At 44.7% G+C, this 51,987-nt stretch carries 51 protein-coding genes; 32 read left to right on the top strand and 19 right to left on the bottom strand.

The annotated features are described in order from the left end of the window. Positions 1 to 31: 31 nt before the first annotated feature. The gene (locus tag B9T16_RS03865; protein ID WP_410244140.1) at positions 32 to 2,941 is read right to left on the bottom strand and encodes a glycerol-3-phosphate acyltransferase; all 2,910 of its coding nucleotides are present in this window, start codon (positions 2,939 to 2,941) and stop codon (positions 32 to 34) included. Between the two features lie 130 nt (positions 2,942 to 3,071). Between B9T16_RS03865 and psb35 the strand changes: the two genes are divergently transcribed. Continuing rightward, entirely contained in the window at positions 3,072 to 3,239 is a 168-nt protein-coding gene (psb35, locus tag B9T16_RS03870) for a photosystem II assembly protein Psb35 (RefSeq protein WP_006618895.1), read from the top strand. Positions 3,240 to 3,321: 82 nt separating this feature from the next. On the opposite strand, the gene B9T16_RS03875 is transcribed toward psb35, so the two are convergent. Continuing rightward, complete coding sequence (locus B9T16_RS03875) at positions 3,322 to 4,080, bottom strand: DUF2993 domain-containing protein (protein WP_006618896.1); 759 nt, start codon at positions 4,078 to 4,080, stop codon at positions 3,322 to 3,324. Between the two features lie 218 nt (positions 4,081 to 4,298). On the opposite strand from B9T16_RS03875, the gene B9T16_RS03880 reads away from it, so the two are divergent. Further along, a complete protein-coding gene (locus tag B9T16_RS03880) occupies positions 4,299 to 4,451 on the top strand; it encodes a hypothetical protein (RefSeq protein ID WP_200874947.1) in 153 nt (50 codons plus the stop codon). Between the two features lie 123 nt (positions 4,452 to 4,574). Here the strand turns inward: B9T16_RS03880 and B9T16_RS03885 are convergent, their stop codons facing one another. Then, complete coding sequence (locus B9T16_RS03885) at positions 4,575 to 5,972, bottom strand: 2-succinylbenzoate--CoA ligase (protein ID WP_410244141.1); 1,398 nt, start codon at positions 5,970 to 5,972, stop codon at positions 4,575 to 4,577. Positions 5,973 to 5,975: 3 nt separating this feature from the next. Next, positions 5,976 to 7,337: an N-acetylmuramoyl-L-alanine amidase gene (locus tag B9T16_RS03890; protein WP_006618898.1), complete on the bottom strand. Its 1,362-nt coding sequence runs from the start codon at positions 7,335 to 7,337 to the stop codon at positions 5,976 to 5,978. Positions 7,338 to 7,467: 130 nt separating this feature from the next. On the opposite strand from B9T16_RS03890, the gene B9T16_RS03895 reads away from it, so the two are divergent. The 3 genes from B9T16_RS03895 to B9T16_RS03905 all read left to right on the top strand — a co-directional run bounded on the left by B9T16_RS03895 (position 7,468) and on the right by B9T16_RS03905 (position 10,058). Beyond that, entirely contained in the window at positions 7,468 to 7,839 is a 372-nt protein-coding gene (locus B9T16_RS03895) for a VOC family protein (protein WP_006618899.1), read from the top strand. 63 nt (positions 7,840 to 7,902) lie between these two features. Then, positions 7,903 to 9,516 (top strand): murein biosynthesis integral membrane protein MurJ, encoded by a 1,614-nt coding sequence (gene murJ, locus B9T16_RS03900; protein WP_006618900.1) that lies wholly within the window; start codon positions 7,903 to 7,905, stop codon positions 9,514 to 9,516. Positions 9,517 to 9,632: 116 nt separating this feature from the next. Next, a complete protein-coding gene (locus B9T16_RS03905; protein WP_006618901.1) occupies positions 9,633 to 10,058 on the top strand; it encodes a hypothetical protein in 426 nt (141 codons plus the stop codon). Here the strand turns inward: B9T16_RS03905 and B9T16_RS03910 are convergent. Together B9T16_RS03910 and B9T16_RS03915 are read right to left on the bottom strand one after the other, a co-directional pair. Further along, entirely contained in the window at positions 10,048 to 11,346 is a 1,299-nt protein-coding gene (locus B9T16_RS03910; protein WP_006618902.1) for an O-antigen ligase family protein, read from the bottom strand. The two genes, B9T16_RS03905 and B9T16_RS03910, sit on opposite strands and share 11 nt — an antisense overlap. Positions 11,347 to 11,355: 9 nt before the next feature. Further along, positions 11,356 to 12,201, bottom strand: a complete 846-nt coding sequence (locus tag B9T16_RS03915; RefSeq protein ID WP_014274718.1) for a YaaW family protein — start codon at positions 12,199 to 12,201, stop codon at positions 11,356 to 11,358. Between the two features lie 219 nt (positions 12,202 to 12,420). Between B9T16_RS03915 and B9T16_RS03920 the strand changes: the two genes are divergently transcribed. Together B9T16_RS03920 and B9T16_RS03925 are read left to right on the top strand one after the other, a co-directional pair. Continuing rightward, a complete protein-coding gene (locus tag B9T16_RS03920) occupies positions 12,421 to 13,515 on the top strand; it encodes an NAD(P)/FAD-dependent oxidoreductase (RefSeq protein WP_410244142.1) in 1,095 nt (364 codons plus the stop codon). Positions 13,516 to 13,556: 41 nt separating this feature from the next. Next, entirely contained in the window at positions 13,557 to 14,075 is a 519-nt protein-coding gene (locus B9T16_RS03925) for a hypothetical protein (protein WP_006618905.1), read from the top strand. Positions 14,076 to 14,318: 243 nt separating this feature from the next. Here B9T16_RS03925 and B9T16_RS03930 read toward each other — a convergent pair whose 3' ends face one another. The 3 genes from B9T16_RS03930 to B9T16_RS03940 all read right to left on the bottom strand — a co-directional run bounded on the left by B9T16_RS03930 (position 14,319) and on the right by B9T16_RS03940 (position 17,546). Further along, the gene (locus B9T16_RS03930; RefSeq protein ID WP_410244143.1) at positions 14,319 to 15,302 is read right to left on the bottom strand and encodes an FkbM family methyltransferase; all 984 of its coding nucleotides are present in this window, start codon (positions 15,300 to 15,302) and stop codon (positions 14,319 to 14,321) included. A gap of 89 nt (positions 15,303 to 15,391) precedes the next feature. Beyond that, positions 15,392 to 16,822: a dihydrolipoyl dehydrogenase gene (gene lpdA / locus B9T16_RS03935; RefSeq protein WP_006618907.1), complete on the bottom strand. Its 1,431-nt coding sequence runs from the start codon at positions 16,820 to 16,822 to the stop codon at positions 15,392 to 15,394. A gap of 88 nt (positions 16,823 to 16,910) precedes the next feature. After that, a complete protein-coding gene (locus tag B9T16_RS03940; protein ID WP_014274720.1) occupies positions 16,911 to 17,546 on the bottom strand; it encodes a CatB-related O-acetyltransferase in 636 nt (211 codons plus the stop codon). 99 nt (positions 17,547 to 17,645) lie between these two features. Between B9T16_RS03940 and speB the strand changes: the two genes are divergently transcribed. From speB to B9T16_RS03975, 7 genes are all read left to right on the top strand, one after another. Next, positions 17,646 to 18,563 (top strand): agmatinase, encoded by a 918-nt coding sequence (speB, locus tag B9T16_RS03945; protein ID WP_410244144.1) that lies wholly within the window; start codon positions 17,646 to 17,648, stop codon positions 18,561 to 18,563. Positions 18,564 to 18,726: 163 nt separating this feature from the next. Continuing rightward, positions 18,727 to 19,266, top strand: a complete 540-nt coding sequence (locus B9T16_RS03950) for a thioredoxin family protein (RefSeq protein WP_006618910.1) — start codon at positions 18,727 to 18,729, stop codon at positions 19,264 to 19,266. A 139-nt stretch (positions 19,267 to 19,405) separates the two neighbouring features. After that, positions 19,406 to 20,134, top strand: a complete 729-nt coding sequence (pyrH, locus tag B9T16_RS03955) for a UMP kinase (RefSeq protein WP_006618911.1) — start codon at positions 19,406 to 19,408, stop codon at positions 20,132 to 20,134. Beyond that, on the top strand, positions 20,121 to 20,669 hold the full coding sequence (frr, locus tag B9T16_RS03960; protein ID WP_410244145.1) for a ribosome recycling factor: 549 nt from the start codon (positions 20,121 to 20,123) through the stop codon (positions 20,667 to 20,669). The genes pyrH and frr overlap by 14 nt, the downstream gene beginning before the upstream one ends. A gap of 77 nt (positions 20,670 to 20,746) precedes the next feature. Then, positions 20,747 to 21,838 carry a geranylgeranyl reductase family protein gene (locus B9T16_RS03965; RefSeq protein ID WP_410244146.1) on the top strand — a complete coding sequence of 364 codons (1,092 nt, stop codon included), beginning with the start codon at positions 20,747 to 20,749 and terminating at the stop codon, positions 21,836 to 21,838. Positions 21,839 to 22,334: 496 nt separating this feature from the next. Continuing rightward, complete coding sequence (locus tag B9T16_RS03970; RefSeq protein WP_006618508.1) at positions 22,335 to 24,647, top strand: ATP-binding protein; 2,313 nt, start codon at positions 22,335 to 22,337, stop codon at positions 24,645 to 24,647. A 46-nt stretch (positions 24,648 to 24,693) separates the two neighbouring features. Beyond that, positions 24,694 to 25,041, top strand: coding sequence for a c-type cytochrome (locus B9T16_RS03975; RefSeq protein ID WP_006618509.1), 348 nt, complete (start codon positions 24,694 to 24,696; stop codon positions 25,039 to 25,041). A 13-nt stretch (positions 25,042 to 25,054) separates the two neighbouring features. Here the strand turns inward: B9T16_RS03975 and B9T16_RS03980 are convergent, their stop codons facing one another. The 4 genes from B9T16_RS03980 to B9T16_RS03995 form a co-directional block, all read right to left on the bottom strand. Beyond that, positions 25,055 to 26,353: a TldD/PmbA family protein gene (locus tag B9T16_RS03980; protein WP_410244147.1), complete on the bottom strand. Its 1,299-nt coding sequence runs from the start codon at positions 26,351 to 26,353 to the stop codon at positions 25,055 to 25,057. Between the two features lie 97 nt (positions 26,354 to 26,450). Next, positions 26,451 to 27,353, bottom strand: coding sequence for a heterocyst differentiation master regulator HetR (gene hetR, locus B9T16_RS03985; RefSeq protein ID WP_317269919.1), 903 nt, complete (start codon positions 27,351 to 27,353; stop codon positions 26,451 to 26,453). 459 nt (positions 27,354 to 27,812) lie between these two features. Next, positions 27,813 to 28,115, bottom strand: a complete 303-nt coding sequence (locus tag B9T16_RS03990; protein WP_410244148.1) for a hypothetical protein — start codon at positions 28,113 to 28,115, stop codon at positions 27,813 to 27,815. Between the two features lie 253 nt (positions 28,116 to 28,368). Then, positions 28,369 to 30,174 (bottom strand): FAD-dependent oxidoreductase, encoded by a 1,806-nt coding sequence (locus B9T16_RS03995; protein ID WP_410244149.1) that lies wholly within the window; start codon positions 30,172 to 30,174, stop codon positions 28,369 to 28,371. Positions 30,175 to 30,251: 77 nt separating this feature from the next. Between B9T16_RS03995 and B9T16_RS04000 the strand changes: the two genes are divergently transcribed. Both B9T16_RS04000 and B9T16_RS04005 read left to right on the top strand, forming a co-directional pair. Beyond that, positions 30,252 to 31,817, top strand: coding sequence for an SLBB domain-containing protein (locus B9T16_RS04000; protein ID WP_014274728.1), 1,566 nt, complete (start codon positions 30,252 to 30,254; stop codon positions 31,815 to 31,817). 78 nt (positions 31,818 to 31,895) lie between these two features. After that, positions 31,896 to 34,124 carry a GumC family protein gene (locus B9T16_RS04005; RefSeq protein WP_035736195.1) on the top strand — a complete coding sequence of 743 codons (2,229 nt, stop codon included), beginning with the start codon at positions 31,896 to 31,898 and terminating at the stop codon, positions 34,122 to 34,124. Between the two features lie 390 nt (positions 34,125 to 34,514). Here the strand turns inward: B9T16_RS04005 and B9T16_RS04010 are convergent, their stop codons facing one another. Together B9T16_RS04010 and B9T16_RS04015 are read right to left on the bottom strand one after the other, a co-directional pair. Further along, positions 34,515 to 34,670 carry a hypothetical protein gene (locus B9T16_RS04010; RefSeq protein ID WP_158307545.1) on the bottom strand — a complete coding sequence of 52 codons (156 nt, stop codon included), beginning with the start codon at positions 34,668 to 34,670 and terminating at the stop codon, positions 34,515 to 34,517. 358 nt (positions 34,671 to 35,028) lie between these two features. Further along, complete coding sequence (locus B9T16_RS04015) at positions 35,029 to 38,859, bottom strand: EAL domain-containing protein (RefSeq protein WP_410244150.1); 3,831 nt, start codon at positions 38,857 to 38,859, stop codon at positions 35,029 to 35,031. 591 nt (positions 38,860 to 39,450) lie between these two features. On the opposite strand from B9T16_RS04015, the gene acnB reads away from it, so the two are divergent. The 11 genes from acnB to B9T16_RS04070 all read left to right on the top strand — a co-directional run bounded on the left by acnB (position 39,451) and on the right by B9T16_RS04070 (position 46,485). Continuing rightward, the gene (gene acnB / locus B9T16_RS04020; protein ID WP_410244151.1) at positions 39,451 to 42,063 is read left to right on the top strand and encodes a bifunctional aconitate hydratase 2/2-methylisocitrate dehydratase; all 2,613 of its coding nucleotides are present in this window, start codon (positions 39,451 to 39,453) and stop codon (positions 42,061 to 42,063) included. Positions 42,064 to 42,224: 161 nt separating this feature from the next. After that, positions 42,225 to 42,578 carry an element excision factor XisH family protein gene (locus B9T16_RS04025; RefSeq protein WP_410244158.1) on the top strand — a complete coding sequence of 118 codons (354 nt, stop codon included), beginning with the start codon at positions 42,225 to 42,227 and terminating at the stop codon, positions 42,576 to 42,578. After that, on the top strand, positions 42,566 to 42,808 hold the full coding sequence (locus B9T16_RS04030; RefSeq protein ID WP_410244152.1) for an element excision factor XisI family protein: 243 nt from the start codon (positions 42,566 to 42,568) through the stop codon (positions 42,806 to 42,808). Before B9T16_RS04025 ends, B9T16_RS04030 begins: the two co-directional genes overlap by 13 nt. Before the next feature lie 40 nt (positions 42,809 to 42,848). Next, the gene (locus B9T16_RS04035; protein ID WP_410244159.1) at positions 42,849 to 43,010 is read left to right on the top strand and encodes an element excision factor XisI family protein; all 162 of its coding nucleotides are present in this window, start codon (positions 42,849 to 42,851) and stop codon (positions 43,008 to 43,010) included. Between the two features lie 71 nt (positions 43,011 to 43,081). Continuing rightward, positions 43,082 to 43,396 carry a DUF2442 domain-containing protein gene (locus B9T16_RS04040; RefSeq protein ID WP_006616344.1) on the top strand — a complete coding sequence of 105 codons (315 nt, stop codon included), beginning with the start codon at positions 43,082 to 43,084 and terminating at the stop codon, positions 43,394 to 43,396. Between the two features lie 6 nt (positions 43,397 to 43,402). Next, positions 43,403 to 44,605, top strand: a complete 1,203-nt coding sequence (locus B9T16_RS04045; protein ID WP_006616345.1) for a hypothetical protein — start codon at positions 43,403 to 43,405, stop codon at positions 44,603 to 44,605. Positions 44,606 to 44,658: 53 nt separating this feature from the next. Then, entirely contained in the window at positions 44,659 to 44,820 is a 162-nt protein-coding gene (locus B9T16_RS04050; protein ID WP_410244153.1) for a hypothetical protein, read from the top strand. Positions 44,821 to 44,845: 25 nt separating this feature from the next. After that, entirely contained in the window at positions 44,846 to 45,316 is a 471-nt protein-coding gene (locus B9T16_RS04055) for a DUF29 domain-containing protein (protein ID WP_410222888.1), read from the top strand. A 45-nt stretch (positions 45,317 to 45,361) separates the two neighbouring features. Further along, positions 45,362 to 45,568, top strand: a complete 207-nt coding sequence (locus tag B9T16_RS04060; RefSeq protein WP_014274734.1) for a hypothetical protein — start codon at positions 45,362 to 45,364, stop codon at positions 45,566 to 45,568. Continuing rightward, positions 45,565 to 45,990, top strand: coding sequence for a type II toxin-antitoxin system VapC family toxin (locus B9T16_RS04065; RefSeq protein ID WP_006616391.1), 426 nt, complete (start codon positions 45,565 to 45,567; stop codon positions 45,988 to 45,990). Before B9T16_RS04060 ends, B9T16_RS04065 begins: the two co-directional genes overlap by 4 nt. Positions 45,991 to 46,014: 24 nt before the next feature. After that, entirely contained in the window at positions 46,015 to 46,485 is a 471-nt protein-coding gene (locus B9T16_RS04070) for a DUF29 domain-containing protein (RefSeq protein WP_035736242.1), read from the top strand. On the opposite strand, the gene B9T16_RS04075 is transcribed toward B9T16_RS04070, so the two are convergent. After that, positions 46,441 to 46,617: a hypothetical protein gene (locus tag B9T16_RS04075; protein ID WP_161783013.1), complete on the bottom strand. Its 177-nt coding sequence runs from the start codon at positions 46,615 to 46,617 to the stop codon at positions 46,441 to 46,443. The genes B9T16_RS04070 and B9T16_RS04075 overlap by 45 nt on opposite strands. Before the next feature lie 12 nt (positions 46,618 to 46,629). Between B9T16_RS04075 and B9T16_RS04080 the strand changes: the two genes are divergently transcribed. From B9T16_RS04080 to B9T16_RS04095, 4 genes are all read left to right on the top strand, one after another. Further along, positions 46,630 to 46,911: an AAA family ATPase gene (locus tag B9T16_RS04080; RefSeq protein WP_231852117.1), complete on the top strand. Its 282-nt coding sequence runs from the start codon at positions 46,630 to 46,632 to the stop codon at positions 46,909 to 46,911. An 81-nt stretch (positions 46,912 to 46,992) separates the two neighbouring features. Next, complete coding sequence (locus B9T16_RS04085) at positions 46,993 to 47,253, top strand: hypothetical protein (protein ID WP_006616394.1); 261 nt, start codon at positions 46,993 to 46,995, stop codon at positions 47,251 to 47,253. Between the two features lie 26 nt (positions 47,254 to 47,279). Beyond that, a complete protein-coding gene (locus B9T16_RS04090; protein ID WP_410244154.1) occupies positions 47,280 to 47,801 on the top strand; it encodes a hypothetical protein in 522 nt (173 codons plus the stop codon). A 4-nt stretch (positions 47,802 to 47,805) separates the two neighbouring features. Next, a complete protein-coding gene (locus B9T16_RS04095; RefSeq protein ID WP_006616396.1) occupies positions 47,806 to 48,267 on the top strand; it encodes a hypothetical protein in 462 nt (153 codons plus the stop codon). 216 nt (positions 48,268 to 48,483) lie between these two features. On the opposite strand, the gene B9T16_RS04100 is transcribed toward B9T16_RS04095, so the two are convergent. Next, positions 48,484 to 48,762 carry a response regulator transcription factor gene (locus tag B9T16_RS04100; RefSeq protein ID WP_410244155.1) on the bottom strand — a complete coding sequence of 93 codons (279 nt, stop codon included), beginning with the start codon at positions 48,760 to 48,762 and terminating at the stop codon, positions 48,484 to 48,486. A 132-nt stretch (positions 48,763 to 48,894) separates the two neighbouring features. Between B9T16_RS04100 and B9T16_RS04105 the strand changes: the two genes are divergently transcribed. Beyond that, entirely contained in the window at positions 48,895 to 50,352 is a 1,458-nt protein-coding gene (locus tag B9T16_RS04105) for a recombinase (RefSeq protein WP_410244156.1), read from the top strand. Between the two features lie 958 nt (positions 50,353 to 51,310). Here the strand turns inward: B9T16_RS04105 and B9T16_RS04110 are convergent. Both B9T16_RS04110 and B9T16_RS04115 read right to left on the bottom strand, forming a co-directional pair. Further along, entirely contained in the window at positions 51,311 to 51,661 is a 351-nt protein-coding gene (locus B9T16_RS04110) for a hypothetical protein (protein WP_014274304.1), read from the bottom strand. Then, complete coding sequence (locus B9T16_RS04115; protein ID WP_410244157.1) at positions 51,654 to 51,938, bottom strand: hypothetical protein; 285 nt, start codon at positions 51,936 to 51,938, stop codon at positions 51,654 to 51,656. The genes B9T16_RS04110 and B9T16_RS04115 overlap by 8 nt, the downstream gene beginning before the upstream one ends. Between the last annotated feature and the right edge of the window lie 49 nt (positions 51,939 to 51,987).

Genomic DNA, 51,987 nt, shown 5'->3' on the forward strand with positions numbered 1-51,987 from the left:
CCTCTGACGCACCCTACGAGGGTGATAATTATTAATTGGAATTGTCCAAAATCTCGATCGTCCCCCGGTAGCCGTCTACCCGGACCCGTTGACCGGTCTTGAGGCGGGACATGGCTTGGGAGACATTCATCACCGCCGGAATGCCATATTCGCGGGCGACGATCGCCCCATGGGATAACTGACCCCCCACCTCAGAAATAATCGCTGTCGCCCCCATGAGTAAAGGAGCCCAACCCGCATCAGTATAGGGGACTACAACAATGGGCTTTTCGATGCCATTTTCCAAGCCTTCCGCCAAATTCCGACAAACCTGTACATAGCCTTCCACGGAGCCTACACTGGCGGGAATTCCCTGTAAAGCGCCTTCGAGGGGTTCTGGTTTGGGTTCGGGTAACAAATTCCCATAAACCACGGAAGGGACGGTGCGATCGCGATCGCATTCATGCTGTTGTCGCCGCCGTTTGACGACTTCCCGCCATTGCGGATCAATTCCTGACTCTATCCAACTGCGAATTTCCGATAATTTCAAAAAGAAAATATCCCCCGGTTGCGTGAGGATTTCTGACTCTAAGGCTGCCGCTTCAATTGCCAAGAAAGTCCAGCGTAAATGAGCTAATAACTTCCCATAGACCTCGGCGATTTCACCCTTAATGATAGCTCGTTTATAACAACGATTTAGCCGCCATTTTTGCCATAAACTAAATCCCCCCAAATTGCGATTAGTGCCACTGGCTGGATTTTCCGCCATAGTGAATAACATCTGCCGAAATGTCTGGGGTTGTTCCCACCAAGTGGCGACGGAAATATCGGTGCCAACTTCACTTAAATATCCATACTCGCGCAACCATTGTTTAAACTGTTGTTGCAACTCCGAATTTTGAGAAAACTGCTCTGCTAATACCTGTAAATTTTCCCCTTCCGGGAGGCGATCAGCAATTTTCTGTAACTCGCGCATCGAAGCGACTTCGGGGGAATTACCCACGGGCAGCCATTCCTCTGGGACTTGAAAAAGCGATCGCCGAATTGCCAAGCCAATGGGCCCTAATATATTGTAATAAGTCGCTGATTTCAGTAGTTCTTGAATGCGGTCAACTCGTTGGATTAACTGTGGTAAAGACAGAGAACTTGGTAGGCGAGTTTCATAATAACTATCAGCTTCTAATCGTTGTAAACCCGGAGCGAAAATCTTTTGGCGATCGCGTTCAAATTCATGAACTAGCGCCAACTCTCTCTGTACCAATAACCATAAACCTGGCACAGAAGCCAACATAGTTTTTAGGGGTGGTTTCCCCATATTTTCCCCCCGCAACAGAAACTCTAAACCCTGTTCCGGTAATCCCATCATCCTAAAAATTTCCCCCAACAGGGTGGCATTAAAATAGGCATGGGAACCCAAGAGGGTGGCAGTTTCTTTAAAGTCTAGTTTAGTGGCTTTTTTACCTAAAACTATGCTAAAAATTTCCCCCCATACTCCACAGGTCAAAGGCCGATTAATTGACCAAGTGAGGGGAGGAATTACCCCCKGAATTACCTCAGCGGCAATTTTCCTAGTCCAAATGGGTCGCAGGTTGGTAATGGGTCGAGTTTGCAAGATCCAAATCTGTTCGCCATCCCAAACCCATTCGATATCCTGGGGTAAACCATGATAAAATGCTTCGATCGCCTGTGCTTCGGCTACTAAATCCCCTAGTAGCGATCGCGATAATAAACCATCATCTCCCAGTTGATTTAAACTCTCATAGGTAGCCGTTTCTGTGGCGGTGTCTATTTCTAAATGTACGGGGGTATTTTGCCCAGAAACTACCACATCTCCCTCTCCAGCTAAGGCTTCAATCACAACTTGGGAACCGCCATCTAAGGGATTCCGAGTAAACATGACCCCAGATATCTGGGCGCTAATATAGGGTTGAATTAAAACAGCAATTCCGGTGTCAGATAAATTTCTTTGGTGGCGATAGGCTTTGGCTTCGGCGCTCCAGTAGGAGTCTCGACAACGGGCGATCGCTGACCGCAATTGTGCCTCAGAGGTAATCGGACCAACGGTGGTATATTGTCCGGCAGCGGAACTGGTATCTCCATCTTCTCCTAAGGCGGAAGAACGGACAATTAAAGGATAATTATAACTCGGTGTGGGTAGTTCAAAATAGTCGATTTCGTCTTGATGTTGTGATTGGCTATCTCGGGCAATTTCTTGATTGCCCATAGTGGGCAAAACCCAGCCGGAAGGAACTTTAAATCCGGCTTGTTTGAGTTGACTAAGCCGGGTGGCTTTTTCGCCACAGCTATCAATATCTAGGGAGTCATTTAAGGATAATAATTCCTGTTTCATAAATAAGCCAAAATCATCACCTTGGCGCAAGTTAATAATAATCAACACCAAGGCTAAAGCGATCGCTGCTAGGAGTTCTCCTAATGATAAATCACGATGTTCAGGGAGACTATGCCAAGCGGCAAACCAGACCGGACTACTTAAACAGGCGAAACGCATAGCCCGCAGTCGGGCGCGGGTGGGTTGACTCGGCCAAATAGTTAGGGCTAACCGCCACAGCAATAGGCCGCTAATCCCTGCGGAGATGGCAACTGGGGGAGAATAGACTAACACCCCCCAAGTGGCATTGGTGACACCGCCGCCTTTGGCGATCACATATCGACCGACTACCAGGAAAACTAGGGAAATTAGGGCTAAGGGTTCCCATTCACTGGGAAATAGCGATCGGGCAGCAATTACTGGGATAATACCTCGGAGGGCTTCAGCTACAGCAGCGAAAATACCCGCGACTCTCCCGGCTTGGGTAAAAGCAGCCGCAACCCCGACGTTACCGCTACCCTGCTTGGCTAAGTCAATGCGAGTTAACCCTTTGACAATCCAACTGGTTAGGGGAAGTCCCCCTAACACAAAGCTACCGACAATCATCAGTAATCCAGCAACCCAAGGTGGCATTGGGAATTTTTCCTCTAAGTGCGCGCAATGTATTGCAGTTTAACCCCAAATGTATCTGAAAGACTCCTAGGCTGTTAGATCCGGTAGGATAATAGTTAATACATTGCTGAAGTGAAAGGAAATATCTATGATGGAAAATACCCTTTGGATTCCGGCGGCTGTGTTGGTTGTGGGTTTTATTGCTGCTGTGAGTATTGGCTCGATCGCTTGGTATAATTCTAAACGACCCCCCGGTTGGGAAGGCAAGGATCGCCCCGATTTTATCCCTAAAGTTGGTAAGGATGATCCTAAATCCTAACTCCCCCTATCCGGTGGTAGTTGACTGCTGATGGGCCTATTGTCTAGGCCCTAGGCTCCCAGTGCTGACCACCAACTCACGATTAACCCCTTTTTCCTTGGGGAAATTGGTTGATTTGTGCTGAACCGTAAAAAATTAGGGACTGATTCTGAATCCGCATCCGATCAACCCGCAATTGTGTACCTTCTAGGGCAAACTTATCGAGATCAAGTAAATTGTTGACATGATCAATCATGGCTTTACCTAAGTTGACAGCTTCTTGGTCTCCGTTATATTGGACGTTGACAAATTGAATATGCCGACGTTTTTGCACTTCGACCTGGGCGCAAAAGTCTACACAGGTTAAACTCCGAGAGTCGCCAATCCTGATCTGAGACTGAAACCCCAGGGTATTGTCTGGGTTGACCTCCATTTGGGTTTTCTGAAACTTTAGGGGTTCGCCCTGATACTGGAGACGTTGTAACTTGTCTACAATGAAGGGAGTATTAAAGGATTCTGTGAGATCTTCTTGGGTCAAAACTACTCGCATGACTGCCATTGTGGGTTGTCGGAGTTTGACTTTACCGGAAAAAATGGCGCTAAAGTCGATCGCCACTGCTTCTAGGTAGAGTTCCATCACTGCGATCCGCAGACCATTGTACATCAGCATTCCTTTGCCAATGAAGTCAAATCCGTCCACGCTTCCCTGTAACAGCTTGGCCACGGGTTCGGCACGGACGTTAGCTTCTATGTGATCAGAACGTTTGAATAATGAGGCGATCGCTGCCCCGACAACTTTACTGACCAGGCGATCGCCACTGGGGGCCTGAATCGGACTGCTTCCAAACAAAGCCTGTACCATTCCCTTTGCTCGCTTCCTATCAACCGCCATTATAACGGAATCTTAAGATATGTTAAATACTTTGTGGCGATCGTCTCCATATATAACCCTTATATCCCACATAAGACAGGGTTTTTCAGCTTTCCACTTGACAAAATCATACTGTACAGTCTATCCTAATAATTTAGTAGCACTCAAATAGCACTCAAACGGTAAAATCTAGCAAGTATCAGGGATTTATGGATATATTATCACTAGCGCTGCTACTGGGGGCTATTGTGGCTTCCGATGAAATTTTGAACCGCAACTGGCAACTGTCGCGCCGTCTGCTGGAATGGATCGATAACTTAGGGAAACAGTCGCGCCAGCCAGACAAAAATCTGCCTCGTTAAGGTTGGGATTTTCCTCGACCCGTATTCTCAGGTATATTTGGGCGCTTTCCTGGGCGGAATTATAGCAGGTTTGGTCGATTTTGTCAAGTCATAAATCGGAATAATTGATCATCCCAAATCAAATCAGTTTTGGATTTGTTGAATTACCGATTTGCGGTTAATTTTCCCTCGGTCATTGCGGGGTAATGTATCAACTGCGATCCAGTTTTTGGGATGTTTATAACGACTGAGACGATCGCCTAAAGAATTGGCTAATATTTCAATAGATACTGGGGGGTAGTGGGGAACATAAACCGCTGTGACTACTTCTCCCCAGTGGCGATCGCCAATTCCCACCACACAAACATCAGCCACCATTCCCGTAGCTAAAATAGCGGCTTCGACTTCGACGGGAAAAACATTTTCACCCCCAGTAATAATTTTATCTCCCTGTCTTCCCACCAGGGTTAAATATCCCCAATTATCAAAATATCCCAAATCATCAGTTATCAACTGGCTGAGTCTAGGTTGATTTATCTGTGTGTCATGACCCCAACTGAGAGAATTAGCCTGAATTTTAATCAATCCAATTTCGGGAGATTTTACAGGTTGACCCTGTGGATTTACAATCATGACCTTAGCATGGGGAAGGACGCGACCGCTGCTATTATTTCCGGCTAAAAAATCATCAGGTTTGAGGGTGACAACGCCGGAAGCTGTTTCGGTCATTCCGTAGGTGGGAGAAAGTCTAATTTGGTGTCGTCTGGCTTGGTTGAGCAATTCTAACCAAGGGGGACTTCCCCCTAATAAAACGGTGGTAAATTTCGATAACCAATTAGCGGTTTTGGGATGGTGTAAAAGGCGGTGTAGTTGGGTGGGAACTAGGGAAATAAAAAAATCGGAAATATCTAGTTGAGGATAGTCACCTTTTTCTAAATTTTTCCCCGACCCAATTACCAACTGTCCCCCAGTAATTAGCGATCGCACAAATTGCATTAACCCGCTTACATGAAATAGGGGTAAGATACAGAAACTATTAATCTGGAATTTGTCAAAATACTGTTGAAATCCTATGGCGGAAGCCGTGAGGGTTTCCCAGGTATGAACGGCAAATTTTATGGTTCCTGATGTACCTCCTGTGGGAATTAATATCGACCCAGACGGAAAAAGCGATCGCCTCTGATTTATGGGATTATCCACATCATCAATCTTGGCAATATGGGGAAGATTTCCAAATTGTAAATCGGTGTTACCTATGGAATTAAACACCTGTTCCCATTCATAAATACCCCAATTGGGATTAGCTAAAATCACGGAACAGTTAGCCATAATACCTGCCCAAAATGTCCCCAAAAATATGACTGGATCAGGTTCTGCGATTAAAATAGTCGCTGTTTTCCCATATTCTTGATAATAATTCATCAATTTCTTGAGACGTTGATGGGCAATGTTTAGGAATAAATCCCCGTTTTCAGCAATCAAAAAATTGTCAGGGTTAGGGATATTTAAAGCCGGCAAATTAGGAGATGTTTGATAATCCATATATTACAGCAAGCCAGACATTTCATAAAGTCGGCGGACTAAAGCCACAATGCGATCGCCATATTGAGGGTCATCAGACCATCTTCCTCCCAAAGAAAACACAGAGGGAGCGACCCCCCTAGTGATATAATCAAAACGAGGGTCTACAATTTCCTGAACAATAGGTTCATGGGTAGCGTAGGCTTTCAGGTGTTGAATATGTGCCCTAACCCCTTCCTCAGTAGTAGCAAATGCCGCAATTTCTGAGGAACCCCCAACAGTTCCCAAACCGGCAAAATTATAGTCTGAAGGTTTAACAATTCCGCCAAATTTGAGGAAATCCGTCTCCAAACACATCTGACAAAAAGCCACATCATAATTAACCCCTTCCACCATAGCCTCACGGCGATATAATTTGGCAATTTCGGGAAACTGATTAGGCGCATCAGGATTTTCCGACTTCAGAAATACAATCATTTGTACTTCCGTGGTATATCCTCCCCCCATAATGCGATCGATTTGGTCGTTATAGAGTCGAGAAATCGACCGTAAAACCACCGTGCGATTAGGATTATCCCAACTGACAGCAATGCCAAAATTCCGCAAGTCGATCGCCTTAATATAAACAATATTATTATATCGAATCCGAATCACCCTAGCCAATTGGGTTAAGTCAATTCCTAGGCGGTCTACCAAATCCATAGGTATATAAGAATTACCATTAACCAAAAGTCCCCTTTCCCCATAAACCTGACCATTAATTCTAATCCCAATCGAACCATAAACCCGATTTCCTGGGGGTAAAGGAGGAGTGGGATTAATATGTTCACTTTTCACCCAAGCCACCAGACCATCAGCCAGACCGGTAGCGATATCTGCGCGGCGGCTTTGTAAAATATTCCGGTCATTAGGATTAGTCAAATAACCGATTTCTATATATAAGGAAGGTATAGCAATCCACCGGCAAAAAATCAAATGTCCGAGTCCGGTTTCCGTGTCCGGTTTAGCGCCACGACTGGGAAACTGAGGAACCCGCCGCAATAAGGACCAGAGAATCAACTCGGCATCTTTTTTGCGTTGAGAATTATATGCTATATGAAATACAGTAACGCCTCGATTAGAAGGATTAGGAGAGCCTCCCGTGTGCAATTCAATCGCCACATCACCACGATGGGAATAAGTATTAATCCAGTCAATAGTTTGGACCTGAGATAGATCATCAGGAACCGCCAAAGCCTGAACCCCACGAGAACGCAATTCTGATAATAATATATCTCGAATTCGGATCATTTCTTGAGCTTCAGTAGTTCCCCCGGCTACAATACCAGGGTCTCTAACGCCATTCTCAAAACCTCCATGACCAGCAGATATAAAAATTCGCGTCATTGTTCTATTAATTAAGTTATCTAGTGACAGCCATCAATGATATTAAGACTAGATTACGCCGATCGCCTGATCCCAAAAGTAACTATGATGATCAAGTGTAATCAATCCCCCAGTTTTCAAGTGTCCAAATATGGTTTTACACTGTCACGCCGCCGTTGTCACCATCTCGACCCCTAATCTGGCCAAACTTAGCCAATTTTATAGTGATTTATTGGGGATGGGACCCCATATCTATATTGAGGGAGTGTATGCGGAATTTCAACTACCAGGTTTACAATTAGGGATATTTGAACCCAGAGGGGGCGATCGCCAAGAATTTAGTCCCCAAAGTGGCGCAATGAGTTTATGCTTACAGGTATGTTACCTGGAAAAAGCGATCGAGAATTTTGTGGAATTAGGCTACCCGCCACCGGGCGAAATTATCACCGCCTCCCACGGTCGGGAAATTTACGCTTATGATCCTTGCGGAAACCGGATCATTTTATACGAATCCCAAACTTGACAGTTGACAATTAACAGTTATTAATTAACCCTGTCCCATATATTCCTACTTTCCTAAAACTCTGTGTCAGAATCACCACAAGTCACCCGGTCCCTGGTGGGAATTGCCACCATTGTCGCCATAGCCACTCTGATTAGTAAAATCTTTGGCTTAGTGAGACAACAGGCGATGGCTGCAGCCTTTGGAGTAGGACCGGCGATCGATGCTTACAACTACGCCTATGTAATTCCCGGCTTCCTGCTGATTTTATTAGGCGGCATTAACGGCCCCTTCCATAGTGCGATCGTCAGCGCCTTAGCCAAACGCAAGCGGGAAGAAATCGAACCCCTAGTAGAAACGATCACCACCCTAGTGGGGACTATCTTGCTATTTGTGACGGTGGGATTGATCATTTTTGCCACCCCGATGATTGATCTAGTCGCCCCAGGACTAAGCCAGACCCCAGAAGGTATAGAAATTAGGGCGATCGCCATTCAGCAACTCAAAATCATGGCCCCGATGGCCCTTTTATCTGGGTTAATAGGTATTGGCTTCGGTAGCCTCAACGCCGCCGATATGTATTGGCTACCCTCCATTAGTCCCCTATTTTCCAGCCTCGCCCTAATTGGCAGTTTAATCGCCCTCGCCCTATATTTGGGCGAAAGTATCACCCAACCGGAATACGCCCTGTTAGGAGGCCTGGTATTAGCCGGAGGAACCCTATCTGGGGCTATCCTACAGTGGATAGTACAACTTCCTGCCATGTGGCGATCGGGACTGGGTAAACTGCGGCTGCGTTTCAACTTCCAACAGTCGGGAGTCCGAGACGTAATGAAAGTAATGATTCCCGCCACCCTCTCATCAGGGATGCTACAAATCAACGTCTATACAGACCTATTTTTCGCCTCCTACATACCCCAAGCCGCCGCCGCCATGGCTTATTCCGGGTTAATGGTACAAACGCCCCTCGGCATCATTTCCAACATGATTTTAGTGCCATTCCTGCCCCTGTTTTCCCGCTTGCGAGACCCCAGCGACTGGCCAGAATTAAAAGACCGTATCCGTCAGGCTTTAACCCTAACTGCCATTACCATGTTACCCTTGAGTGCATTAATGGTAGCCTTAGCATTGCCTTCTGTGCGGGTGGTATATGAACGCTACGCCTTTGACCTAGCCGCCTCGAAATTTGTAGCTTTAGTGTTAATGGCCTATGGTAGCGGAATGTTTGTCTACCTGGGGCGAGATGTTTTGGTCAGAGTCTTCTACGGTCTCGGAGACGGACAGACTCCCTTTCGGGTTAGTATCTTTAACATTTTCCTGAATGCACTATTGGACTACATTTTAGTTAATGCTTTCGGTGCGCCCGGTTTAGTTTTGGCTACCGTGGGGGTTAACTTAGTGTCTATGGTGATGATGTTATGGTTATTACATCTGCGCCTAGGTGGTTTACCATGGAAAGAGTGGAGTCGGCCATTTCTCGGCTTGGTGGCTGGTAGCATAGTTGTTGGCTTATTGGCTTGGGTAATTCGTCTCGGCTTAGAGGAGTGGTTAGGTAGCCAAGGATTTTTTGCCATATTATTGGAACTGTCTATTCCTGGATTTATTGGTTTAGGAGTCTTCGCTGTTTGGGTGTCACGGATGAAATTACCGGAGGTCGATTTACTGGTTTCCCGAGTTAAAAAACGCTTCCAAAAATAGGAGATTTGAATCCTAGGGCTTTTTTGGAGGGTGATCATATTTCCCGGTTGCCAAAATATCCGGTAGGGTTTATGGTGGTGAGAGGTCATAAATTTTCGGAGAGTTAAACAACCACCATGAGCCAAAAAGAACAACTGATTTTAATGGCAGAAGATGAATTAACGGAGTATAGTACAGAAGCGCGCAAAATGGAGAAACTGCGCCGTAAATTTAGCTTTGCAGTCCCCTATCCCCAACAGCATAAAATCCGCGAAGAAATTATGGCGGAAATACCTAATAATTTTTTGGCGAAATTAGTGGAAGAAAATCGGCAAATGGTAGCTTTGCCATTTTGGGGAATTGCTGGCTTAGGTTTATTATTCGGAATTTCCTGGTCACAGCCTCTGGATTTTATCGCTACAGCGGTGGGGTTTTATGCGGCTTTTTCGATTCAGCAATTAGGATGGAAACTACAAGCGAAACGACTGGTGATTAAGACTTTAGACCAAATTGAAGAAATTGTGACTTCCCCAGAAGAGAAAAGCGCGGAGACTAATTCTTAGTTACGCCATAAATACCGGCCAACAGTAACCATCCTAACAGATTAACCCGAAAATCAAAGATGGTGACATCGACTAAATTAAATAAAACACAGGCCCCAAATGCTACGATATAACTAAATAAAACCAAGCGATCGCCTTTAGTCAAACTCCCTGCCTTCATCAATTTAACACCATCTAATAATACCCATCCCACCCCAGCCCAAAAAGCTATAGTTATGGGAATACCCACTTCCGCCATCATCATTAATGGTAGACTGTGGGGGTGTCCCATCCAAACATTCATTTGAGCTTCATAAACGGGGGTAAAATTTCGCAAACCCCAGCCGGTAATTGGTCGTTGTCGGGTCATTTCCCAAGTAAATCGCCACTGAGTTATTCGGAGAGTTTCTAAGGGGCGATCGAAGTTTTCATCGGTTAATCTTTGCCAAAAATAACCAGGAATAATTACCCGTAAACCATCCCGAATAGGAGAGGGTGCAAAAGCAGCCCCCAACACCGCAGACACGACTACCCCGACCAACCCTAACAACCAATTCCAACCCAAATATATGGCGTATGCTAAACTAATACAAACCGCCACAACCCAAGCATTACGGGAGTTAGTGACAATTAAACCCAACCCAGAAAATATAGTTGTGGTAGCAGCAATTACCAGAAAAAACCCAGGATTAACATTATTTAAAAGCCTATTTTTGTCGGGATTAATATCAGTTATTAATCCCAATTCTGCGACTAGCAAACCCAAAGCCAAGGCGAAAACAATGACTAAATAAGCAGCCAAAATATTCGCATACATGAAGACAGAAGCCATCCGCCCTGGTGGGTTTCCTCCTGGTGCTAATACCCAGCCGATAACGCTGTGTAATATTTCAATACCAGACCAACCCAGAAATTGCTGTCCTAAGCCTAAAATTACAATAGGAATTCCTGGTAAAATCAATAACCAAGACAGCCATCGAAGTTGTGCCAAATTCTCTAGGACGATGGCTAAGGCAGCAAAGACGATAAAATAGGGGATAAAATTAGCAGTGCCCAAAATGGCATCAACGGGATTTTCGGCAAAAATAACGGTTAACAGTAACAGTCCCGCTAATCCTAATAAGCCTCGGATTTTAGGTAGATTAAGTATCTGTTGATATCTGTGTTTAAGGGTAGTAATGACGGCTACAAAGATGGCAATAGCCCCTAAATTTGGCAATAGGGGCAAGGCTAATGCTCCCAACTGTATGCAATTCCAGGCAGTTTGTAAAGAGCGATCGCTGTGAGTTTTAAACCACTTCCCGGTCATATAAAACCATCACACCATTTGCCAACTATAGTCACCGCGAGTTAACCGAATTTGCGCCAATGCGAAAATAGTGGGAATAATCCTAGCGTAATTAGTAGCAATGGCGCGCCAACCCAGGTCAGCTAAAAACCAAGTCCACAACACGGGACCCAAAAACCCCAAAATACTGCGGGTAGCGCCATAACGGGCGGCGGTCAAAGCCATACCCCGATTAGCAGCCTGGGCCGCGAGATGTCCCTGAATTTGGGTAGCAGCCACTGTCCCCCCTTGAATTAAGGTTTGGCGGGCGACTTGATATTTAGCAAAATGCAAGGCAAACTGATGGGCAATATGACCGAGAATAACAGGTCTGACTACAGAACTAATAGCTACAGCGCTTCCGGCTTTAAACAGCAGCCCTAAAGGGTCTTTCTGTACAGACATTGGTAAAGGCTGCATAGGTTTAGATTTAGCTAAAGCCTCTTGTACACGGCGGGTCAGGTCTTGCTGTTCGGATACCGGGAGACGGTCCCAAGCGCGACCCAATAGGGACAGAAAAATTTCCGCCTCCAAATCAGTAGTAGACAGTTGTCTGGAATAGGAAATCTTGAGATACCGACAAACCTGGATCAAGGTTTGACGATAGGTTACTTGTTGGGTTTTTCCCCTCAAGACAGTCATTCCGTCTGCAGCCAGATAGCGAAAACGTTGTTCCAAAGAATCTAACCACGCATGGCGATCGCGACTCTGCACGTCAATAGGTTGGGGTGTGTTAACATAATCCAACGGGTTAAAGCGACGGCTAAATAGAAGTTCAGTTAACTGTTGTAACTCATCTTCGGTTGCCAATTCTAATGCTGTTCTCAGTTCATCCAAAATCGATGCCCTCCTCAGCCCCAGATAATATCATATTCCATATTTTACATGAGCCCGGCTATCAAAAGTTAAACAGGAATTTAGGGAACTCTTGACGGTAGCCATAGAGTCAATAACATTGATTGGCATCAAGGTAGTGGTGTTCCCTAGGTATGGAGTCCCCTGGCTAACCTAATTGACGAGATTTCCGGAAAGTATCTACATATTTGCATTTGGATTATGACCCAAGTTGATATAATTGTGATTGGTGCAGGGATTGCCGGGTTAATTTGCGCCCAACAGTTGCGGCGGGCTGGATATTCGGTGGTAGTTGTGGAGAAGTCTCGGGGAGTTGGGGGACGCGCAGCTACTCGTCGGGTAGGTGAAGATAGGGTTGATCATGGTTTACGGTATCTCGAACCGACCGGGGAAACTGTGGGAGAGTTAATCACGGCTATGGGGTCGGATCTGCAACTGTGGACTGATAGGATTTATCAGTTTCGGTCGGGAGAATTTCAGGCCTTACCAATGCAGGGCTGTTATATTTGTCCCCAGGGAATGAATGGGGTGGGGAAATTCTTAGCGACTGATTTGGATATTTGGTTTGGTCGCCGGGTAGAGTCGATTACTCCCCAGGATAATGGCTGCTGGTTTTTGGATTTGGCAATAACGGCTGATAACTACCCGGAAACTCCCAAAGATATCGCGGCTAAAGGGGTGGTTGTAGCTATTCCTGCACCCCAAGCGTTAATGTTATTAGAATCTCCAGGGGCGCAAATTCCGGCGGATATGATTGCACAAATACGATCGCTTAATTATGATCCGTCTCTGGCAGTGATGGCGGGTTATAGTGAGGATAAATGGGCGGCATTAGACAACAGAAATCCGCTCTGGAAAGGGGTAGAATTTCCGGAAGGCGATCGCCTGGAGTGGGTCAGTTTGGACAGTAGCCGCCGCCAGAACCCGAAAACACCTATTTTGGTTTTCCATAGTACCCCGAAATTTGCCCGCCAATATCTTGATGTGACTGATTTAGAAACCCCCGGAAGAATGCTCCTACAAACTGCGAGCGATCGCTTATTTTCTTGGTTAAACTCCCCGGAATGGATGCAGGTTCACCGATGGCGTTATGCTTTTTGTCAAGAGTCTTTATCAACTCCCTGTATAACTACTATAACTCCCCTGCCTTTGGTGGGGGCCGGAGATTGGTGCAGCCCCAAATCTATTGATGGTGTGTTACAATCAGGAATGGCGGCGGCTGATTGGGTCAATTCCCAGTTACAAAAACGCCCCTTGCATGGTCAAAAAATCTGGCAATTATTGGCTGCTAATTAGGGTGCTTCTGTCGATTTAGTCCCGTTTGGTTACAGTATATAATGAGTTACCCAAAATTCGGCTTCAAACATTACTTATTGTTGGCTACTGCTTTAGTGTTGGCTATGGGTGGATTAATTCGCGCCCAGGCTAACTCTCCCCAAACTTATAGCTTCTCGACTGAGTTTAAAGGGGGGATTCTGGAAGGAAAATTTACCGGATATGATGCCAACAATAATGGTATTTTAGAACAGGAAGAGTTGACCAGTTTTGTGGCTACTTATAATGGCTTTAATACTGAACCTAAAACCGCTAATTGGCATCAATCCCATATCCGCCGATTTCAAATGGATCTCAACTCTCAAAAAATTATCCTGTTAGCGATCGCTACTCAAGATATACCACAATCAGGGGTTAATTGCAGCCTGGAATTTATTTTGCGTCTGGGGGGATATGTGGAAGGACGAGATTTAATTGAAATTGAAAGATCATCGGGCTTTTTTAATCAAGTCTGTCTGGATCAATTTCCGAATTTGAGAAACCATGAAACTCAGTCTTTACAGGTTAATTTGATTAACTAATCTCCTGTCCCCCCCTCCCCCCAAAATCAGTGGGGGGGTTGACAGCTACGGGCATTAATGATAGTATTTTAATGTATAGCCTCATAATTAAAATCTAAGTGCTAATAAAAAAAAGGGATATATTCCCATTATCTAGCATAATACCATAAGCCCAGCCAAAAAGCCAGCAACCCCCCCCAAAAAAAATTTTTTGTAACATTTCTTAATTTTTTGTTACAAAACTTAACATAACCAGGTTAGGTATCAGGAAAGATAGGTATATTTTCTGAGTTCAGTAACAAAAGGAATAGTATTAATTCCATGCTTGACAGCTTCGGGATTGTTTTCTAAAGATTGAATAATACAATCAGCAAAATTGTAACGGCGATCGCTAAGACCATATCGCTTAGTTAAATAGCCCAAAAGTTCCAAAGCGTAATCATAAAAACTCAACATATCAGCGAGACAGGCTAATTTAAGAATCCGGTCTGGGGTTTTAAGGTGATGATTTTGGTCAGGTCGAATTAAATCACGGAAATAATAGCCATCAGTCCAGACAAATTGTCCGCGATGTTGTCGGGACATGAGACTAATTCCCTGTCGCAAGCCATGCCATTTTTGACCGATATCAAACAAAGTAAATTGAGAGTTTCTCAGATATTGATCAACATCTGCAAACAGAGGTTGATGCTTGTATAATTCCACAAAATTCACCTCTACCACGGCGGCGAGGACATCAGGGATAATGTGATTTTTACCTCCGAGTAAAACATTCAATTCTCCGCCTTGTACATCCAATTGTATCAAATCAATGGGACTTTGTAAATTCACAAAAAAATTATCCAATGTAGTGGTAGCAACCTGAGTAGTGGAGATTAACTTATGGCGATCGCTATATTCTGATAATCGGTCAATAACGACATCATTAGGGGGATATAGGGAGGAACAACCGGGATGTTGAGTAATATATAAAGAAGCGCCTTGACAGTGATTCCAGAGTGCGAGGGGGATATGTTTTTCAGTCCAAGTAATATTTTGAGAAGCGAGTTCAGCATTACGGCGATCGCAGGCTTCTTGGTCAGCATCAAAGCCATAAATAGTCAAATTAGGGGCAAATATTTCCCAACCTTGGCGGGAATAATCCGAATCAGCAAACTCATCTATTTTCCGGGACCCGACAATACAGAGGGTGAGATGAATAGAATCTAAATAACCCCATTGTTTTAAAGTTGGTACAAAAAAGGACATTTTGGTAATCTCAAATCCGCGCTTTAATGATATCTGATGGGCTGTGTAGGGTGCGTGATAATTGACGCAACCTACAACAGGATTATGGATTATCCAATAGTAGCAGCCCGCTTGTAGGCTTCATCAAGAACTTCTGATAAAGTCGGGTGGGTGTGGACTAGAAAGGTTAAGGTATTGACAGATTGACGGAGGGCGATCGCATTAGCAGCCTCTTGAATCAAATCGGAAGCATGGAGGCCAAAGATATGAACTCCGAGGAGTTCCCCGGTATCTTGGCGGTAAATAACCTTAGCAACCCCCTCGGTATCGACCTCAGCGATCGCCTTAGAATTACCCTTAAAATAGCTTTTGACACTAGCGACCTCAAAGCCTTGAGATTTACCCAACTCTTTAGCGGCGGGTTCAGTCATACCGACATAACTAATTTCTGGGTGAGTAAAAGCAGCAGCGGGGATACTGAGATAATCGACCTGGCGATCGCGTCCACAAATAGTTTCCACTACGGCGACTCCTTGGGCTGATGCAGCATGGGCTAACATCATTTTACCAGTAACATCACCAATAGCCCATAGATGTGGTACTCGTTGGGTCCCGGAGAGAACCCCCAAATAATTATCAACGGGAATAAATCCCCGTTGAGTTTCCACGCCGAGAGTTTCCAATCCCATATTTTTACTAACAGGAATGCGACCAGTAGCGACCAAACAAGCATCAACTTCTAAAACCTGTTCGACCTGTTTAGTTTTCGCATCAGCCAGTTCAATCAACACGGGAGAACCGGGAGTAACTTTCAGGGCTAATTTACCAGAGAAAGTTTCGACATCGCGGGATGAAAGAAGGACCCGTTCAGCTAATTTAGCAATATCGGGGTCAAAAGTAGGCATCAAATTATCGAGGGCTTCAATCATGGTCACTTCACAACCCAAAGCGGTATAAATATCGGCAAATTCCAAGCCAATATAACCACTCCCGACAATAGCAATCCATTGTGGTAGTGATGACAATTTCAAAGCATCATCACTGGTAAAAACGGTTTGATGGTCAATTTCAATACCTGGGGGTACAAAGGGGACAGAACCGGGGGCGAGAATGATATCCTTAGCGGTGATAATTTTTTCGCCGTCCTCAGTAGCGATCGCGACTTTTTGGGGTGCCGCCACTTTACCCCAGCCATGAAATGTATCAACTTTCAGGCGTTTAAGGCTATTAGTTAAATCCGATCGCAGTTTAGTAACAATATTTTCAGCGTGGTTAGCAATAGTTTGGCGATCGAAATTAACCGCCCCCACCTGAATTCCGAGGGACTGCAAATGGTGGGCGTTGCGAAGTTCCCGGACCCTTCCAGAAGCCGCTAATAAGGCTTTAGAGGGGATACAGCCACGGTTAACACAGGTTCCCCCCATGAGGTCGGCTTCCACAATTGCGGTCTTTAAGCCACAGTTGACGGCGTGGATAGCCGCCCCATGTCCTCCCACACCCGCGCCAATAATTACCAAATCATAATCAAAACCTTGGCTCACAATCACTCTCCTGGTGCGATTCTATTCACAATCATTTTCACAATCATTGTTAACCAGAAAGGGTACATCAGACAAGACCATCTGAGGATCATTCTCGCAATTGGTCTATATTTCCACTGGCTAAAACTTCAAGATGGGCGGTAATTTTTGAGGCTTCCCAATCCCACCAGCACAATTTTTGTAGTTGTTCTATTACTGGATTTGGGAAGCGTTGCCGAATTATTTTAGCGGGATTTCCACCGACAATAGTATAGGGTTCTACATCTTTGGTAACTACAGCATGGGCGGCTATTATCGCGCCATTACCTACTTTAACACCGGGCATAATAGTAGCTTTGTAGCCTATCCAGACATCATTTTCAATGATAGTATCTCCTCGGCTATATTCGGAATCAGGCTGAATTTTTTGCCAACCATGACCGAAGATTTCAAAAGGATAGGTGGTAAAATTATCTAAACAATGGTTACCGCCATTCATAATAAATTCTACATGGCTGGCGATCGCACAAAATTTGCCAATAATTAATTTATCCCCGATAAAGTCAAAGTGATAGCGCACATTTTTCTCAAAGTTTTCGGGATGGTCAAAATCATGATAGTAGGTGTAATCTCCGACAATAATATTGGGGTTTTTGATAATATTTTTGAGAAAGCACAACTGCCCATAATTGGCTAAAGGATAGGCTAGGTTAGGGTCTGGTCCCCATTCTTGGTTGGTGGTCATGATGGTTGAGGTGGTGATTTTTAGTGGAACGTTCAAAATTCGTGGCAAAATTATTTATATATTAGCGATCGCCCCCAAAATCTAAAGTCAAGCCAAAATATGCAATCAACCATTACAGCCCAATCAGTTGTGGACTTTTTAGGCTCAGAAATTGTCCCGAACCAGAAAACCGACAAAGTAGCCATTTTACCAATTCCCTTTGAAGCCACCACCACTTATCGCAAAGGGTGCGAAAACGGGCCAGGAGCCATCTTAGAAGCCTCCCAACAACTAGAATGCTATGATGATGAACTGGAAGCGGAGGTGGGGTTACAGGTGGGAATTTACACCCATGAAGCCATTGCGGATACCCGCGAGGGCCAGTCGGTGTCACTGGAGGAAATGCTGCGGGTGACGACAGAGACGGTAAAATCTCTAGCTGCTGAAGGTAAGTTTGTGATCGCCCTGGGGGGGGAACATGGCATCACGGCGGGAGTGGTGGAAGCCTACCGCCAAAGGTCAACGGAACCATTTACAGTAGTCCAAATCGATGCTCACAGCGACCTACGCCACGAATACGAAGGGTCGATCTACAATCATGCTTGTGTGATGCGTAGGGTGGTGGAGATGGGTTTACCGACGGTACAAATAGGGATTCGTAGCCTATGTAAAGCCGAAGCTGATCTAATTCGAGATCAGGAAATGAAGGTAATTTGGGGCCGCGAAATTGCTAGGGGGTCCGATTGGATAGAAAAAGCGATCGCCAGTATACAGACCAGGCGGGTATTTCTGACCATAGACCTAGACGGTATCGACCCGAGTATCATACCGGGAGTAGGGACACCAGAACCGGGAGGACTTTCCTGGTATGATTTAATTGCCTTTCTGCGACAGTTATTTATATGCCAGGAAGTGATTGGCTGTGATGTAATGGAATTAGCACCTGTTGTGGATTCGGTAGTTTCTGAATTTACCGCCGCCAAACTGGTCTATAAACTGGTAGGGTATCAGGCGTTAGCCAAAGGTTGGATTCATTGACCCGAAATTCCGCACCGCCTCCGGCGCGTGTAGCAGTTGGCTGGTCTTTTTCCTGGCTGACTCCGGCACGCGCCCCGACAAGGAACTTGCTCCCAGAATCGTAAGCGCGATAATGAGAGGTGGTTCATAATATCGACCTTGAGCGATCAAACTTTGAACTGCTATGAAAGGTACTCTGATTAACAGCTATGCTCCTGACTTTGAATTACCTGGGGTGGATGACGAAGTTCACCACCTAGCCCGGTATCTGCAAAAATTTCAGGTTGTCATCGTTATCTTTATGTCAAATTCTTGCCCCTACGTTCAATCTTATGTAGGCAGAATGAAGGCACTGCAAACCTATTTGCAAACGGTGGGAGCGACTATAGTGGGGATTAATGCTAATGACCCATTACAATCGCCGTCTGACAGCTTTGAGCAGATGAAAATCTTTGCCCAAGATCATGATCTGAATTTTCCATATATTCGGGATGTGACCCAGGATGTGGCTCACTGTTTTGGCGCGGAAACTACCCCGGAAGCCTTTGTCCTGGATAACCAGGGAATTTTGCGCTACCGAGGTGGCTTGGACGATAACCCGGAATCCCCAGAAGCGGTAACTATCAACTATCTCAAAAACGCAGTATCTCAATTATTGGCAAGTGTTGCGATCGCCCCGGAAACTACCCCGCCGATTGGTAGTCCGATTCAATGGCGAAGATGATGGTCTACCTCACTGGGATGATTCCCTCTCAGAAAAAACCTGATATCAATAGCAGCTTTCTGGTATCTTGAATTGGGACCGAACCTTATATCTGCGTAATCCGTAGATGGGATATAGCCATTGTCAATAGGGGATCTAAATGGGGACAAAATATAAACGGATCTTACTGAAACTCAGCGGTGAAGCCCTTATGGGTAGCCTGGGATATGGCATAGACCCGATTGTGGTTCAGGAAATCGCCCAGGAAGTTGCTGATGTGGTCAATAAAGGGGTGCAGGTGGCGATTGTGGTGGGCGGGGGTAATATCTTCCGAGGAATGAAAGCAGCTTCTGCGGGAATGGATAGGGCGACCGCCGACTATGTGGGTATGATTGCTACAGTGATGAATGCGATCACGTTACAAGATTCCCTAGAACAAATAGGAGTGCCAACTCGTGTACAAACGGCGATCGCTATGCAGGAAGTGGCTGAACCCTACATCCGACGCAAAGCTATTCGTCATTTGGAACTAAACCGGGTGGTGATTTTTGGGGCGGGTTCGGGTAATCCGTTTTTTACCACGGACACGACGGCGGCACTGCGGGCGGCGGAAATTGATGCCGAGGTGATTTTTAAAGCCACTAAGGTAGATGGAATTTATGATTGTGACCCGGCAGTTAATCCTGATGCTCGTCGCTATAATACTCTTACCTATGGCTATGTGCTGACCCATGACCTACGGGTGATGGATAGTACGGCGATCGCCCTGTGCAAAGAAAATAATCTTCCTATTATTGTATTTAACCTGACTGAGCGTGGCAATATTGGCCGGGCTGTGGTGGGTGACACTGTTGGAACTTATGTCGGAGGTTCTTGTGAAGTTAGCTGATGTTGAAAACTTGATGAAAAAAGCCTTAGAATCTACGGGGCGATCGTTTAATACGATTCGCACCGGACGGGCTAATGCTTCCCTATTAGACCGGATTACGGTAGAATACTACGGGAGTCCGACTCCTCTCAAATCTTTGGCAAGTATCAGCACTCCTGATGCTTCTACTATTACTATCCAACCTTTCGATCGCAATTCTCTAAACAACATTGAGAAAGCTATTTCTATGTCAGATGTGGGACTGACACCTAATAACGATGGCTCAGTTGTACGTCTGAATATTCCGCCGCTGACGGAAGCACGCCGCCAAGAATTTGTGAAACTGGCGGGAAAATACGCCGAAGAAGGCCGGGTGTCGGTTCGTAATATCCGGCGAGATGCGATCGACTCGGTTCGCAAACAGGAAAAAAGCGGGGATATCTCTGAGGATGAATCCCGCGATCTTCAAGACCAGATTCAAAAACTTACTGATAAGTACACAGCTAAGGTTGATGAACTACTCGAAGCGAAAGAAAAGGATATTATGACGGTCTGAGGTATTTTGATGGGGGTTAATCCCCCAAAACCACCCGCACCCCCATTGATGTAAACAAAAGTTAATGGCTGAAATTTATGTTTGACTGTATCATTGTCGGAGCAGGTCCCGCTGGTGGGGCGGCGGCTTATCATCTCGCTAAACGAGGGCGCAATCCTCTGGTGGTGGAAAAAAACTCCTGGCCGCGAAATAAGCCCTGTGGTGGTGGGGTGTCTCCGGCGATCGCTTCCTGGTTTGATTTTGATTTTACTCCCGCGATATCCACTACTGTTGATAAAATCCGTTACACTTTCAAACTGGCTGACCCCGCCGAAACGGCTATATCAAAACCTATGTGGATGGTGCGCCGAGATGTTTTTGATGCTTTCCTGATGCAGCAGGCTCAAGATCAAGGCGCTAGTTTCCAACCTAATACAGAAGTTACTGGTATTGAGTTTAAAGGCGACAGTTGGCAATTAACTACTGCTAATGGTGAAACCCTCACAGGTCGCTATCTGATTGCAGCAGATGGCGCAAAAGGACCTGTTGGCTCATGGTTGCGCCTCAAACAGTCTAATCCTCGACTGGCTATGGTCACGGAAGCTACTCAATTATCAGATGTGCCAACTTTTGAATTTGGTATGGTGAAAAATGGCAGTCTGTGGGGGTTTCCCAAGGCTGATGGTTACACGGTTAGCGCTGCTACTTTCCGAGGAAAAGACCCTAAAAATTTGAGCCAAGATTTGAGTCAATATCTGAAAGCGTTGGGGTTAGATCCTAGTTCCCCTATTGTTGAACATCCTCTGCGACTTTGGGATGGCGATCGCACCCTTCATGGTCAAAATGCTCTCATCGCCGGAGAAGCTGCTAGTATTGTTGACCCCCTCTCTGGGGAAGGTATCCGCCCGGCTATTTTGACTGGGGTGAAAGCCGCAGAGGCGATCGATGCGGCGATCGGTGGAGACCAAAGCGCCCTGGAAAAATATACCGAAATTATTCGGACTGAATGGGGTGTAGATATGGTTTGGGCTTCACGGTTGGCTGGTGTATTCTACAGTTTCCCTGGTATTGCTTATAAGGCGGCGGTTAAAGTTCCTGCTGCTACTGAGTTGATGAGTAAAATCCTTTGTGGCGACCTTCGCTATGGCGATGTGGCTGGTCGCGCCATCAAGAAATTGAGTCCGTTTTAATTTTCACGGGGAATCAGTTTTGCTAATTTAGGGATTGACAAGCACCGGGAACTAATGGTAATATACTTACATACAGTTATATAATAGAAATCTGTGCCTAAATATTAAAAATGTCAATATTCCCATTATCTAAAAGTATACCAGAAGCCGCCCGCCGAGGCAAGCACCCCCCAGAAAAAAAATTTTTTCGCAACAAAACTTAATTTTTCGTTACAATACTTAACATAACCGTAATCATGAGTTATCCATTGTCCATGATTGGGATTAAGCTAAAATGAAGTTCCCAGGGGAGGTATTGAATGGGAATCTCCGATAGTTTTGTTAGAATAACTACAATCGAAATATCGTAGCAGCCACCAATGTTCTGAAAAGAGCAGCCATTTTAAATCAGGAAAGCAGCCCCATATCTGCTAAAAATAGTCAAACCTAATTTTGCATTGTAGCTAAATAGAGGGAATCTTAGCCGGATTCTCGAACTCCCCCAATCAGGAAACTTATGTACACTGTGGACACTGCACAAGACCTTAAATCTCAACTTGATCATCAAGTTTTGCTACGTCGAATCATTAGTAGGATTCGGCAATCACTAGAACTTCCAGAAATTCTGAAAGCGACAGTGGCGGAAGTCCGTTCATTTTTAGGAACAGACCGGATTATGATCTATAGATTTGATCAAGATGCGAGTGGTGAAGTGGTGGCGGAGTCGATTTATGACGATCGCCTCCCGTCCCTGCTAGGGTTGCATTTTCCGGCCGATGATATTCCGGAAGAGGCACGCGATCGCTATGTAAAACTTAGACAGCGAACCATAGTTAATGTTCACTCTGGAACCATAAGTATAAGTCCCCTAGACTGTCCAGAAAGTGGGGAACCGCTACCGACGACAGAAATCAAATCGAGATCTGTAGATCCTTGTCATATCAGTTATCTGACCGCCATGGGAGTTCAATCCTCGGTGGTTGTACCGATTCTGTACAGTAGGGGAAAAAATCATGATAAATCGCGATCTGGTCAGTTTTCAACCTCATCAAATAAATTGTGGGGGTTATTGGTTTCTCATCATTCTGAACCACGGGAAACTTCGCCATTAGAATTGCAGATTTTGCAATTAGTGGTCGATCAGATGACCATTGCCATTGGTCAAGCTGATATGCTGGCTCAAACCCGCAAACAGGCGATGTTAGAAGCTGCTATTAATAAGGTAGCTTCTCTGTTACATGAACAACCGACGATTGAGTTACAAGCGGCTTTAGAGGCGGCTGTGGAGGACTTTGAGGGTTCAGGAGGGCGACTATATATCCAATCTCATCCGGAAAAGACCCCGGAGGTATTTTATTGTGGTGAACAGCCGACGATGCCTTCATGGGAAACCAAATCAATCATGGAAGAACATCCCCTCTGGCAAAAGTGGCTGAGGGAGGGGTTTAAGTGTAACAGTAACAGCGCGAAGCGATCGCTTGATGGTAGTGGCGGAAATATTTGGGCAATTACGGATTTATATAAAGAACCCCAACTGCGAATTTTTACCCCAGCTTTTAAATCTACCGCCATTCGGGGTTTGTTAGTGTTTCCGATTAAATACCGCCATAATAACCTAGGATGTCTGACTATTTTTCGTGATGAAATTGACACAGAAACCATCTGGGCGGGACGCTTTGATCCTAGTTTAAAACAAATGATGCCCAGACAATCATTTGAAGTGTGGCGGGAGTTCAAACAAGGTCAATCCCAACCTTGGACAGCGGATGAGATTAGCTTAGGTCAAGCATTAGGGAAACATTTTTCGATGGCAATTCAACAATATCTGTTGTATAGAGAGGTTCAAGACTTAAACAGTACCCTAGAACAACAGGTACAGCAGCGGACGATTCAACTCAAACAGTCTTTAGATAATGAACAAGCGAAAACCGAACAGTTAGAAAAGACTCTGGATGAACTGAAACGCACGCAAAGCCAACTTATTCAAACTGAAAAGATGTCAGGCTTGGGTCAGTTAGTGGCTGGAGTCGCCCACGAAATTAATAATCCGATTAACTTTATTTTTGGGAATTTAAGCTATGTGAGTGAGTATAGCGAAAGTTTACTTCAACTCATTCTCCTTTACCATAAATACTATCCCCAAAGACACCCGGAGATTGAAAACTATGAAACGGAAATCGAACTAGATTTTCTTCAGGAAGATTTACCGAAAATTCTGGCATCAATGCAGATAGGCTCCCAAAGAATTCGCCAACTGGTGTTATCTCTGCGGAATTTTTCCCGTCTGGAGCAAGCCGATCGCAAATCGGTTGATATTCATGAGGGTATTGATAGCACTCTGTTAATTCTGCAACATCGTCTGAAGCCTAGACCTCATCATCCTACTATTGAAGTAGTTAAAAATTATGGTAATATTCCGCCTATAGAATGCTATGCGGGATTACTTAATCAGGTGTTTATGAATTTACTAAGTAATGCCATAGATGCTCTGGAATTTCATGTGAAACAGCATCCAGAGGAGGATTTTTCACCGGAAATCAGGATTAAGACTGCTTTAATTTATGATGTAAATAATGGTCAAGATTGCTTGGAAATTTCTATATCTGATAATGGTCCAGGAATCCCCTCAAACATTCAAGCTAGTATTTTCGATCCTTTCTTTACGACTAAACCTGTAGGATTAGGTACAGGTTTGGGTTTGTCGATCAGCTATCAAATTGTGGTAGAAAAGCATCAAGGTAAAATCAATTGTTGTTCGGAACCTGGTCAAGGTACAGAGTTCAGGATTACGATTCCGGCTTATAATATATCTCGAACCAAGTCCAAATAAGTCGAAGTAAGTCGAAGTAATAGTAGAAGGCGATTAACCGAAATTGATGATCATGAGAAATCTATTAAGTATTTTACTGGTGAGTGTTAGCCTATTGTGGGGGTGTTTAACACCTATGGCGATCGCAGATAATCTGAATTTTGATCAGGGGGCTGAGATTTTTAGCGTCCACTGTGTGGGCTGTCATGCTGGGGGTGGTAACATTATTAGGCGGGGTAAAAATCTGAAACAGCGGGCTCTCCAACGCAATGGCTACGACTCAATAGAGGCGATCGCAGAAATTGTGTCTAATGGTAAAAGCAATATGTCGGCTTATTCTGACCGTCTGAGTGTCTCAGAAATCAAACAGGTCGCCGCCTATGTGTTAGACCAGGCTGAGAAAAACTGGCGTTAATGGACTGTTGCAATTAACTGCTGGCGGTAACGGATAACCCTTCGACAATAACAGATGGAGTATAAATAGAACCATTCCAGTTAGCATCTCCTCCGACACTAACCACTTGTTTTAAGGCGGTGTAGACATTTCCAGAAACCATGGTATTTTTAACCCGACCGACAACGTGACCGTTTTCAATGCGATATCCCAGATCGACATTAACGGAAAATTCCCCGGTAATTCCGGCAGCCGCTCCTAACATCTGATCAATAATTAGACCGTGGTCTAGCCGTTTAATTAAGTCTTGCATAGAGTCGCGTCCCGGTTCAATTAACAAATTGAATAATCCGGGGATGGGATAACTATTTAAATCAGCTCGAAACCCGTTCCCTGTGGTGCCACTACCGAGGGTGCGCCCAGTGGTTAAATCAGTATAAAATAGCTTGAGTATGCCATCTTGAATAAAGACAATGGGGCGAGTGGGGATTCCCTCATCATCAAAGGGGCAGCTAAACGGCCCTAGGGCGGGTTTCTGAGAGAGGGTAAGGGAGGTAGACACAACTTGGGTTCCGAGGCGATCGCTCCAGGGAGAAGACCGTTCTAGGACTTGTTTACCATTGAGAGCAGCGGAAACTGTACCCCATAACATATCTGCGGCTTTGGCGGTAAATAAAATGGGGACGCGCCCAACCAAGGGGGGTGCGTTTTCCCTAGCCCATTCCAGGCGCTGGAGAATGCGTTGGCTCAATAACTGTGGTTCAAGGCTACCCCGTTGAGTCTGACCGTCGGAAATGTAGAGAAAATCATTTTCCTGGACTAATTCGGTTTCCAAATAAGCGCTGAGGGTTGTATCGGTGTGGCTACAATCAAGACCTCTGGAATTAATCAGGCGGGTTGATTCGACTTCACAATCCCATTCTCCTGAGCAGATAATATCTGGGTAGATGTCTCGAATGCAGCTAATGGTCTCTTTTCCCCAGGCCATAAGCTGTTCTAGTTCGATGGAATTTCCGATCGCCGGATAGTGATTTAGGGAAGTATCATCGGCTATGGTAATGGTTTCTGGGTGATTAAGGGCTGATAGAGCGATCGCTCGCTCGACTAATTTTTGAGGGGGAACTGCACCGTGGGCGACAGCCAATCCGGGGCAGCCATCGCGCCACAATCGCAGAACAATTCCCTCTGATTCAATCCGTTCGATTTGTTTGAGTCGGTTAGCTTCAAAAAAGAGGGGGCGAGCTTGGGACGTAGCTCGGAATACCTCCGCCACTTCTGCTCCGGCTTTTGCCGCCAACTCCAGAAGCTGTTCGGCTATCTGGTCATGGGTCATGGATGGTCGATTCTGCCATAGCTTTCACATCGTTACATCCTACCCTGTGGCGAGCCACAAAAACCGGGTATTTTCCAGAGAGATTACCAAAGGGAGATTAATCGCTTTCCTGGGGCCCAAAGACCATTTGCAGAACCATGGCTTCACCTCCGGTCTGATGATAGCGATCGGCCCACTGGCGAATGATCTCATCTAACTCTTCTAAGGCTGACTCAATGCGATCGCTGGGAATATCCAATTCCTCCAAAACCCGCATTACCTTGGGCTGACGTTCCGCCCAGTCCCTCATTAAACGGAAATACCTAGCGGTATCTTCCACCATAATATAGGTGCGTTCTTCCTGATCTTCGGGAGAATAGGAAGCGCGGGTCAGAGCATAGAAAGGCATCCCCCAAGGAGAATCTATTTTAGTGACTGTCCCAGAGTAGATCAAGCGTCGCTTAATATGTTCTGTTAAGGCTTCACTTAATGGCATCCGTCTACTAGGTTCGATGTCTTCTTGAGAACGTCTATGGAGAAACTCAATCAATTCCATAAACTGAAAAGAGTTGATCAATTGAGCATCGGGTAAATACTTGGGTAAACGACTTTCAATTACCCGTTTTTCTTCTTGAGTTAAACTGCTACCCGGGACTCTGGCTTTTCCCGGTTGCCAAGGGTACTGCTCTAGCCACACATAGGGAAACTGAATCAGATAGCGAGGTTCCGTAGAACCCAACATTTTTAAGAGCTTCCCTTCGGTCAGTGCTTCCCGGACTTCCTCAACAATCACTTTCACCCGTTTGGGTTCAATATGATGTAGGTGTCCGGTCATGCGGAGGTTTTCACCCTGCTCCATATAAGTTGTATAGATAGCACATTTAGCGGCAGTTGCCGCCGCATCTAAAAATGCCCCATGTCTATGCCCACTGGTTCTCATGGCGCTAAAAGCCAAATAAAGCATGATCTGATCCATGCCACTGGGGCTAAGGCTTTTGATCAGATCTGTATCTTTTTTCATGACAATCCCTGGAATTTCATAAATAATATATGAGATGAATGGTATTATCCCCATTAGTGAGAATGGGTTATCTTACCCAGAGCTATTGCTGAGTAAATAAATAAACGACTGGAGACCGCGCAGTTTCTATCCCTGATGCTAGTATGGGTTTGCCACGGGGAATTATGACCGGGCGCAACCTATTTTATTAGACAACTGACCTGGCCTTCCCTCAATTGGTAATATAGTAGTTTGGACGCACCCTCGGCACTCAGGGCTTTCCAATTGAGATTAGTTTAGTTTAGATATGCTTATTATACACACAAAACCGCCCAACATCCATAAACTCATGGAAATGTTCGGCAGTTGTGGTCTTTATAGATTGGTTGTATTTGTTGACAAATACTCGGATTTATGTTCTAAAATTTATTGGGGCTAAAACATGACACTAGAAGGGGATTTTCCTACCGGAATCATCAGTCATTGATTAGCTCTGCCACTGCCACGATGGGGAAACAGGGATTCTGATGGAGATGTTTGCTCGAATGTCTCAGCAAATCCCCGTCGGGGTGTTCCTTGCCAGGGACTGCGGGAGCCATGATGCTCCGTTTGCGCTGATAGCATATATTGATTAGTCATCGATTCTAATTGCTGTGTGGTTGGGGCTAGTTCCATCGCTTTCGCGGGACTGGCAATGCCTAACAACAGCAACATAGAAAAGCCAAAAGTAGGGTTGAGTTTCATGGAAATGTCCGTATTAAAGCGTCCATTTCCTGATACCAATCTAATAAGCCTATATCAGGATAATCTGATAATTTTTTTGTTCACCCCTACGGTACTGGTGGCGCTGACATCTACGGCTAGGGGTTGACAGCTCTCGGACAGTCATGATAATATGAAAAAAGTATAGGTTACAATATAAGTCTGTTAACTTTTTAAAAAAATGTCAATATTCCTATTATTATATAGACTACCACGGGGATATCGCTTTTGTCAACCCCCCAGTCATAAAAGGCGATTTTTTTTGTTACAAAACTTAACATAACTCTTTGATGACTTCGACGAGTAGCCAGCGACCGGCGGAGTTGTGTCGTCCGCAAACAGTGATGGGGGTAGCGGTAGGGATGGTTTGTAATTGTTGATTGATGTGTGGGTGGAGGGTGACGAGACTCCAGACCTGACCGAGGAGTGAGTGAGGTTGAGAGAGGGTGAGGGTATATTCTTGGTCTGGGTGGCGGTGAAATTGTCCGCTAAATTCAGATAGTGAGGGTGATATGAATTGGGGAGGGTTGGGGGAGGGTTGGGGAATTTCGCCAGTTATGGGATAGGCTTGTGGGTGGTCTAAATAGTATTGCTGCCATTTTAGCCAATCGGGGCGATCGCCTGTAAGGTTAAACAGGGGAATAATGGCGGCGGGGGCTATGGGGTCAGTTAATAGTGCTTGTTGAAGCGATCGCACTGATAGCATTCGGGGAGATATGCGCTGTTGGACAGATAAAGCCGCAGCCATTCCCGCCGCCTGTCCGATACCCAAAACCACAGGTTGTAGACGGGTAGCGCCATTAGCGATATGGGAAACGGAAATATTTTTCTCAGCGACAATTAAGCCTTCTGTAGTTTCTGGAATTAGGGCACTATAGGGGATAGTAAAGGGGCTTCCGGTCCAGCGACCTCCCCAGCGCAGTAGTTTAAGTTTAACTGGTAGTAACCCGGCGCTGTAGTGATGATCATTGGGATAATTACCAATGGCGATCGCCTCACATTGTCCATTGTGGTCTATAGGTAAGGGGGCGACGCGACCTTCTGAGATAGGTAAAATATGATTTTCTGTAATAGTTTGGACTCCACACAGGCGGCGACTTTCGCGGTAGTAGGGGTGAATAGCAAAAGCGCCCAGTTGCTGAGGAGTTAAGCCTAGGTCAGTTTTCCAAGCTGATAGAGTATGGGGAAATATGTTCTCAGCCAAGCCGTAGCGCCTTCCTAGGTGCTGTTGAATAAAGGCGGCGAAATTTAAACTATGCTGTAGACTTTCCCGCCAGAATGCCTGTTTTTGTGGGGCTGAAGCCATCAAACGATTTAATCCTACTCCGTAATCATTACCTTTATGGGGCCAGTTAATCATAATTAACCCCCCAGGTAGGCGACCATAGTTGAGGAATTGTTGGGGGTCGTAACCATCCCAAGCCCCCTGAAATTTGCTAAAATCTGCTTCTGGGGTAGGTTTAATGGCTGGGGCTTCTGTGCCAAAATCTTGTAATAAGACTACCCAGGTGGGATCTTGTACTGGACAATTATCCGTAAATTGGTTACGTTTAATGGGAGCGCTAGGTTCAAGCCATTGCTGTTGCCATTCCCAACCCCAGCGATAGGGAATTTCAGCTTGAGCTAAAATATCCCCTAATTCTGTGGCATCAATGGTAACTTGGGCATTAATGGTAAAATCTTTGAATCTGACCCCAGTAATGCGATCGCCTTTCCGCAATACTTCTAGGGGTGCATATCCAGAAATCCAATGTAGATTTTTTGGGGATTTTACCCAGTCTGACCAAATTTGCGCCCCTATGCGGGGGTCATAATTAAAAAAGCTAACCCATCCCCAGTCTAAACCAGTGGGTTGTTTTTGTCTAAGTTCTCTTAAAAAAGCACCCCATAAACCTGTCTGAAAGGCTACTAATTCGTTACCGTCTGGTGCAGCTACTCCGGCGGAGGTTAACATTCCTCCTAACCAGGAAAATTCACTGACTAAAATAGTATGAGCGCCACGACGGGCACTCTGGAGGGCGGCGGCGGTTCCCCCTGTACCTCCACCAACTACTAAAACATCTGTGTTCAATTGTTCCATGAATCCCGGCAACTGTCAATCACAAAATATATTTATAACACAATTCGGCGATTCTGAAAATAGGCGGATAATTTTAAATGCACAATATCATCAAACATAAAATCCTCAAAAACGGGTTTATTTATAAAACCGAAAACCTCTATTTTTTCCTGTTCAAAGTCTCCGGTGTTTGTTTAACCTTGCTGTTGATGCCTCTCCCAGCTTGGGGGCAGTTTTTACCACCGCCACCCATGCCGACAATTAATAATGGGTCTAATAATAATGGGTCTAGTAATTTGTCTCCTGTGTTATCTGGGGAATATATTTTAGGGTCGGGTGATAGCATAGAAATTGATATTTTTAATGTGCCGGAATATAGTGGGGAAAGAGGCCGTCATCAGGTGTCAGTAGATGGAACTTTAAACCTCCCGTTAATTGGGAGAGTGGCGGTTCAGGGAATGACGATAGAGCAAGTTTCTGACCTGCTAAAAGAACGATATGGGGAATATTTACAAAGACCACTGATCACGGTAAAATTATGGGAGAGGAGACCTGTTCAAGTGGCGATCGCCGGAGAAGTTAAAAGACCCGGTTCTTATACAGTATCGGGTAATTCCCAGCCGCAAAATATGGGGGGTGTTTCTAGTGCTGCTACAGTAACGGGGGTTTTGCGAATGGCTGGGGGAATAACTACTAGCGCCGATATTCGCCAGGTAAAAATCCGTCGTCCTGGGGTGGGAGGTGAGGAGACTATTGTTAATCTTGATTTGTGGGAACTTCTCCAAAATGGTGATCTGAGTCAAGATCTAGCCCTGAGAGATGGAGATAGGATATATATTCCGACTGTTACAAATATTAATCGCCACGAAGCGCGTCAGTTATCTAGTGCTAATTTTGCTAGTAATGCTGACGGACCGATTAATGTGGCGGTGGTGGGGGAGGTGAACCGACCGGGAACCCATATCCTTAGCATTGACACCATGGCTGCGACTGAGGGGGAAAATGTATCGGAGTTGCGAGGTATAGCTGGAGTTGATTTGGTTGGGGTGTTTACAGTCACCAGGGCTATTAAAGTGGCGGGAGGAATTACGCCGGAAGCAGATATTCGACAAATTCGGGTGCGGCGCATTAGTCGCACCGGGACGGAACAAACTGTTATAGTTGACCTATGGCAACTTCTACAAGAGGGGGATCTCCAGGAGGATATTACTTTACAGGGAGGGGATACAATTATTGTGCCTAAAGCCCAGGCTGTAGATGCTACAGTTTCTGGTAATGTGGCAACAGCTAGTTTTTCTCCGGGTATAATGCGTGTTAGTGTGGTGGGGGAGGTTCTACAGCCGGGGACAATTACGGTGCCGCCTAATAGTTCCCTAAATCAGGTGATTCTGGCGGCGGGGGGTTTGAAACGGGGTCAGGCTGACTCCAATGGGGTAGAACTAATCCGTATATCTCCGGATGGGACTGTTTCTCGAAGGGTGATCTCGGTTAATCTATCGGATGATGTGAATGAGGCTAATAATCCGGTTCTGAGAAATAACGATGTAGTTATGGTGAACCGTTCAGGGGGTGCGGCTTTTCGGGAGGGTGTGGGTACGGTTGTCAATACTTTAAGTCCGATTAATAATGTTTTGGGTTTTCTGCGGTTTATAAGTATCTTTTAGGGCTGGGTTTTTCAGACTGTGAAAAACTCATTTTATAATTAGTTAGCGCACCTAAATAGTAAAGGTTAAAGTAGCATCATGAAGAAGGCTAGACGTTCTCAGTTATCGATGATTTATACTCGGAGTTCACCTAGGGGAGGGATGGAATTTTCCCCCTGGTATCCGGGAGATTTGGAAGCGAGAAATGTTGAGATAATGACGGCTAAACAGAGGGGAATATTTGGGAAAATTGCGGATCTGTTTTTTCGTCGGTGGTTGGTGGTTTTGGGTGTGGCTGCGACAACAGTAACGGGGGTTTATTGGTGGACGGTTGAACAATTACCTGAGTATAGAGGGACGTTTCAACTGTTAATAAGTTCCTCAGATGAACTGGGGGGGTTAGACGAAGCATCTCAGTTGAAAATGCTAAAAAGTCCCCAGGTGATGGCTGATATTTTGGAGAATATTCAAAGTCGCTACCCGGAAGTTGATTATCGGTTTCTATTTAATGATAACTCTGGGAGTCCCTTGGAATTGCAAATGCTAGAGGGTACTAAGATTTTAGAGGTGAGTTACCAAGATAGTGAACCGCAAAAGATTAAGTTTATTCTGGAGGCGATCGCTTCGGGATATCTGGAATATCATCGGGGGTTACAACGTCCGTCGGAAACTAGCCAAAAGCTGGAGATGATTAACCAGAAAATTAATCCCCTAGTGACCCAGGTAAATAACCTCAAACGAGAAATTGTGAATCTTCAGCAGGAACATCTGATGATTACGCCGGAAGTTACCAGTCGTCAAATAAGCGATCGCTTAGGGATGATAGAAACGGAAAGACTACAAACCCAAACCCAACTCCAAGAGGAAAATTCTCGGTATTTAACTCTACAACAACAGCTAGGACTGGACCCCCAACAGGCGATGATGGCTTCGGCTTTAACAAATTCTCCTCGCTATCAAACCCTACTACAAAAACTCTTGGCTGTGGAAACAGAGGTAGCTGTAGAGTCGGCTAGGTTTAAGGAAACATCCCCACAAATTCAATCTTTGTTAGACCAACGCAATCATTTATTACCATTACTCCAAGAAGAGGCGGTGCGGGTTTTGGGTCAAGATTTAACTACCGTAGACCCCAGTATTTTAAGCCACCAAGACTCGCTGCGAATGGGATTAATTCAGCAGATGATGGTAACAGCCCATCAGATAGAAATGCTACAGGTACGCGATCGCGTTTTACAAACAGCAGCGACCAGTTTACAAGAATACTCTCAAAGTTTACCGGAAGTCATCCGGCGCTACAAGGACTTAAATCAGGATCTAGAAACCGCTACCACCCGACTAAATGGCTTATCGGATCGCCAGGCGGAACTAGAATTAACTATAGAACCGCCTATTAGATCCTGGCAATTAATCGCCCCCCCGATGATTCCTCGCCTACCAGCCGGACAACTAGAGACGGTTTCGCCGAATATTCCCCTAAATCTGGCTTGGGGAGGATTAGCGGGTTTAGGCCTGGGAATGATTATAGCTCAATTGGTCGATCGCCTTAATAATGTGTTCCACAACAGCGAAGAAATAGCCGAGAATACTCCCATTCCCCTGTTAGGGGTAATTCCAGCCAGCGATGATGCTTTGATGCTTCCGGCTAATTCTCGCTTGACTGGGGAGAGCGATGTTTTACCAAATTTGTCGATGGTCCCCTGTTCTGTGTTTCACGAGGCTTTCCGATCACTTACGGCTAATTTACGCCAATTGGCTACGGAATCACCAATCAACTCCTGTGTGATTAGTTCCGCACGACCTGCAGATGGTAAGTCTACTGTAGCCCTAAATTTAGCGATTGGGGCGGCGGCGATGGGTCAGCGGGTGTTATTGGTAGATGCTGATTTGCGTAACCCCCGTATTCATTCGATGTTGGGGGTGTCTAATTTACAGGGTCTCAGTGATGCGATCGCTGGTAATATGGAGATCGAGAGTTTGATTAGGCGATCGCCATCGGACGAAAATCTGTTTGTTTTAACTTCTGGTCCTTTACCAGTTGACCCGACTCGAATGCTGGCTTCCGCGCGAATGCAGCAAGTTATGGCTGAACTTCGACAACAGTTTGATTTAGTTGTCTATGATACTGCTCCCCTGTTGGGTTTAGCTGACGCTAATTTGCTGGCTTCCCACACCAATGGGTTGATGATGGTGGTGGGGTTGGGAAAAACTGATCGATCAGCTTTTGGTCTGGCTATGCGAGAGTTGGAAATGGCTGGAGTCCCCATTTTGGGTATGGTTGCTAATGGCGATCGTCAGGAAACTAATTATTATTACAGTCAACGCTAAAGTTCAACTATCCGGGGAAGCTACTACTGCACAAAATGTCGTTTTTGTCAAGACCCCCAAAAATAGCCCCCTGATTTTACCCAAAAACTCGTGAATCGCAAATTTAATATTTTGGTCAGAGAATAAATTTTTGGGCGATAGAATGCGGGTTGTAGCCTCTGTTTTTGAATCAAGGCATAGTAACCCCTTGGGTGCGATTTATTTGAGGATACCACAACCCCTATAATCTCGTCAACTATTTGCGAGGGATTTTCAACAAAATCGTAACAATTCTTAACAATATTTTGCGATTCAAATTTATCTCCCCAGACAAATTAGCAAAACTTATGTTATGGGCAGGATTTTGATGAGTATCTTCACGGTTGTAGACCATCATCAACGGAGGGTAAATTAACCGTAAAAGAAGCGTGATTTTTCGCTAGAATATGCGATCGCAGAGTTAAGCATCAATTGAGTAGCTTCTTCAGCAGGTAAAGCCTTAGAAAACAAATTATTATTTATTACCGTCAACCCTGAAGTTGAACTACCCGGAAAACGTCTACGCACAAAATGTCGTTTTTGTCAACACCTCTAAAAAAGGCCTTCTGATTTTACCCAAAAACTCGTGAATCGCAAATTTAATATTTTGGTCAGAGAATAAATTTTTGGGCGATAGAATGCGGGTTGTAGCCTCTGTTTTTGAATCAAGGCATAGTAACCCCTTGAGTGCGATTTATTTGAGGATACCACAACCCCTATAATCTCGTCAACTATTTGCGAGGGATTTTCAACAAAATCGTAACAATTCTTAACAATATTTTGCGATTCAAATTTATCTCCCCAGACAAATTAGCAAAACTTATGTTATGGGCAGGATTTTGATGAGTATCTTCACGGTTGTAGACCATCATCAACGGAGGGTAAATTAACCGTAAAAGAAGCGTGATTTTTCGCTAGAATATGCGATCGCAGAGTTAAGCATCAATTGAGTAGCTTCTTCAGCAGGTAAAGGTTTAGAAAACAAATAACCCTGACCATAATCACAGCCAAGATGGTGCAAAAACTGCATCTGTTGTCGAGTCTCAATACCTTCGGCGGTAACTTCTAGCCCCAAGTTATGAGCGAGGGAAATAATAGCCTTGATAATTTGCTGAGGCTGATTGTATTTATCGATATAATGACTTGGTTCTTCCTGTAATCGCTGTACAAATGATTGGTCGATTTTCAAACTTTTAAGTGGTAATTGATGCAGATAACTCAAAGAGGAGTATCCCGTCCCAAAATCATCAATAGCTAGGTGAATTTTGCGTGCTTTTAGTTGTGCTAAAGCAATCAAAGCCGTCTCGAAGTTCTCAACTAACATACTTTCGGTAATTTCCAGTTTGATGCTTTTCGGGTCGCAATTAGTTCTGGCTAAGATAGCATCAATTTGTTCTATAAAATTAAGCTGATTGAGTTGCTTACCAGACAAATTGACACTGATAGTTAAGGTAGAATAAACGGATTGGGGAGACCTATCCCAGCTTTGAAGTTGTTGTTTCCAACTACTAAGCTGACGGCAGGATTCTTCTAAGACCCAAGCGCCTAAAGGAACAATTAATCCGGTCTCTTCAGCTACGGGGATAAATTCAGCAGGTGACACTAATCCTCGGCGGGGATGTCTCCATCGCACCAAGGCTTCAAAACCGACTATCCTACCAGTAATTAAACAGACAATTGGCTGATAGTGAATGATAAAGTCATTTAAACTGGGGAGTTGATTAGGCATGACAGATACATCAGAGATGGCTGAGGCTAACGGGTTGGACTCTGAGCTAGAGATGTGATGGGGTGTAAGATTAAGTTGCTGATATCCAAATATGGCTTTACGCAAATCAGTTTCTAATTGCAGAAGGGCGAGGGTTTGGGTGTGCATTGATAAATCAAAAACTTCTGATCGCGCCTTTCCCTGTTCTTTAGCATGATACATAGCGATATCTGCATCCCGGAGAAAATCTTCAGGATTGTTGTATAATAAACAGTGATAGTTGTCGGTGTCTGCTGATTTTTTCAAGGCGTATCCGCGACTGGGTACAATACCAATACTAGCAGTGGTAAAAATTTCATGACCTTGGATATAGAAAGGCTGGCTGAGTTCTTGATGAATTTTTCCGGCTAATTCTAAGGCTTGTTGGGGGTCGGAAATGTGATCTATCAAAATGGTAAACTCATCCCCCCCTAATCTGGCGATGGTATCCCCAGGGTTGGTAACACAGACTTCTAGGCGATGAGCAATTTCTATGAGCAAGAAATCACCGATGATATGACCTAAACTGTCGTTGACAACTTTGAAGCGATCTAGATCCAAAAATAGAACCGCAAATTGATAATTAGAATCCTGTTTAGAACGCCGTAAGGCTTCGGAGAGTTTTTGGTTAAATAAACTGCGGTTAGGGAGTTCAGTTAAAGGGTCATAAAAGGCGGCGTGGAGTAGTTGGGCTTGGGCTTGTTTGCGATCGCTAATATCGCGGATAATGATTTGAATGGCATCACGACCATGATAATTAGTGGGAATTCCGGCAATTTCCACATCAATCATTTTGGCATCTAAGCGGATTAATTGTTGTTCAAAAAGACCCACAGATTGACGGTGTGACTCTCCGGGTAATTTTTGGTTGAGAATAACTGCGGTCTGGTCATAATCGAGAAAATCATAAATGGAACGACCGATGATATCTTCGGGTTTTTCAGCCCCGAACAATTGCCACCCGGCGCGGTTAATATAAACAATTTGGTCATCGCAGTAAATAGCAATGGTGTCGGGGGAGAGTTCTACTAACATCCGATAGCGTTCTTCACTTTCTCGCAAGGCTTGTTCAGCTTCTCGTTGTCGCTGTTCAATTTCTTGGGCGGCGAGGAAGTCTCCTAAACCCTGTGCCATCAATTCAATAATTTCGCGATCTTCTGATTTAAAGGGTACAGTTCTCTGTGGTTGGTGAACAAAACTCAGTACCCCATAAATGCGATCGCCTACCCAAATGGGAGTACCGATATAAGATTCTAATGTAAGTGTCTGGTAGGCTTGGACTTGACTCCATTCCGGGTCAAGACCGACTTGGGTTTGGGTAACGGTTTCCTGAGTGTGATATGGTTTAGCACAAAAGGTGTCGGCGATGTTCGCAGTTTGACCGATGGTAAATAAGTCGGAGTGAGGATAAACAAATTCTAAGCTATAGACTCCGGCGGAGATTTTACCAATTAAACCTGTTGACATTTGCAGCAATTCACATCCGGTCTGTAGATAGTCTTGAAACCTGTCTTCTAGGCTAGGATAAAGACGGGTAGTAATGCGATGTAGTTGTTTAAGTTTGCTGCTAAACTGCGCCAGGGCTTGGGATTTCGATAATAGGGTAACTTCCGCCTGTTTGCGATCGCTAATATCGGTTTGAATGCCTATAAAATGGGTGAGAAAGCCTTGACTGTTGTAGACGGGAGAAATTGACAATTCATTCCAAAAACTGCTACCGTCTGGGCGATAGTTTTGTAATTCAATATTACATTCTCTGCCCTGTTCAATGGCATTTCGTAACTCCGCCAAGGCTTTGGGGTCACTGTCTTTACCCTGAAGAAATCGACAATTGCGACCAATGACCTGATGGCGAGAATATCCGGTAATTTTCTCAAAGCCTGAGTTAGCAAAAATCACCCGGTTGTCTGAGTCGGTAGCATCGGTAATAATAATGCCATTGCGACTGCTGTTTATGGCTCGTTCCATCAATTGTAGCCGTTCATCAGCCCGCTGTCTCTCGATCGCCGTGGCGAGAATGTGAGCGATCGCCTCTAAAAAATGTACTTCATTTAAGGTAAAGTTATGAGGTCGGCGGGTATGTACACTCAACACCCCCCAAGGCTTGGAGTTAGCCCCTTTGGGTCCGGGAATAATCACACTCAAACCGCTGACAATTTTGTGGTTGTGTAGCAGAGGGGTTCCAGGGAAACGAGTTTCTACTCGCAGATCCTGAACGATGACGGCTTCACCCTGTTGGAGAGTGTAACCCGCCTGGGAATTAGGGGAGGCAGTAATTTGAGCAGACCCCACTAGCCCTGGTCGCCAACCGATACCCGAACGTAGTAAAAAAGCCTGATGATTGGGTAGTAATTCCAAAACCATGCAGCGATTAATTTTTAATGTTTCCTTGACCTGAGTAATCAATTTCCCGATCAGAGAGTCAAGGTCAGGGCTGGTGAGAGCAATTTGTCCAAATTTGGCGACGGCGGCTTGATAACTAGCCTCATTGTCTAGCTGCTTTTGGTTGGGGCGGCTTAGATGAGTGTTAATGTGTGAGAAAATTGTCAGAATTACGGGTTCAGGGGTTAAAGGTAGCGATCGCATAGATAGGCATACCCAAGCAGTCCGCCGATCTGACAGGCGGATTTGAATTTCCACCGAGTCTATGACATTGCCTTGCTCAAACTGTTCCCGAATCTGCTGATAATGGTTAATTGATGTATAAATGAAGGATTCTTGATGTCCGATGAGATTTTCTCTTGACCCCTGCCATATTTCTAGCAAAGCTGTGTTACAATAGATAATGATGCCATCACCGTCACTCACCATGGCTGGTTGAGGTAGAGACTCGACCAGCATTGACATAATTTTTTGAGGGGTTTGTGACACTTTCTCACTCTCCGAGGAAAATTCTGTGTGATGGCGATCGCTCTGTCCCTTGGGGTCTATAAATTGATCTTGACACGCTTTTTGATGTTGGCCAGCCACTTTGGGAGTCCTGAAAATTATTGAATCAACAACTGCAACCGTAATAGCTTGTGATTACCGAGCAGATGCCCATGTAGTCTAATGCTTCCTATATTACACTATAATTTTACTATTTTTCTAGCAAATACACCTAGATAGTTAGACAAATTTACTAAATTTTAACAGATTGGGGATCAATAGCCAATCTATATAATCAAAGTTAATATACAGATAATCTGGGCGGTAATTGTAGTATAATATTAGTCTACTAGCGTTCATAAATTGTAGTGGCAGCTTCCGGTTCAGGCAAATTCTTCTCGGCAATTTGTAGGGTATTTTCTGCTGCTGAAAATCACCGGACCAAGAAGGTGATGAGAAGTGGAGGCAGCCGAAATAGGGAAATGTTGCCTAAAATACAGTTTTATGTGACTCGATATTATGTGGCTAATCTAGTTTCCAATGGAGCCCAGCGGTAAAATGAAATTATTGATGGTCAAAGGGGGGAGGGGGAAACCATGAGATGGAATCAGAAGGATAATGGGTCAATTATCTAGCCATTTTTGATGGATTCTAGGTAGCATAAAATAATCAAACGACAAGGAGAACAGAAGAATGATAGAAGCGTATCGTCAACAGGCCGCCGAACGCGCCCAACAGGGAATTCCCCCATTACCCCTAACTGCGGAGCAAACCTCAGAACTGTGCGAACTGCTGAAAAACCCACCGTCGGGGGAAAAAGAGTTTCTGATGGAACTATTGCGCGATCGCATTCCCCCCGGAGTAGATGAAGCGGCTTATGTGAAAGCGGGATTTCTGACAGCGATCGCCAAACGGGAAATCAGCAGTCCCCTCATCTGTCCCCAAGGAGCGATCGACCTACTAGGTACAATGGTAGGGGGGTATAACGTGCAATCCCTGGTAAGTTTCCTCAAGTCTTCCGACTCCAATATTGCCAGCGAAGCCGCCAACGCCCTAAGCAAAATCACCCTAGTATTTGACGCATTCAACGACATTCTAGCCCTGTCAGATATCAACCCTTACGCCAAACAAGTCCTAGACGCTTGGGCTAACGCCGCCTGGTTCATTCGCAACCCGAAAGTCCCCAAAGCCATAACCGTCACCGTCTTCMAAGTCCCTGGGGAAACCAACACCGACGACCTTTCTCCCGCCMCCCACGCCACCACCCGACCAGACATCCCCCTGCACGCCCTAGCCATGCTAGAGTCAAGGATGCCCGAAGGTATACAAACCATCGCCCAACTCAAACAAAAAGGCTATCCTGTAGCTTATGTTGGGGATGTAGTGGGGACTGGTTCATCCCGCAAATCTGCCATTAACTCAGTCCTGTGGCATATTGGGGAAGATATCCCCTTTGTACCCAACAAACGGCGGGGAGGCTATATCCTAGGTGGAAAAATCGCCCCCATTTTCTTCAACACCGCCGAAGACTCCGGCGCATTCCCGATAGAATGTGATGTCAGCAAAATAGAAACCGGGGACGTGATTACCATTCACCCCTACAAAGGCGAAATTACCAACGAAGCCGGGGAGGTTATTTCCACCTTCACCCTAAAACCGGAAACTATCCTAGACGAAGTACGCGCCGGGGGTCGAATTCCCTTGTTAATTGGTCGCAGCCTGACCGACAAAACCCGCGAAGCAATGGGACTAACCCCCAGTGAACTTTTCGCCCGTCCTGCTATGCCAGAAGATACCGGAGTTGGCTTTACCCTAGCGCAAAAAATGGTTGGGAAAGCCTGCGGACTCCCCGGAGTCCGTCCAGGTACCTCCTGCGAACCGATAATGACCACCGTAGGTTCCCAAGACACTACCGGACCAATGACGCGGGATGAATTGAAGGAATTAGCTTGTTTAGGGTTTTCTGCTGACCTGACCATGCAGAGTTTCTGTCACACCGCAGCCTATCCGAAACCTGTGGATATCAAAACCCACAAGCAACTCCCGGACTTCTTTGCTACCCGTGGCGGTGTGGCTTTGCGTCCGGGAGATGGTATCATCCACTCCTGGCTAAACCGGATGCTGTTACCCGATACGGTGGGGACTGGTGGCGATTCTCATACCCGTTTCCCCTTGGGTATTTCTTTCCCGGCTGGTTCGGGTTTGGTGGCTTTTGCGGCGGCTTTGGGGGCGATGCCTTTGGATATGCCAGAATCGGTTTTGGTGCGCTTTAAGGGGCAATTACAGCCGGGTGTGACGTTGCGCGATATTGTTAATGCTATTCCCTGGGTGGCGATGCAGCAAGGTAAGCTGACCACAGGTAAGGAGAATAAGCAAAATGTCTTCAATGGCCGGATTATGGAGATGGAAGGTCTACCTGATTTGAAGGTGGAACAGGCTTTTGAGTTGACTGATGCTACTGCGGAACGTTCCTGTGCTGGCTGTACGATTAAGTTGGGAACTGAGACGATTTCTGAGTATTTGCGATCGAATGTTGCGCTAATGCGGAATATGATTGCTCGTGGATATCAGGATGCTCGGACTTTAACCCGTCGGATTGCTAAAATGGAACAATGGTTAGCTAATCCTGAGTTGATGGAAGCTGACCCAGATGCTGAGTATGCGGATATTCTTGAGGTCAATTTGGATGAGATCGTTGAACCTATTGTGGCGGCACCTAATGACCCTGATAATGTGAAACTGATGTCTGAGTGTGCGGGTGACAAAATCGATGAGGTGTTTATCGGTTCTTGTATGACTAATATCGGACATTATCGCGCTGCTGCTAAGGTGTTAGAAGGTGCGGGTCCGGTGAAGGTGCGTCTGTGGATTTGTCCGCCTACTCGTATGGATGAACAACAGCTTCGGGAAGAGGGGGTTTATGGTACTTTTGCGGCTGCTGGGGCGCGGACGGAAATGCCTGGATGTTCTCTATGTATGGGAAATCAAGCACGGGTGGAAGATAATACGACGGTATTTTCTACTTCGACTCGCAACTTTAATAACCGTATGGGTAAGGGGGCTCAGGTTTATCTGGGTTCGGCTGAATTGGCGGCGGTTTGTGCGCTGTTGGGTCGCATTCCTACGGTTGAGGAATATATGGAGATTATCACCCAGAAAATCGACCCGTTTGCGGGGGATCTTTACCGCTATTTGAATTTTGATCAAATTGCTGGGTTTGAAGATGAGGGTCGGGTGATTCCTATTGAGCAAATGCCGAAAATTGAGGATGTTTTGGGTATCCCGGCTGGTGCATTAAGCAACTAGCTTATCTAATGGTGGGGAGGCGATCGCGCCTTCCCGGCTTTGGTGTAGAATGGTGGGGAGGCGATCGCGCCTTCCCTGCACAGTGATAAAGAAAGACGATGCCAGCGAAGGATCTTTACCATGATGCTGTCAAAAATGCACGGATCAAGGACGGGTAGACGATTACTTTCGACCCATATTTCATCAAGTATGCAGAAGTCAAATTGATGGCAGATTTAGCTGGCAAAAAATCGATTTCCGCGACGAAAGGAGGGCGACAGATCGTCATCGAAGTGAAAAGTTTTATCGGGCGTTCTCCGATGGGCGAATTTGAGACGGCATTGGGTCAATATTTGATTTATCAAACCTTTCTTTCTGTCACCTATCCTGGAAGTCCCGTTTACTTGGCAGTTGGTCAAAGCATTTATGAAAATTTTTTTAAGCAGGTTGCGATCGAACTAATTTTGCAAAGATTTCAAGTTTTTATGTTAGTTGTTGATATTAAAAATGAGGAGATTGTAGAATGGATAAATTAGCCCATTATCAAAATATCATCAAAGACGTTCTGAGTCAATATGATAAGCTATCATCCCAAATCCCCGATCCAGACATCGATGAAATCCTGATATTTGACGATGAAAGAAGTCAATATAGCGATTCTCAGACTCATGAGGTAAAGCCCTCACCCCAAACCCCTCTCCCAGAAGGGAGAGGGGCTTTAAAAAGTACCTCACCAATCCACCGAACCGCTATATCTTTGGTTTAATGTAGGTTGGAAAAATAATCGGCGAGTGAATGCGGCTTCTGTGTATGTTCGGATCAAAAATGAGAAAATTTATATTGAGGAGGATTGGACGGAGGAGGGCATTGCAACTGAGTTGTTGAGGGAGGGTGTACCGAAGGAGGATATCGTGTTGGCGTTTCACGATCCGGAGACTCGCAAGTTGACCGAGTTTGCTGTAGCTTGAAATGCCAGCAATTAAGGATATTTTCTGATATATTTGTTTCAGTGCAAGGGAGTTGCGTAAAATAGAAGAAAATGTACAAGACAACCGATAGATTTTATGGGGGTTTTTACATGAATACTTCGGCGGTGAAAGATGTCTCGTTTGATGAGGATTCGATAAAAGTCTTTTTGATGGATGGCCGTGCAATTTCCGTCCCTTTAGTTTGGTATCCTAAGCTATACCATGCCACGCCAGAACAGCGAGATGCTTGGGAGATTTGCGGCGGTGGATATGGTTTGCATTGGGAAGAAATTGATGAAGATTTGAGTACAGAAGGGATGCTGCGGGGCGCTCCTGCGCCCAGGGTCAGAAAATCAACTAAGGTCTCGGCATCAAAATTTGGTTAAAAAGAAATGGAAATTACAGAGATTACTCGTCGCGATATTGTTGAAAACGTTGATTGGGAACAATATTCTTGGCACGGCAGATTACCTGAAATAGACTTCTTGAACCGGCTTTATACCCTCGAAAATTTACCCTCAACAGATTCTCGTTTTGAGAATGCACAAAGTGATATTTGGCAGCATCGTATAAACAATGATGATTGGGAAAATGACTGGATATTCTACGATGATCGTTTCAGGCTAAATGATTATCAGGATAGCAGTTATTTCCTAAACTTCTTGTGTGAAACCTTGCATCCCATCGTCAGACATTTTGATGAAGTTCAAAAAATCCTTGAAATTTACAATAAATATTTGATGCTTGATGGATGCAAGCTACTCCCACAAGAATATATATCAAGCCGACCAATTTTTCAATATATTCCGTGTGAAAAGTCCAGCATAATTCCGGCATCTCTAAAATTAGAATACCAGATAGATGAGTTAATTAGAGTCGTAGCTATAACGTTTGCAAACGAGGGCGATACGGACATTGTTGCCATTCTTGTAGATTCTGATCCATATATCGAACTCAACAATAAATCACAAGAAAAAATTCTCAAGCTAGAAGTCCCGCTATACATATATGGAAAATTTAAAGAACGTTCTAATATAGGTGATTATGAATCAAAAATACACGTTGTCGTCAAGGATATTGTCAATCGGACTTTTAATGAGAATGTTAATGGTGTAACAATTACACCAAAGCTTGAGAGCAAACCCGAATGGAGAAAAGATGCTTGGCAATGGTTATTTGGTGAATCCGGTAAAATCAACAATCAAGGTCGCGTCAGGTCAGACAACATAGCTTCGCGAAAATGTGATGGTCTTTTATTTCGTTCTCCTCCTGAGATCAATTTATATAAAGCATTACAAACCCAAGAAATTACCTTTGCTCCTCTACCAGTGTTTGTTCGAGGAGGTTGTAATAGAAAAAGAATTGAACCTGATTTCGTTATTGTTCGAGAAGGTGTTTTTATGATTGTTGAAGTAGATGGAGATACTTTCCACACAGAGTCACCAGCAAAAGCTCATGAAAGAACTGAGATGCTTCATGGAGAAGGAGTTTATGTTGAAAGGGTTCAAGCAAAAGACTGTATGACAGAGGAAAAAGCGATTGCTTGTGCCGAAAAGATTTTACAGAGATTGAAACAAATAAAACGTAGTCGATGATAGCATCATTTAACCACTTCATGGCCAATGGTTAGATTGATCGGGAAAATTTTGTGATCGCTTTTTCAACCCGTTTAATTTTTGATACGATCGCACCCCCGAAACCAACAGCCCAGAAGTACGATCGCACCCCCGAAACCAACAGCCCAGAAGTGCGATCGCACCCCCGAAACCAACAGCCCAGAAGTGCGATAGCCCAATCTTTCAGGCTATAATAAACTTGATTAAGTCACCAGAATTATGATACCATCGCCATCCCATATCAAACAGCTTTACGATCGAGACTATCTCCAATGGATGGAAGTGACGATCGCCCAGTTGCGATCGCGCCACTATAATGACGTAGATTGGGACAATTTAATCGAGGAAATCGAAGACATGGGACGGCGGGAACGCCACAGCCTTGAGAATAATTTGGTGGTGGTATTGCTGCATTTACTCAAGTGGGAATTTCAACCGAAATGGCGAACCGGAAGCTGGGAGGGGAGTATTATCGAACACCGTCGGCGTATCCGTCGGGCGTTAAAATCCTCTCCGAGTTGGCAGAATTATCTCGCCAGTGTCGTGGACGAATGTTATGCCAGTGCGCGAAAACAAGCGAGGGCGGAAACTCAGTTACCATTGGAGGTGTTTCCGGCGGCGTGTCCCTACGCGATCGCGGATATTTTAAAGGATGATTTTTTGCCGGGAGARGATGAGAACGGGAGATAAAGATTGGCGATCGCACTCAAAACAACCATTATATCATCCAAAAAAATGATCGAATCAGAAATTCTGAAAAAAATACAAGGTACATCGATAGAAGAGCGTATCCTGATTATTGAAGCCATTTTGAAAACGGTCAAAAAGGATATGCGATCGCGACAGCCTTCCTGCCAAGATCAACCCCTGCATGGGAAGGTGATTCACTATGACGATCCCTACCAACCCGTCGCAGCAGATGACTGGGAAGCATTGCTATGATCGTTCTAGACACTCATATCTGGATTTGGTGGGTGGATGAAAACCCCAAGTTATCTCCCCAAAACCAGGAGAGCATTCAAACCCATCAAAAAAGTGGTCTGGGGATCAGCATCATTTCTTGTTGGGAGGTTGCTCAATTAGTCGAGAAAAACCGATTGAGTTTTAGTTGTTCTGTCGATGAATGGCTAGAACTTGCTTTAAGCTATCCGGGAGTTCAAATTTTAGAACTGAGCCTTCCAATTATACTTCAATCAAGTCAATTGTCTGGATTTCATTCGGATCCTGCCGATCAAATTATCGTTGCCACAGCCAAAGTTTATGACACATTCTTACTCACTCAAGATCAAAAAATATTGAATTATTCTGAAGTCAAAACTTACACAAAGGGCGATCGAACTTCCGAAACTCAGAATCAACCTTAAACCCCGTATCGGCGATCATCGGATATGACGTTATCGAAACAGCAATTGACAACACTTTACTGCGAAGATTACGTCCTCTGGATTGAGGAGACATTGGAACAATTGCGCGATCGCAATTATGACCAAGTGGACTGGGAAAACTTGCTCGAAGAAATTGAGGATATGAGTAAGCGGGAACGCAGCAGTCTTCGCAGCAATTTGGCGATGACGCTATTGCACTTACTCAAGTGGGAATTTCAACCGGAGTTGCGGACGGGAAGTTGGGCGGGAAGTATCACCGAACATCGCACGCGAATTTTAGATATTTTGGAAGATTCGCCGAGTTTGAAGAATTACTTACCGGAGGCGATTTTGTGGGCGTATCCCCGGACACGACGACAGGGGAAGGACGAGACGGGGTTGCCGTTGGAGGTATTGCCGGCGGAGTGTCCCTACGCGATCGCGGATATTTTAAATGATGATTTTTTGCCGGGAGAGGATGAGAACGGGAGATAAAGATTGGCGATCGCACCCCCGAAACCAACAGCCCAGAAGTGCGATCGCACCATCTTTCCCGCTATAATTGGGATAATCTAGTCTGTGCATGAGCCGGGGAGAAGCGGAAATTTGATTATTCTCTGTACTCATAACGATGGCGGGGTGGGAAAAACCACGTTAGCCGTCCATATAGCGGGTGTCTTACTCAGTCGGGGATATAGCGTCCTTCTCGTTGATTGTGATGATCAAGCAGACCTTTGGCAATTCTTCACCAAAGGTAAAATACCCACACAGTCCAAAGATTCAGAAGACCTAGAAAATAGTAAACTGATTTGGGATAAAGATAAAGGGTCACTCAAAGGAAAAGCTAATCCTGCTTATTTCGATCATGTCGTTTTAGATATTGATACCCCTCTTCAAAATACAGTTCAGGTGATACTGTGAAACGATCCAGATTTAATTTTGGTTCCCATCAATAAGTCTCAAAAAAAGAAGGCTCTGCGTAATCTTCCGAGAACTCTAAAAGTGATCTCGAAACTCGAATCTAAAATCGGGTTTAACCCCAAAGTTATTATTGTACCTTTAGGTATACCAGCCGAATCAGTTGAGGATGTTGTATCCCGAATACCATCTGACGAAAAACCTCGAAACTGTCGAACTGCTTCCCAGATGCCAGATTTGCAAGATGAAATTCAAGATGCAATTTATGAAGAGTATCAATATATTTGGGATGATGAACAGCATCAAGAATTATACTCTTATTTTGCTGAGTTTATAGAGGATTAATTGTAGGAAAAATAGGAGCCAATACAATGGTTAAAAAAGATTCATCAAGCACGAGGATAGAAGATGAGGCGATCGCCCAAGGTACTCACAACTTTGAACACCTAAAAAACCAGGAAAATCACAGCATAAAATATCAGTTAACCGAATCAGAAATTAACAAAATAGTCGCGCTCTCCAAAGCGCTGAGGACTGGAACTCAACAGTTGCCAGATTGGGCGATCAGCTATATTCATTTTGTCAATCAGCAAATCCAAGCAGAACAAACACAATCCCAAAAAGACTTGGCAGAAAATTGGACAAAATGGAAACAAAAACAAATCCAAAACTATCGACATGATTTGAAGATTCAACAAGACAGGATCAGTCATCCAGCCCAACAGAGCAGATATCATCGATCGCTCGAACTAAATACAGAAATATCTGATAAACTGGAAGCATTGGGCATGAAAGAAAATATCGATGAATGTATTTTTCTGGGAATCAGTTTAATGTATGAAAATTTAATCCTAGGTGCAACTTTGCCGATTGTCAAGGACAAACAAGTTTAGGGATATGGATTATTTGGAAATAGGTGCTTTAGTTAATGGCATCATTGCTTCATCAGAAGCAGTCAAGCAAGACTTGGGGCGGCGTTTTGCTGCTCACCTCGGTTTGCATCCCGGTTCCCCAGGAAAGGATGGCGGAATTGATGGTTATGGGGTACTTGGTAACAAAAAAATATATTTTCAATGCAAACTTTATCGCATTCCTTTAGATGCTTCATTTACTGCGGATTTTTGTGGTAATTTGGTGATTCACAATGCAGATATTGGCATCATGTTATCGGGAGTTGGCTACACCCAAGGATATTCGGATCGTTTACAAGCATTTCACGATAATTTTCCGGGAAACATTCCAACTCACTTATTGAAACTCGAAGATATTTTTGCCGAAACTCCGGCTTGGAAAAAGGCTCAATTTGAGTTGCCAGAACTTCGAGATTTGAGCAATGGGGAATGGTCTAAAATTAGATGATATCTGCCTAGAAGGGTGAAACTCAACTCGGGTAACAAGGATCATGATACGATCGCCCCCCAGAAACCAACAGCCCAGAAGTGCGATCGCGGATTTTCCTACACTCTTTGGACTGGCGAGGAGTTGAACACCAAAATAAACGAAGCCTGGGGAATCAGGCGTTTCAAGCATTGCTGGTATGATATGCGATCGCCCTTCAAAAGAAAGCCTTACTTATCAGGAATTGAGCATACCATTTTGCATAGCCAGGATAACAGCCTGGGTGCGATCGCGCACATCCAACTTTTGCAGGATAGCGTGGACATGGACTCTGACGGTACCAGGTGAGATATAAAGGGCATCGGCAATTTCCTGGTTACTTTGGCCCTTAGCCATCAGAGCGAGAATTTCTTGCTCACGCTTTGTCAGAGGTGGCAGGTCAGAGGCGGTATTGTTAGACTCAGGACTCGAATCGGAGATCTCGAAAGCCGCTTGAATTTCTTTAGAGGCGATCACATCCCACCAGGTAGCGCCGGCAGCGACCGAGCGAATTGCCAGGACTAAAAGCGTCTACATAGCCTACAACCCCTATTCTACGGTTACTTAGGTGTTACTCAAAACCATAACAGAGTAACAAGTGAGTAAAAAATGAGTAACGCTACTGATACCCCTACAGTAGGGGGAAAGGGCAACTACGATGAGAGTTACGCTAGATTCTTGAAAGCCTATCAAGACTTTAAAGGGGAATGTCCCAAAGGAGTGACACTCAAACTACAAAAGACCGGGGCTAGGTACAACCTACTATTGCAGTTTAAGCAACCACCTACCGGGAAACGGCTACCCAAAACGGCTAATCTTGAGTGTACACCTCAAGGGGTGATAGACGGCGTTAGGAAAGCTAAGTTGGTATCAGAAGCCCTAGGGACTATCACTAGCGCTAGTGAATTTTGGGATTGGTACGATGCGACTATCTTAGGAAAGAACCAGATTGAGGATAATCTGATAACCTATCGGGAAATATTCCAACAACTAGAGGATGAGTATTTTGCGGGTTACAACCGCAACACAGGAAGGAAACGTTCTCGCGATATCGTAAGCGACTTAGCGTCTTACCATCAAACCAAGGGAGTATTTTTTGAGGACTTCCCCAATTGGGATGAATATCCTAGCTGGGAAAGTTTCAAGGCTATGCTGTACACTCCCTTACAGAATGGAGAACAATTAGTAGGCTCCAAAACCTTCAAGGAACGTTACTACATCTTAAAAGCCATAGCTGAGAAATCACCTAACAAAGACCATTTACTTAAAAAGCTTGAACCTATTGACCCCAAACAAACGCAATTCAAAAAGAAACAACGGATAGGCATCGATGCCTTTAAGGATTGGTGGTATAGCGCCAAACAAGAAGCCTATACTATTAAAAACCCTCGATGTCAATCATCTCGACATAACTGGTTATGGGTGACTGGTATGGCAGTAATGTACGGGYTRAGACCTACCGAGATAGCCGCYGCYGTTAATCTAACTAAGCCATTTGTAACTGAAGATGGCGTAATCATCAAAGCACTGTCAGACCCCGATAATCAAGACAATTACTTGGTGCTAGGTGACTATGTTTACTTTACTGACGCAGAAGGTCGAAAAGTGAGTATCAAAACAGGGGGAAGGATTGTTGCTCCAATTCCCAGTCCTGAAATGTTTAAACTTCTGGAATTGAAACGACCGTTATTGCCAGAATATAGTCCCAGAAAAGGCAGTAAAACCAGAACCATAATCGGAGGATTTGACACAAGTTTTACCGAAAAAATTGCCTCAATGAAATGCCCGGTAACTCAGAAATATGCCTTTCGTAGGCTGTACAACCTGTTAGGTGAAAAGTATGGACTACCTATTGAGTTGAGAGCGAGACTTATGGGACATAGCACAATCGTCAACGAGAGTAAATATAAAACAAAAGGGATTGACGCTACCTTAGAAGTTCTCGATGGATGCTCTAAGTTACCTATACCATTGGATGTAGCCATAGAACGGTTAACAGCGTTAGGGGTTGATATTGATAGCTCTGAAGCTAAATTATTCCTTGGAGTTATCTATCAGATAGATTAATCTAATCGTCAACCTTTCATAAATTAACACCCCTGGATTAAACCCTAGGGGTTATTTTATGGCTACAGATTGATGGATCCTGCTATGGTTTTGAGTAACACCTAAGTAACGGTAGAATAGGGGTTGTAGGCTATGTAGACGCTTGACTACCATCCAGAACCATTTAACTTAAACCCTTATCCTGACAGCGATAGCGGGTTATTGCTCAACCCCTATATCCTATCGAGTTACTCAGATATTACTCACAATCTAGTCCTAGCACAGGAAAATAATTCTGTCAATAGGTTGATTACTCAGTCAACAAGCATAACCTAGGGGAACTGTCAAATACCTACTATCTCCCCCCAACCAAACACCGATAGGGTAACTCTCTCGTGATACCCGTCAATGGCAAGCCTATCGGTTCGTTACGAACCATTGACTGCTATCACATCGGTCGCACCCCTAAGAGTGTTTGTTTCGGTTATGGGGGGAGGGTATGGCTCAAATTTCAAAACCCATAGGGGTAGTCAGGTTATTGGTGAAATATTGAGGAACCTACTCGCTACCAACAAAATGCGATCGCATTATCTAATCATCACCCCGCTGAATTCAGTTCACTACCAACATAACGCGTTTCAACTGGTGACTTGTTTGGGGATGGTAGCCACTACCCACATAATCCTAGACAATTGCTTTACCAGCGACATCGGTTATCCACATAATCCTCAGCAAGTCTCCAATTTTTGGTGGTAATCATCCCGTGCGGAACCCAGTACCCCTAATAGACGGGTTAAGGTTTTGGCTTAGGGTGTTTATTGTGGGTAAATTAGAGGCAAGCATTCATATAAACCATTTTCAGGCCTGAAAATACAGGCCTGAAAACGAAAAATATGAATGAACCCCTACAGTCAGAAACCATAGGGGGCCATTTAAGTTATTGAGTTAGGGTTAGCTGTTAGGTGTTAGGGTTTAGGGTTTAGTACAGGAAATGTCGTTTTGACACCTCCCCGCTAATCTTACACTTAGTAACCATAGCGTTAGCTACGTCTATTAACTTGTCTACAGTAACTTGGTCAGATTTTCCAACGTAGATGTGATGATTGACGCTACCATCCCACCCTTTGAGGTTCCAGTAGGTGAAACCATTAATTGAGACTTTTTTGCACAACGTAAATCGTTTACCATTAACCTCCACTGAAAAGGATTTATGGGTTTCTAGGTATTTAAACCATTCTAAAGAACCTACTTCGATACAGATATTACCATGACCTACCAGAAACCCTTTGTAAGACCCTGTTAGTGTGACTACCGGGAGTAGCTTAGGCATTAAAATCACCTCCCAGTAGGATATCGCTGTTATAGCCGTTAATGTTGAAATCAGAGGCAATAATGCCTGGTTGAGGTTGAGAGATAATTGGATACTGAGATTCTACCCATTTTTCGTGTACCATCATAAAATCAATAGCAGCGTTATGAGCTATTTCGGCTAATGTCACCCTAGTATCCTGATTGGAATAGGAGATATCTCGTGACATCATTTGAATGTAAATCTCCCTAGCCATTTCTGCAATAACCATCATTTTTTCTTGTTCAAACTCATTCATGGCTTTATTTCCTATTGATTAATTGAACTTGTGATCATCATTATCGGGG

The organism is Arthrospira sp. PCC 8006 (genome assembly GCF_046480465.1).
Classification (GTDB): Bacteria; Cyanobacteriota; Cyanobacteriia; order Cyanobacteriales; family Microcoleaceae; genus Limnospira; species Limnospira platensis.

Excerpts from the sequence above, each read along its gene's own strand:
- psb35 (WP_006618895.1), top strand. The coding sequence starts at position 3,072 with ATGGAAAATACCCTTTGGATTCCGGCGGCTGTGTTGGTTGTGGGTTTT.
- B9T16_RS03875 (WP_006618896.1), bottom strand. The coding sequence starts at position 4,080 with ATGGTACAGGCTTTGTTTGGAAGCAGTCCGATTCAGGCCCCCAGTGGC.
- B9T16_RS03880 (WP_200874947.1), top strand. The coding sequence starts at position 4,299 with ATGGATATATTATCACTAGCGCTGCTACTGGGGGCTATTGTGGCTTCC.
- B9T16_RS03885 (WP_410244141.1), bottom strand. The coding sequence starts at position 5,972 with ATGGATTATCAAACATCTCCTAATTTGCCGGCTTTAAATATCCCTAAC.
- B9T16_RS03890 (WP_006618898.1), bottom strand. The coding sequence starts at position 7,337 with ATGACGCGAATTTTTATATCTGCTGGTCATGGAGGTTTTGAGAATGGC.
- B9T16_RS03895 (WP_006618899.1), top strand. The coding sequence starts at position 7,468 with ATGGTTTTACACTGTCACGCCGCCGTTGTCACCATCTCGACCCCTAAT.
- B9T16_RS03905 (WP_006618901.1), top strand. The coding sequence starts at position 9,633 with ATGAGCCAAAAAGAACAACTGATTTTAATGGCAGAAGATGAATTAACG.
- B9T16_RS03910 (WP_006618902.1), bottom strand. The coding sequence starts at position 11,346 with ATGACCGGGAAGTGGTTTAAAACTCACAGCGATCGCTCTTTACAAACT.
- B9T16_RS03920 (WP_410244142.1), top strand. The coding sequence starts at position 12,421 with ATGACCCAAGTTGATATAATTGTGATTGGTGCAGGGATTGCCGGGTTA.
- B9T16_RS03925 (WP_006618905.1), top strand. The coding sequence starts at position 13,557 with ATGAGTTACCCAAAATTCGGCTTCAAACATTACTTATTGTTGGCTACT.
- B9T16_RS03930 (WP_410244143.1), bottom strand. The coding sequence starts at position 15,302 with ATGTCCTTTTTTGTACCAACTTTAAAACAATGGGGTTATTTAGATTCT.
- B9T16_RS03940 (WP_014274720.1), bottom strand. The coding sequence starts at position 17,546 with ATGACCACCAACCAAGAATGGGGACCAGACCCTAACCTAGCCTATCCT.
- speB (WP_410244144.1), top strand. The coding sequence starts at position 17,646 with ATGCAATCAACCATTACAGCCCAATCAGTTGTGGACTTTTTAGGCTCA.
- B9T16_RS03950 (WP_006618910.1), top strand. The coding sequence starts at position 18,727 with ATGAAAGGTACTCTGATTAACAGCTATGCTCCTGACTTTGAATTACCT.
- pyrH (WP_006618911.1), top strand. The coding sequence starts at position 19,406 with ATGGGGACAAAATATAAACGGATCTTACTGAAACTCAGCGGTGAAGCC.
- B9T16_RS03965 (WP_410244146.1), top strand. The coding sequence starts at position 20,747 with ATGTTTGACTGTATCATTGTCGGAGCAGGTCCCGCTGGTGGGGCGGCG.
- B9T16_RS03970 (WP_006618508.1), top strand. The coding sequence starts at position 22,335 with ATGTACACTGTGGACACTGCACAAGACCTTAAATCTCAACTTGATCAT.
- B9T16_RS03975 (WP_006618509.1), top strand. The coding sequence starts at position 24,694 with ATGATCATGAGAAATCTATTAAGTATTTTACTGGTGAGTGTTAGCCTA.
- B9T16_RS03980 (WP_410244147.1), bottom strand. The coding sequence starts at position 26,353 with ATGACCCATGACCAGATAGCCGAACAGCTTCTGGAGTTGGCGGCAAAA.
- hetR (WP_317269919.1), bottom strand. The coding sequence starts at position 27,353 with ATGAAAAAAGATACAGATCTGATCAAAAGCCTTAGCCCCAGTGGCATG.
- B9T16_RS03995 (WP_410244149.1), bottom strand. The coding sequence starts at position 30,174 with ATGGAACAATTGAACACAGATGTTTTAGTAGTTGGTGGAGGTACAGGG.
- B9T16_RS04000 (WP_014274728.1), top strand. The coding sequence starts at position 30,252 with ATGCACAATATCATCAAACATAAAATCCTCAAAAACGGGTTTATTTAT.
- B9T16_RS04005 (WP_035736195.1), top strand. The coding sequence starts at position 31,896 with ATGAAGAAGGCTAGACGTTCTCAGTTATCGATGATTTATACTCGGAGT.
- B9T16_RS04030 (WP_410244152.1), top strand. The coding sequence starts at position 42,566 with ATGGATAAATTAGCCCATTATCAAAATATCATCAAAGACGTTCTGAGT.
- B9T16_RS04040 (WP_006616344.1), top strand. The coding sequence starts at position 43,082 with ATGTACAAGACAACCGATAGATTTTATGGGGGTTTTTACATGAATACT.
- B9T16_RS04045 (WP_006616345.1), top strand. The coding sequence starts at position 43,403 with ATGGAAATTACAGAGATTACTCGTCGCGATATTGTTGAAAACGTTGAT.
- B9T16_RS04060 (WP_014274734.1), top strand. The coding sequence starts at position 45,362 with ATGATCGAATCAGAAATTCTGAAAAAAATACAAGGTACATCGATAGAA.
- B9T16_RS04065 (WP_006616391.1), top strand. The coding sequence starts at position 45,565 with ATGATCGTTCTAGACACTCATATCTGGATTTGGTGGGTGGATGAAAAC.
- B9T16_RS04070 (WP_035736242.1), top strand. The coding sequence starts at position 46,015 with ATGACGTTATCGAAACAGCAATTGACAACACTTTACTGCGAAGATTAC.
- B9T16_RS04075 (WP_161783013.1), bottom strand. The coding sequence starts at position 46,617 with ATGAGTACAGAGAATAATCAAATTTCCGCTTCTCCCCGGCTCATGCAC.
- B9T16_RS04090 (WP_410244154.1), top strand. The coding sequence starts at position 47,280 with ATGGTTAAAAAAGATTCATCAAGCACGAGGATAGAAGATGAGGCGATC.
- B9T16_RS04095 (WP_006616396.1), top strand. The coding sequence starts at position 47,806 with ATGGATTATTTGGAAATAGGTGCTTTAGTTAATGGCATCATTGCTTCA.
- B9T16_RS04110 (WP_014274304.1), bottom strand. The coding sequence starts at position 51,661 with ATGCCTAAGCTACTCCCGGTAGTCACACTAACAGGGTCTTACAAAGGG.
- B9T16_RS04115 (WP_410244157.1), bottom strand. The coding sequence starts at position 51,938 with ATGAATGAGTTTGAACAAGAAAAAATGATGGTTATTGCAGAAATGGCT.